This window comes from Corynebacterium sp. MSK310 (assembly GCF_030227355.1).
Lineage (GTDB): Bacteria > Actinomycetota > Actinomycetes > Mycobacteriales > Mycobacteriaceae > Corynebacterium > Corynebacterium rhinophilum.
Map to the genome: position 1 here is coordinate 1 of NZ_JASPFZ010000007.1, position 57,671 is coordinate 57,671.

The 57,671-nt window shown below is 59.2% G+C and carries 50 protein-coding genes and 1 pseudogene (1 of these 51 running past the window's edge); 32 read left to right on the forward strand and 19 right to left on the reverse strand.

What is annotated here, in order from left to right; genetic code table 11:
- Positions 1 to 80 precede the first annotated feature (80 nt).
- Both trhO and QP891_RS06590 read right to left on the reverse strand, forming a co-directional pair.
- A complete protein-coding gene (gene trhO, locus QP891_RS06585; RefSeq protein WP_284770828.1) occupies positions 81 to 1,007 on the reverse strand; it encodes an oxygen-dependent tRNA uridine(34) hydroxylase TrhO in 927 nt (308 codons plus the stop codon).
- Between the two features lie 42 nt (positions 1,008 to 1,049).
- The gene (locus QP891_RS06590) at positions 1,050 to 2,546 is read right to left on the reverse strand and encodes a DUF1846 domain-containing protein (RefSeq protein ID WP_284817004.1); all 1,497 of its coding nucleotides are present in this window, start codon (positions 2,544 to 2,546) and stop codon (positions 1,050 to 1,052) included.
- A gap of 118 nt (positions 2,547 to 2,664) precedes the next feature.
- On the opposite strand from QP891_RS06590, the gene QP891_RS06595 reads away from it, so the two are divergent.
- Positions 2,665 to 3,480 (forward strand): Fpg/Nei family DNA glycosylase, encoded by an 816-nt coding sequence (locus tag QP891_RS06595; protein ID WP_284770826.1) that lies wholly within the window; start codon positions 2,665 to 2,667, stop codon positions 3,478 to 3,480.
- A 17-nt stretch (positions 3,481 to 3,497) separates the two neighbouring features.
- Positions 3,498 to 5,090, forward strand: coding sequence for a bifunctional ADP-dependent NAD(P)H-hydrate dehydratase/NAD(P)H-hydrate epimerase (locus tag QP891_RS06600; protein WP_284770825.1), 1,593 nt, complete (start codon positions 3,498 to 3,500; stop codon positions 5,088 to 5,090).
- Here QP891_RS06600 and QP891_RS06605 read toward each other — a convergent pair.
- Both QP891_RS06605 and QP891_RS06610 read right to left on the reverse strand, forming a co-directional pair.
- Positions 5,077 to 5,712 carry an ABC transporter ATP-binding protein gene (locus QP891_RS06605; protein WP_284770824.1) on the reverse strand — a complete coding sequence of 212 codons (636 nt, stop codon included), beginning with the start codon at positions 5,710 to 5,712 and terminating at the stop codon, positions 5,077 to 5,079. The genes QP891_RS06600 and QP891_RS06605 overlap by 14 nt on opposite strands.
- A gap of 1 nt (position 5,713) precedes the next feature.
- A complete protein-coding gene (locus QP891_RS06610; protein ID WP_284770823.1) occupies positions 5,714 to 6,697 on the reverse strand; it encodes an ABC transporter permease in 984 nt (327 codons plus the stop codon).
- A 153-nt stretch (positions 6,698 to 6,850) separates the two neighbouring features.
- On the opposite strand from QP891_RS06610, the gene QP891_RS06615 reads away from it, so the two are divergent.
- The 4 genes from QP891_RS06615 to QP891_RS06630 are packed head-to-tail and all read left to right on the forward strand — an operon-like array spanning position 6,851 to position 10,551.
- A complete protein-coding gene (locus tag QP891_RS06615; protein WP_284770831.1) occupies positions 6,851 to 7,948 on the forward strand; it encodes a sensor histidine kinase in 1,098 nt (365 codons plus the stop codon).
- Complete coding sequence (locus QP891_RS06620; protein WP_284770822.1) at positions 7,941 to 8,558, forward strand: response regulator; 618 nt, start codon at positions 7,941 to 7,943, stop codon at positions 8,556 to 8,558. The genes QP891_RS06615 and QP891_RS06620 overlap by 8 nt, the downstream gene beginning before the upstream one ends.
- Positions 8,558 to 9,541, forward strand: coding sequence for an NAD(P)-binding domain-containing protein (locus tag QP891_RS06625; protein ID WP_284805933.1), 984 nt, complete (start codon positions 8,558 to 8,560; stop codon positions 9,539 to 9,541). Before QP891_RS06620 ends, QP891_RS06625 begins: the two co-directional genes overlap by 1 nt.
- A 35-nt stretch (positions 9,542 to 9,576) precedes the next feature.
- A complete protein-coding gene (locus QP891_RS06630) occupies positions 9,577 to 10,551 on the forward strand; it encodes an MDR family oxidoreductase (protein ID WP_284817006.1) in 975 nt (324 codons plus the stop codon).
- Positions 10,552 to 10,634: 83 nt separating this feature from the next.
- On the opposite strand, the gene QP891_RS06635 is transcribed toward QP891_RS06630, so the two are convergent.
- The gene (locus tag QP891_RS06635; protein ID WP_284770820.1) at positions 10,635 to 11,117 is read right to left on the reverse strand and encodes a MarR family winged helix-turn-helix transcriptional regulator; all 483 of its coding nucleotides are present in this window, start codon (positions 11,115 to 11,117) and stop codon (positions 10,635 to 10,637) included.
- Between the two features lie 278 nt (positions 11,118 to 11,395).
- On the opposite strand from QP891_RS06635, the gene QP891_RS06640 reads away from it, so the two are divergent.
- Complete coding sequence (locus QP891_RS06640) at positions 11,396 to 12,034, forward strand: hypothetical protein (protein WP_284770819.1); 639 nt, start codon at positions 11,396 to 11,398, stop codon at positions 12,032 to 12,034.
- 28 nt (positions 12,035 to 12,062) lie between these two features.
- On the opposite strand, the gene QP891_RS06645 is transcribed toward QP891_RS06640, so the two are convergent.
- The 5 genes from QP891_RS06645 to leuS form a co-directional block, all read right to left on the reverse strand.
- Positions 12,063 to 12,629 carry an NADPH-dependent FMN reductase gene (locus tag QP891_RS06645; protein WP_284770818.1) on the reverse strand — a complete coding sequence of 189 codons (567 nt, stop codon included), beginning with the start codon at positions 12,627 to 12,629 and terminating at the stop codon, positions 12,063 to 12,065.
- A gap of 34 nt (positions 12,630 to 12,663) precedes the next feature.
- The gene (gene nrdF, locus QP891_RS06650) at positions 12,664 to 13,677 is read right to left on the reverse strand and encodes a class 1b ribonucleoside-diphosphate reductase subunit beta (protein WP_284770817.1); all 1,014 of its coding nucleotides are present in this window, start codon (positions 13,675 to 13,677) and stop codon (positions 12,664 to 12,666) included.
- A gap of 40 nt (positions 13,678 to 13,717) precedes the next feature.
- On the reverse strand, positions 13,718 to 14,206 hold the full coding sequence (nrdI, locus tag QP891_RS06655) for a class Ib ribonucleoside-diphosphate reductase assembly flavoprotein NrdI (RefSeq protein WP_284770816.1): 489 nt from the start codon (positions 14,204 to 14,206) through the stop codon (positions 13,718 to 13,720).
- Between the two features lie 135 nt (positions 14,207 to 14,341).
- Positions 14,342 to 15,076: a metal-dependent transcriptional regulator gene (locus QP891_RS06660; protein ID WP_284770815.1), complete on the reverse strand. Its 735-nt coding sequence runs from the start codon at positions 15,074 to 15,076 to the stop codon at positions 14,342 to 14,344.
- 3 nt (positions 15,077 to 15,079) lie between these two features.
- Positions 15,080 to 17,926, reverse strand: coding sequence for a leucine--tRNA ligase (gene leuS, locus QP891_RS06665; RefSeq protein ID WP_284770814.1), 2,847 nt, complete (start codon positions 17,924 to 17,926; stop codon positions 15,080 to 15,082).
- Positions 17,927 to 18,247: 321 nt separating this feature from the next.
- On the opposite strand from leuS, the gene QP891_RS06670 reads away from it, so the two are divergent.
- The 3 genes from QP891_RS06670 (at position 18,248) to QP891_RS06680 (ending at position 23,189) form a co-directional block, all read left to right on the forward strand.
- Positions 18,248 to 19,702, forward strand: a complete 1,455-nt coding sequence (locus QP891_RS06670) for an alkaline phosphatase (protein ID WP_284805935.1) — start codon at positions 18,248 to 18,250, stop codon at positions 19,700 to 19,702.
- A gap of 267 nt (positions 19,703 to 19,969) precedes the next feature.
- Positions 19,970 to 22,555 carry a hypothetical protein gene (locus QP891_RS06675; protein ID WP_284770812.1) on the forward strand — a complete coding sequence of 862 codons (2,586 nt, stop codon included), beginning with the start codon at positions 19,970 to 19,972 and terminating at the stop codon, positions 22,553 to 22,555.
- A 1-nt stretch (position 22,556) separates the two neighbouring features.
- Positions 22,557 to 23,189: an MOSC domain-containing protein gene (locus QP891_RS06680; protein ID WP_284770811.1), complete on the forward strand. Its 633-nt coding sequence runs from the start codon at positions 22,557 to 22,559 to the stop codon at positions 23,187 to 23,189.
- A 26-nt stretch (positions 23,190 to 23,215) separates the two neighbouring features.
- Here QP891_RS06680 and QP891_RS06685 read toward each other — a convergent pair whose 3' ends face one another.
- Together QP891_RS06685 and QP891_RS06690 are read right to left on the reverse strand one after the other, a co-directional pair.
- Positions 23,216 to 24,379 (reverse strand): MFS transporter, encoded by a 1,164-nt coding sequence (locus QP891_RS06685; protein WP_284770830.1) that lies wholly within the window; start codon positions 24,377 to 24,379, stop codon positions 23,216 to 23,218.
- A 239-nt stretch (positions 24,380 to 24,618) separates the two neighbouring features.
- The gene (locus QP891_RS06690; protein WP_284770810.1) at positions 24,619 to 26,094 is read right to left on the reverse strand and encodes an NAD-dependent succinate-semialdehyde dehydrogenase; all 1,476 of its coding nucleotides are present in this window, start codon (positions 26,092 to 26,094) and stop codon (positions 24,619 to 24,621) included.
- Positions 26,095 to 26,404: 310 nt separating this feature from the next.
- Between QP891_RS06690 and QP891_RS06695 the strand changes: the two genes are divergently transcribed.
- From QP891_RS06695 to trpA, 6 genes are read left to right on the forward strand one after another with little or no spacing between them, the layout of a single operon-like run.
- On the forward strand, positions 26,405 to 27,931 hold the full coding sequence (locus QP891_RS06695) for an anthranilate synthase component 1 (RefSeq protein WP_284770809.1): 1,527 nt from the start codon (positions 26,405 to 26,407) through the stop codon (positions 27,929 to 27,931).
- The gene (locus QP891_RS06700) at positions 27,928 to 28,575 is read left to right on the forward strand and encodes an anthranilate synthase component II (protein ID WP_284770808.1); all 648 of its coding nucleotides are present in this window, start codon (positions 27,928 to 27,930) and stop codon (positions 28,573 to 28,575) included. Before QP891_RS06695 ends, QP891_RS06700 begins: the two co-directional genes overlap by 4 nt.
- Positions 28,575 to 29,594 carry an anthranilate phosphoribosyltransferase gene (trpD, locus tag QP891_RS06705; protein WP_284770807.1) on the forward strand — a complete coding sequence of 340 codons (1,020 nt, stop codon included), beginning with the start codon at positions 28,575 to 28,577 and terminating at the stop codon, positions 29,592 to 29,594. Before QP891_RS06700 ends, trpD begins: the two co-directional genes overlap by 1 nt.
- A 23-nt stretch (positions 29,595 to 29,617) precedes the next feature.
- Positions 29,618 to 31,045 carry a bifunctional indole-3-glycerol-phosphate synthase TrpC/phosphoribosylanthranilate isomerase TrpF gene (gene trpCF, locus QP891_RS06710; RefSeq protein ID WP_284770806.1) on the forward strand — a complete coding sequence of 476 codons (1,428 nt, stop codon included), beginning with the start codon at positions 29,618 to 29,620 and terminating at the stop codon, positions 31,043 to 31,045.
- A gap of 2 nt (positions 31,046 to 31,047) precedes the next feature.
- A complete protein-coding gene (trpB, locus tag QP891_RS06715; RefSeq protein WP_284770805.1) occupies positions 31,048 to 32,250 on the forward strand; it encodes a tryptophan synthase subunit beta in 1,203 nt (400 codons plus the stop codon).
- 2 nt (positions 32,251 to 32,252) lie between these two features.
- Complete coding sequence (trpA, locus tag QP891_RS06720; RefSeq protein ID WP_284770804.1) at positions 32,253 to 33,095, forward strand: tryptophan synthase subunit alpha; 843 nt, start codon at positions 32,253 to 32,255, stop codon at positions 33,093 to 33,095.
- A 95-nt stretch (positions 33,096 to 33,190) separates the two neighbouring features.
- Here the strand turns inward: trpA and QP891_RS06725 are convergent, their stop codons facing one another.
- A complete protein-coding gene (locus QP891_RS06725) occupies positions 33,191 to 34,402 on the reverse strand; it encodes a dicarboxylate/amino acid:cation symporter (protein ID WP_284770803.1) in 1,212 nt (403 codons plus the stop codon).
- 206 nt (positions 34,403 to 34,608) lie between these two features.
- On the opposite strand from QP891_RS06725, the gene QP891_RS06730 reads away from it, so the two are divergent.
- The 5 genes from QP891_RS06730 (at position 34,609) to QP891_RS06750 (ending at position 37,514) form a co-directional block, all read left to right on the forward strand.
- Positions 34,609 to 35,085, forward strand: a complete 477-nt coding sequence (locus QP891_RS06730; RefSeq protein WP_284770802.1) for an SdpI family protein — start codon at positions 34,609 to 34,611, stop codon at positions 35,083 to 35,085.
- Between the two features lie 306 nt (positions 35,086 to 35,391).
- Positions 35,392 to 35,607 carry a catechol 1,2-dioxygenase gene (locus QP891_RS06735; protein WP_284770801.1) on the forward strand — a complete coding sequence of 72 codons (216 nt, stop codon included), beginning with the start codon at positions 35,392 to 35,394 and terminating at the stop codon, positions 35,605 to 35,607.
- A 120-nt stretch (positions 35,608 to 35,727) separates the two neighbouring features.
- Positions 35,728 to 36,093 (forward strand): Rieske (2Fe-2S) protein, encoded by a 366-nt coding sequence (locus tag QP891_RS06740; protein ID WP_284770800.1) that lies wholly within the window; start codon positions 35,728 to 35,730, stop codon positions 36,091 to 36,093.
- 131 nt (positions 36,094 to 36,224) lie between these two features.
- Positions 36,225 to 37,199 (forward strand): bile acid:sodium symporter family protein, encoded by a 975-nt coding sequence (locus QP891_RS06745; RefSeq protein ID WP_284770799.1) that lies wholly within the window; start codon positions 36,225 to 36,227, stop codon positions 37,197 to 37,199.
- Between the two features lie 6 nt (positions 37,200 to 37,205).
- A complete protein-coding gene (locus QP891_RS06750) occupies positions 37,206 to 37,514 on the forward strand; it encodes a hypothetical protein (RefSeq protein WP_284770798.1) in 309 nt (102 codons plus the stop codon).
- An 11-nt stretch (positions 37,515 to 37,525) separates the two neighbouring features.
- Here the strand turns inward: QP891_RS06750 and QP891_RS06755 are convergent, their stop codons facing one another.
- The 4 genes from QP891_RS06755 to QP891_RS06770 are packed head-to-tail and all read right to left on the reverse strand — an operon-like array spanning position 37,526 to position 40,662.
- A complete protein-coding gene (locus tag QP891_RS06755) occupies positions 37,526 to 37,858 on the reverse strand; it encodes a branched-chain amino acid transporter permease (protein ID WP_284770797.1) in 333 nt (110 codons plus the stop codon).
- The gene (locus QP891_RS06760; protein WP_284770796.1) at positions 37,859 to 38,590 is read right to left on the reverse strand and encodes an AzlC family ABC transporter permease; all 732 of its coding nucleotides are present in this window, start codon (positions 38,588 to 38,590) and stop codon (positions 37,859 to 37,861) included.
- 39 nt (positions 38,591 to 38,629) lie between these two features.
- Positions 38,630 to 39,226: a YqgE/AlgH family protein gene (locus QP891_RS06765; protein ID WP_284770829.1), complete on the reverse strand. Its 597-nt coding sequence runs from the start codon at positions 39,224 to 39,226 to the stop codon at positions 38,630 to 38,632.
- The gene (locus tag QP891_RS06770; RefSeq protein ID WP_284805938.1) at positions 39,226 to 40,662 is read right to left on the reverse strand and encodes a CCA tRNA nucleotidyltransferase; all 1,437 of its coding nucleotides are present in this window, start codon (positions 40,660 to 40,662) and stop codon (positions 39,226 to 39,228) included. Before QP891_RS06770 ends, QP891_RS06765 begins: the two co-directional genes overlap by 1 nt.
- 31 nt (positions 40,663 to 40,693) lie before the next feature.
- On the opposite strand from QP891_RS06770, the pseudogene QP891_RS06775 reads away from it, so the two are divergent.
- The 11 genes and pseudogenes from QP891_RS06775 to QP891_RS06825 all read left to right on the forward strand — a co-directional run.
- Positions 40,694 to 41,356, forward strand: a pseudogene (locus QP891_RS06775) (NUDIX hydrolase); the annotation flags it as partial.
- Positions 41,356 to 43,587 (forward strand): DUF6049 family protein, encoded by a 2,232-nt coding sequence (locus tag QP891_RS06780; protein ID WP_284770793.1) that lies wholly within the window; start codon positions 41,356 to 41,358, stop codon positions 43,585 to 43,587. The pseudogene QP891_RS06775 and the gene QP891_RS06780, both read left to right, overlap by 1 nt.
- Positions 43,588 to 43,607: 20 nt before the next feature.
- On the forward strand, positions 43,608 to 47,045 hold the full coding sequence (murJ, locus tag QP891_RS06785; RefSeq protein WP_284770792.1) for a murein biosynthesis integral membrane protein MurJ: 3,438 nt from the start codon (positions 43,608 to 43,610) through the stop codon (positions 47,043 to 47,045).
- 111 nt (positions 47,046 to 47,156) lie between these two features.
- The gene (locus QP891_RS06790) at positions 47,157 to 47,690 is read left to right on the forward strand and encodes a YceI family protein (protein ID WP_023024584.1); all 534 of its coding nucleotides are present in this window, start codon (positions 47,157 to 47,159) and stop codon (positions 47,688 to 47,690) included.
- A 301-nt stretch (positions 47,691 to 47,991) separates the two neighbouring features.
- Positions 47,992 to 48,363: a hypothetical protein gene (locus QP891_RS06795; protein WP_284770791.1), complete on the forward strand. Its 372-nt coding sequence runs from the start codon at positions 47,992 to 47,994 to the stop codon at positions 48,361 to 48,363.
- A 91-nt stretch (positions 48,364 to 48,454) separates the two neighbouring features.
- On the forward strand, positions 48,455 to 50,974 hold the full coding sequence (pepN, locus tag QP891_RS06800) for an aminopeptidase N (protein ID WP_284770790.1): 2,520 nt from the start codon (positions 48,455 to 48,457) through the stop codon (positions 50,972 to 50,974).
- Positions 50,975 to 51,067: 93 nt separating this feature from the next.
- Positions 51,068 to 51,616 (forward strand): RNA polymerase sigma factor, encoded by a 549-nt coding sequence (locus tag QP891_RS06805; RefSeq protein ID WP_005275963.1) that lies wholly within the window; start codon positions 51,068 to 51,070, stop codon positions 51,614 to 51,616.
- A gap of 167 nt (positions 51,617 to 51,783) precedes the next feature.
- Positions 51,784 to 52,710 carry a thioredoxin-disulfide reductase gene (trxB, locus tag QP891_RS06810; protein ID WP_284770789.1) on the forward strand — a complete coding sequence of 309 codons (927 nt, stop codon included), beginning with the start codon at positions 51,784 to 51,786 and terminating at the stop codon, positions 52,708 to 52,710.
- Positions 52,711 to 52,717: 7 nt separating this feature from the next.
- Positions 52,718 to 53,041, forward strand: coding sequence for a thioredoxin (gene trxA, locus QP891_RS06815; protein WP_005280453.1), 324 nt, complete (start codon positions 52,718 to 52,720; stop codon positions 53,039 to 53,041).
- A gap of 82 nt (positions 53,042 to 53,123) precedes the next feature.
- Positions 53,124 to 54,305 (forward strand): N-acetylmuramoyl-L-alanine amidase, encoded by a 1,182-nt coding sequence (locus tag QP891_RS06820; protein ID WP_034659476.1) that lies wholly within the window; start codon positions 53,124 to 53,126, stop codon positions 54,303 to 54,305.
- Between the two features lie 141 nt (positions 54,306 to 54,446).
- On the forward strand, positions 54,447 to 55,808 hold the full coding sequence (locus QP891_RS06825; protein WP_284817007.1) for an MFS transporter: 1,362 nt from the start codon (positions 54,447 to 54,449) through the stop codon (positions 55,806 to 55,808).
- Positions 55,809 to 55,883: 75 nt separating this feature from the next.
- Here QP891_RS06825 and QP891_RS06830 read toward each other — a convergent pair whose 3' ends face one another.
- Entirely contained in the window at positions 55,884 to 56,924 is a 1,041-nt protein-coding gene (locus tag QP891_RS06830; RefSeq protein ID WP_284770786.1) for a ParB/RepB/Spo0J family partition protein, read from the reverse strand.
- A 6-nt stretch (positions 56,925 to 56,930) separates the two neighbouring features.
- Positions 56,931 to 57,671 carry the 3' portion of a ParA family protein gene (locus tag QP891_RS06835; RefSeq protein WP_023024597.1) on the reverse strand. The gene runs 108 nt beyond the window's last position, so 741 of the gene's 849 nt are visible here — the last part of the coding sequence; its start codon lies beyond the right edge, outside the window; it ends in the stop codon at positions 56,931 to 56,933.

The window sequence follows — 57,671 nt, forward strand, 5'->3', positions numbered from 1 at the left end:
CCGCGTCAAAAAACTAACTGGACTCCGAGTCCAAAAAGTCAATGGACTCCGAGTCCAAAAAGTCACTAGACATCACAAGGCTAGCTGGCAAGGCGAAGGGCCACTTCCTCACAATCCGGTCTCCCGCAATGCTGGGTTTCCACATTTTGGATGCAGTCATCACAGATGAGCACCTGCTGGCGGCACGTGTTCTCATTAATGCAGTTGTGGAAGGTATTAGTTCCCTTGCCGCAGTGCACGCAGTGACCCAATTGGATAAAGCCCGGGTCTTCTAGTCCTTGGCCGAACTCCTGGTGCATGCGCTTGTCAAAGACGTACATGGAGCCTTCCCACAGCCCATCATTGCCGTACTTTTCGCCGTAGCGCACGATGCCGCCATCGATTTGGTAGATCTCGTTGAAGCCGCGGTTCTTCATCAGGGAGGATAGGACCTCGCACCGGATGCCGCCGGTGCAATAGGAGACGACAGGCTTGTCCTTCATCCAGTCATATTTGCCGGATTCCAGTTCCTCGATGAAGTCATGGGTGGTGCGCACATCCGGCACGACGGCATTTTTGAACTTGCCAATCTCTGCTTCCATGGCATTGCGGCCATCGAAGAAGACGACCTCATCGCCGCGCTCTTCTACCAGCTTGTTAACCTCTTCCGGCTTCAGGTGCGTGCCGCCGCCGACGACGCCATTTTCATCCACCTTCAGCTCGCCCGGCGCGCCAAAGGCCACGATTTCATCGCGCACCTTGACCGATAGCCGCGGGAAGTCCTCGGCGCCGCCATCGGACCACTTGAACTGCATGCGCTTAAAGCCCGGGTACTCACGGGTTTGGCGCACGTAGCGCTTGCAGGCATCCATGTCGCCGCCAACGGTGCCATTGATGCCGTGTTCCGAAATGAGGATGCGACCCTTCAAGCCCAAGGACTCGCACAGGGTGCGCTGCCACAGCATGACGGCGGTCGGATCCTCGATGGGGGTAAAGCAGTAATACAGGAGAACTTTGCCGATAGTCACGCCCATAATCTTAGGCCCGCTACCGGAAAGATCCCCAATTCCTTAGCGTTTCTGGTAGAGCGCTTTCTTGCGGGCGAAGGCCGGATCCGAGGTCACGAGCACGCCAAGGTTGCGGAAGATTCCCTCATCCACCGAGCCCAGGATGGTGGTGGTGTGGACGTCGCAGCCGGCGAGCTCCTTGATCTGCTCCAGCGCCTTGCGCGCATCCTCGTCCTTCGCGGCGGATACGGATAGCGCGATGAGCACCTCATCGGTGTGCAAGCGTGGGTTGGAAGATCCCAGGTGCTTCGTCTTCAGCGTTTGGATTGGCTCTATCGACTCCGGCGAGAGCAGGTGCGTTTCGTCATCGATGCCGGCTAAATACTTGAGGGCATTGAGTAGCATCGCCGCGGAGCACCCCAGCAGCGGGGAGGTGCGGCCGGTGATGATGGTGCCATCGTGCAGCTGCATTGCGGAGGCGGGTCCATCGGTTTCCTCCGCGCGCTTGCGGGCCGGGCCAACCACAGGGCGGTCATCGGCCTTAATGCCGGCCTTTGCCATGACGACGGCGGCGCGCTCGGACTGCTCATCGCCCAGCCCGGCGCGGGCTTCTTCTACTTTGGCCTTGAAATAGCGGCGGATGATTTCCTGCTGTGCGGCGGCGCGGCAGACCGCATCATCGGTAATGCAGTAGCCGGCCATATTCACGCCCATGTCCGTGGGCGATTCGTATGGCGTGGTGCCGGTGAGCTTTTCCAGCAGGGTCCGCAGCAGCGGGAACGCCTCGACGTCGCGGTTGTAGTTCACCGTGGATTCGCCGTGGGCGCTCAAGTGGAAGTGGTCAATAATATTGGAATCATTAAGATCCACCGTGGCAGCCTCATAGGCGAGGTTGACTGGGTGCTCGAGGGGAAGATTCCAGATGGGGAAGGTTTCAAACTTGGCATAACCAGCGTTATTGCCGCGCTGGTGCTCGTGGTAGACCTGCGATAGTGCGGTGGCGAGCTTGCCGGAACCAGGACCTGGGGCGGTCACAACGACCAAATCCCGGGAGGTTTCGGCAAATTCGTTCTTACCAAAACCATCCTCAGAGACAATGAGGTCAGTATTCGTGGGATAACCAGGGATAACGCGGTGGCGGGCAACCTTGAGGCCGAGGCGCTCAAGCTTTTCGATGAACGCCTCTGCCTGCGTATTTCCGTCTTCCACCTGGGTCATGACGATGTTTTCGACCAAGAAGCCGCGGCTGCGGAATACGTCCACTAGGCGCAGGAGGTCGTCTTCATACAGGATGTCTAAATCGGCGCGTACCTTGTGGCGGGCAATGTCTTTGGCATTGATGCACGGGAGGATTTCAATGTCCTCTTTAATGCGCTCCAGCATGGCGATCTTGTTATCCGGGATAAAGCCCGGCAGCACGCGGGAGGCATGCATATCATCGAAAAGCTTGCCGCCCATTTCCAGATAGAGCTTTCCACCGATTTCTTCGCGGCGGGCCTGGATGTGCTTTGACTGCAGCTCTATGTATTTTTCACGGTCAAAACCGATTTCATGCGTCATGATTTATCGACCCTTCAATAGAAATAAAATCAATCCGCGCTTTGAGTTTACTCTTTTTCATTCCCCGGCGCCACGCGCCCTAGTTGGGGGCGACCAACTATTTCACTACACTGAAGTTATGCCTGAAGGTCACGTGATCCACCGCCTAGCCCACACTCTCAACGCGGACTATCGCGGGATGCCGCTCAACCTGACCAGCCCGCAAGGCCGCTTCGCCGCTGAGGCGGCCATTCTGGACGGTACAGAAATCGACCACGCAGAGGCCTTTGGCAAGCACCTCTTCGTGCACTTCACCGCCGCGGACCCGGAGCATATCCTCTATATTCACCTGGGGCTCATCGGCAAGCTCAGCTTCGAACCGCGCGAGGAAACCCGCGGTCAGATCCGCATACGCATAGACAATGGGACGCAGGCCGCACAGCTGCGCGGGCCCCAATTTTGTCTGCTGCTTACGGAGGAGGACTACCAGGCCCGGCTGACCAAGGTAGGACAGGATCCGCTCCGCGCCGATGCCGACCCCGAAGCCCTGTGGGCCAAGGTACACAAATCCCGCCGCAGCATAGGCTCCCTCATGATGGACCAGCACCTGTATGCCGGTGTGGGCAATATCTACCGCGCGGAGGCCCTCTTTCGCGCCGGCCTCTCCCCTTTCACTCCTGGCAAGGATGTTTCCCGTGAAACATTCTTCGCCATCTGGAAAGACCTGGTAGAGCTCATGAACTACGGCGTGGAGCACGGCCGCATCGATACCGTGCGGGCCGAGCACTCCCCCGAGGCCATGGGCCGCGACCCGCGCAAGGATGATCACGGCGGCGAAGTCTACGTCTACCGGCGCGCGGGCCTATCCTGCTATGTCTGCGGCACGCCGATTGCAGAGCAGGTAATGGAGGGCAGAAACCTCTTCTGGTGCCCCACCTGCCAATCCGCTGCTTAAGGCCTATAGTGGCGGGCATGCGACCTGCCTATAGTGTATCCGCCGTTCGTTCCGCCGAGTCCGCGCTCCTCGCGCAGCAGAGCCACGATGATGAGCTCATGCGCCTGGCCGCGCAGGGCATTGCCGCCACGGCGAAATCCATGCTGACAGGCCCAGCGCCTCGCCGCATCTCCATCCTGGCCGGGCCTGGCGGCAATGGCGGCGATGGCCTTTATGCAGGCGCTTTCCTCGCCGAGGAGGGCTATGGCGTCGAAGCAATCCTCGTCGCCGGTTCCGCGCACGACCCAGCGTTGCAGGCCTTTAAGGCCGCCGGAGGAACCATTACTGAGCAACCGCGCGCGGAGGCCACAGGCCTGCTTATTGATGCCGTCGCTGGCCTTAACTCCACCCGCGGCCTCAGCGGAGCGGGTCTTGCCGCGTACCGCGCGGCCAAGCAGCACGATATCCCGGTGCTTTCGGTGGATATCCCCTCTGGCATCAACGCCGATACGGGCGTGGCCGCAGAGAACGCGGTCGAGGCAACGATTACCGTGAGCTTCGGTTGGGCGCGCGCCGGTCACGTCTTCGCCCCGGAATGCGGCACGGTGGTCCTGTGCGATCTGCAGCTGCCCAACGCGCCGCGGTCCTTCGCGGAGGAACTAACGGCCTCGGCGGAGCCAGCGGGCTATATCGCCAACGAGCCCACCATCGATCTCCCCTACCAGTGGCCTGCGGAGCCCGTGCTTGCCGATGTCCACTTGGGCCACGTCACCGCCCCCAAGCCCGTGGGCTGCACAGGGCCCATCGTGGACCCCACTCCCCACGCTTCAAGCACGAAATACACCGGCGGGGTCACCGCTATCTGTGCTGGCAGCAGCGCGTATCCCGGCGCGGGCATCCTGGCGGCTACCGGCGCGGTGCGCGCCACGCCGTCCATGGTGCGGGTGATAGATAACGATGCCGTGGTCCCCCACTTGCCCGAGGTGGTTCCTCACCCGAGCGCCGAGGACAAGGTACATGCCCAGGCGTGGGTAGTAGGCCCTGGCCGCGGCACCGATGAAGCAGCGGCGCGCGAGCTCCGCACCGTCTTAGATCGCGAGCTGCCCACCATCCTGGATGCCGATGCCCTGACGCTGCTCGCCCAGAGCGCTGAGCTGCGCGATCGTGTCCGCACCCACCCGCGGGTCATCCTTACCCCGCACGCCGGCGAGTTCCGCCGCCTGTACGAGGCCGCCCTCGGCCGCGAGCTCGATCTCAGCGAGGGCGTGGGCCCGCGCCAGCGCGAGCTGGCCGAGGACTTGGACTGTTTTATCCTGCACAAGGGCCGGATCACCACGGTGACCGCGCCCGACCAGGCCATCTATGGGATGAATGCCGGTCACTCTTATGCGGCCACCGCAGGCTCCGGAGACGTATTATCCGGCATCCTCGGCGCCACCATTGCGCAGGTAAACCACGCGAAGGCCGATGCCGAGTACATCATCATGGAGATCCTCCACGCCGCCGCCCTACACCAGCACGCCGCAGCCATTGCGGCACATACCCCCGATGGTTTTGGCATTTGTTCCGCTTCCCAGATTGCCGCGGCGATGCCCCAGTCCATCGCCCGCCTGCTAGTTATGCACCGTTAACGTCCTGCTTGCTCACGCGGCCGTCTTTGACCTCGACCACGTGGTCGGCGAAGGTGAGCAAGGAACGATCGTGGGTGACCAGCACGGTGGCGGTGTGCAGCTCCTGGGTAATATCGCGCAGCAGGCGGATGATTTCCTGCGAAAGGTGGGAGTCGAGGGCGGAGGTGGGTTCATCGGCAAGCAGCAGGTTCGGCTCATCCATTAAGGCGCGCGCGATATTGACACGCTGGCCCTGGCCGCCGGAAAGCTGGCCGATGCGGCGATTGCCCATGCCCTTAAGGGCAACGAATTCTAGCAGCTCATCGGCGCGATCCTTGCGCAGCTTGCGCCCGGCCATGTGGTCCATGATGAGCAGCTGATCGCGCACCTTGAGCGAGGACAGCAGGTTGGACTGCTGGAAGATGATGGAGTTCGTGCCGTCGACCTCGACGGTGCCGGAGTCCGGCGTGATGAGCCCGGCGCCGACGGAGAGCAGCGTGGACTTACCGGAACCGGACTCGCCCACGATGGCGGTGAGGGTATCGGAGTCGGCGCTAAAGGTGGCATTATCAAGCGCCGTGGTCGTCGTCGTACCGTCCTGGAAGGTGACGGTGGCGTTGCGAATATCAAGAATGGTGGACATTTTAGGCATTTCCTCCCAATGCATCGAGGGGGTTGGCTTTGGCTACGCGGCGGGTGGAGACTAGGGCACCGGCCATGCCCAGGATCCAGATGCCGACCGCGGGAACGATGATGGTGCGCACGGTTACGTCGAAGGGGACGGTGCCAGAGGCCAACAGGCCCAGTAGCCAGCCGACGAATGCGCCGAGGATGGTGCCGGCCGCCAAAATCAGCGCGGCTTGGGCCAGGGCATCGCGCAGCAGGTAGCGCACCGAGGCGCCTAAGGCGCGAAGGATGGAGAGATCGCGGGTGCGCTGCAGGGTCCACACCGTCAGGAAGGCGACGGTGACCAGGGCGGAGATGCCGTAGAGGAAGCCCTGCATGGTCAGCAGCGAACCGCGCTCGGACTGGTAAGCGGGCAGGCCGGAGAAGGAATCAGACATCTCGACCGAACCGGGTACCTCTTCGGAGTGCAGGGCAACCGTGCCGACTACCCCCTCTGGGGCATGGCTTACCTTTTGCCAGGTCTGGGTAGATACCCACACCACAGGCGAGTGGGAGAACTGCGTTTCGGCAACGGTGCCCTCTACGGAAAGGTCTACTCCGCCGATATTCACGGTGCCGGAGGCATCAATCGTGTCAGACAGGACGGCGCCATCTTCCGGAATGGTGGCGTTAGTATTGGGGATGGTCGTACCGGCCGGAAGGCCCATCACGCCTACCGCGCCCTCGCCCTCCAGCTTGGTTTGCGCGGTGCCCAAGGCAATCGCATCCCCGGAAAGATCCTTTTCATGGATCTCGGACTCGTTATAGGCGGGCTCTTCGGTAGAAAAGCTGACGTAGGGGTGATCTTGCGCCACGGCCTCAAGCGCCGAGGTATTTTGCTTGGACAGGCCCTCCGTCAGGCCGGAGAGCATAACCAAAAGCAGGGTAATAAGCGCTACGGTGCCGCCGATGAGCCCGAAGCGGCCGCGCGCAGCGGTGATTTCACGAATAGCTAAGAACATACTTCTATAGTCCCTTTGTGCAGGTCAGAAGTAATCGACGGCCTAGTTGAACCTCCAGTCAACCAACTGGTTGATCCCTCATCCACCCTCCGGCAGATACTGTAGGAAATTGTGTTTTCTGGACAGAAATTATGGCTCTGGGGCCTACACGCCATGTTCGCGTTTCTGCTGCTTTTCGGCGTGGCCCGCGCCTATATCGATGACCGCTTGGACGCCCGCGCCATCCTTTTGGCCATCGGCCTAGCCGCGGTGTACGCGGCCGAGCGCTGGCTTCCCACCTGGCTCTGGCTCACTGGGCTGTGCCTGCTCTGGTTGGGGCTGATGGTCCACGCGCAGGATTTCATGTGGCTCGAGTTCCCGCTCATCTTCGTCTTCCTGCGCGCCTTGCCCAAGTGGCCAGGCCTTATCTCCATCACGGTGCTGTGGGCGGCGGCCGCCTTCATCCCCGCGTGGCTGCATCCGGATGGCTGGTCCATCGCCGCGGCCATGGGCCCGCTTATCGGCACGACCTTTGCAGCGGGCGTGTTTTATATCCAGCGCCGCTTGCAGGCGGAGGCGGCGCATCACAGGGACATCGCCAAGCAGCTGCAGGAAACCCAGGCGGAGCTTGCAGCCAGCGAGCACCAGGCCGGGCGCCTAGAAGAGCGCGAGCGCCTCTCCCGGGATATCCATGACACCGTGGCCCAAGGGTTGAGCTCCATCCTGTTGCTATCCCGCGCCGCCCGCACGACCGATGATCTAGAGACCAAGGACGAGCAGCTCGCCGTCATCGAGGACACCGCTGGTGAGAACTTGGCCGAGGCCCGTCGCTTCGTCCGCGAGCTCGCCGGTCCCGATGAGCGCCTAGAAACCCAGCTGGATTCCATCCTGTCGCAGATGCGCCGACGCGCGGAGGCTTTGGGCGAGGACACCACCTTCGACCTCGTCGTTTCCGGTAGCGGCAGCGTTCCCAGCGATATCAAGCAAGTGGTCGTGCGCGCCGCGCAGGAGGGCCTTAATAACGTGATCAAGCACGCGCACGCCTCCCGCGCGGTGGTCACCCTGGGCCTTTTTGAGGATGCAGTCACCCTGGACGTCGTGGATAATGGGCACGGTGTAGTTGAGCCCCCGCGCCACGGCGGCGATAGCGGCTTTGGCTTGCAAGGATTGTCCCAGCGCGTGGAGAGCGTCGGTGGCTCCCTGAGCCTCGAATCCGGCGATGGCACCGCCCTTGCCATTAGAATCCCCCTCAAGGAGCAGCCCCATGGTTAATGTCATGCTTATCGATGACCACCCCGTCGTCCGCGCCGGGCTGCGCGCGATACTCAATACGTTTGCCGATGTCCGGGTGGTCATGGAAGGCGATAATGGCGCGGACGTGGACAAGCTCTGTGCCGATGACGCCCCCGAGGTCGACGTCGTGGTCTGCGATATCCAGATGCCGGGCGTCGATGGCATCACCGCCACCAAAAAGCTGACCGAGGCCGGCGGCCCACCCGTGCTCATCCTCACCACCTATGACACCCAGGCCGATATCCTGGCCGCAGTTGAGGCCGGCGCGATGGGATACCTGCTCAAGGATTCACCCGAGGAAGAGCTGCACGAAGCGGTGCTCAATACCGCCGCGCGCCGGCGCACCCTCGCCCCAGAGGTGGTCAACCTCCTGGCGCAGCGCGTGGGCCAGCCCGAGCAGTCCCTGTCCACGCGCGAGCTGGAGATCCTCCGCGCCCTCGCGACCGGCTCTTCCAATAAGGAACTAGCCAACCAACTCTTTATTTCTGAGGCCACCGTGAAGACGCACCTCATTCACATCTATCAGAAGCTGGGCGTGGACACCCGCACGGCCGCGGTGACCGTAGCCCGCGAAAGAAAGCTCATTTAATGCTCGATTGCATCGTTATCGGCGGCGGGCAAGCCGGCCTGGCCACCAGCTATTACCTGCGCAAGAAGGGGCTCGACTTCCAGATCCTCGATGCCGAGCCCTCCCCCGGCGCGGCCTGGCGCCACGCGTGGCCGTCGCTCACGCTATTTAGCAATAGCGCCTCCTCCAACCTGCCCGGCTGGCCGATGCCCCACCACGAGGGTTTCCCGCCCGCCAGCCACGTCATCGATTACTTCGCCCGCTACGAGCAGCGCTATGACCTTCCCGTACGCCGGCCGGTGTGGGTCCAGGAAGTCACCCACGATGGCGAGAACTTTCATGTCACCACCGATGACGAACACCTCACCGCGCGCACGGTGGTGGCAGCCACGGGCACGTGGTCCTCGCCGTTTATCCCCTACTACCCCGGTTCCTACGCCGGGCGGCAATGGCACTCGGCGGTCTACCCCGGCCCCGATCCCTTCCGCGGTGAGTCCGTCGCCGTTGTTGGGGCGGGCAATTCCGGGGCGCAGATTGCCGCAGAGCTCGTGCTCTCCGGCGTAGAGGCCACTTGGTTTACGGCAAATCCGCCGCGGTGGATGCCCGATGACGTTGACGGCCGCGTGCTTTTCCAGCGCAACCGCGCCCGCCTCAACGCCATGATGCGGGGCGAGCCCGATCCCGGCGCGGATACCAACTTGGGCGATATTGTCGTCGTTCCTCCCGTCAAACGCGCCCGCGACGAGGGCTTGCTCGAGGCCTCCCCCATGTTCTCTAACCTCGATGAGGTGAAGGCAGATCACCTCATCTGGTGCACCGGGTTCCGCCCGGCGCTGGGGCCTTTCCGCGCGCTTCTCGATGGCCGCACCCCCACCGTCGAAGGCCTGTTCCTCGTCGGCTACGGAACCTGGACCGGCCCCGGTTCCGCAACCATTACCGGGGTGAGCCCCTTTGCCAAGCAGACCGCGGGGGACATCGCCAAGCTCTGCTCCCCCGACCTTTAGCCGCCCAAAAATGGTTGCATCACAATTCACGTATCATGGTGAGCATGAGCACGCTACTTGTTACCCGTAACGAAGACAAATCCGTCACCACCTCTTTTGAGGAAGGGGAATTCCTCGGCGAGGGTGACCTGACCGTTGACGTCTCTTATTCCTCGCTGAACTACAAGGACGCGATGGCGATTACCGGCGATCCCGGCGTCGTCCGCACCAACCCGCTGGTGCCCGGTATCGACGTGGTCGGCACTGTATCCGAGTCCAACGTGCAGCGCCTGCCGGTGGGCACCCTCGTTGCCTCCTTCGGCGATGGCCTTGGCGAATTCCGCCACGGCGGCTACACCCCAAAGCAGCGCGTCAATTCTCGCGCCACCGTTGCCCTGCCAGCAGATTTCACCGCGGAAGAGGCCGCTGCCGTCGGTACCGCCGGTTACACCGCGGCGCTGTGCGTTAACTCGCTGCGCGGGCTTCCCGAGGGCCCCGTCCTCGTCACCGGCGCCACCGGCGGCGTCGGCTCCATCGCCGTCAACCTTCTGCGCAATGCCGGCTACGAGGTCCACGCCATGACCGGCCGCCCCGACGATTACGCCAACTACCTCCACGAGCTCGGCGCGCACGAGATCATCGATCGCGCCGAATTCACCGAACCGGGCAAGCCCCTGCAAAAGGCCATCTACGCCGGCGCCGTGGATACCTCCGGCTCCCAGGAGCTGGCAAACGTCTTGGCCCGTACCAAGTGGGGCGGCACCGTTGCCGCTACCGGTATGGCAAGCGGCCCTGACCTGCCCGCCACCGTGATGCCCTTCATCCTGCGCAACGTGCACCTGGCTGGCGTGAACTCCGTCGATGCCCCACTGCACTATCGCCAGAATGCTTGGCAGCTCCTCGCCCGCACCTTGGACCTGTCCATCCTGGAGTCCCTGACCAATACCCTCCCGCTGGAAGATGCGGTGGAGGAAGCACAATCGCTCATCAACGGCAGCCACCATGGCCGCACGGTGTTGAAGATTTCCTAACGTCCGAGTCTTTAGGCCTCAAAACTAGGAAGGCACCCCGTCAGTGACGGGGTGCCTGCCTTGTGCGATTGGCTCCCCGCATTCTAGGTATCGCCCGTTAAGCCGCGCACGATTTTTCTTGAGATGGAACCCAACTGCCGCAATTCCTCTCCCGTCAAGACGGAGACCACCTGATCATCCACCTTCGCGGTATGGCTCTCCAGTGCTGTAGCGAATGCTTCCTCGCCGAATTTCGTCACTGTGACTTCAATAGCTCGGGGTCCTAACTCCTCCGCGTGCCGCCTCTTGACCAACTTGCGCCCCTCCATCCGGACCAGTTGTCGGTGCAGCCGCGACTTTTCCCACCCCAGTTCCGCAGCCAACTCATGCGGCCGGGTGCTCTGCCCACGGCGGCGCTGCAGGACGGCCAACACCGCATAGTCCGCCTCGCTCACATTCGCTGTTACCTGCAGCGCGTTGGACAACTCCTTATGCAGCGCACGCTGCATCGCTACATAATCCGCCCACGCCGCACTTTCCTCTGCGCGCACGGCACCTCTCCCTTTAGCCTTTGACTTAAATGGCATTATACCCTGCGCAGTTGATTACTCAACTGTGTATCGATTTCCGCAGTTGATCCATCAACCCCCAACATTATTAAACGGCTTGGATTAAGCGTATCAATAATTCGCCCGCGCCATACTTTTGCCGGTTTAACAGCATGTACTTTGCTTTTTATAACCTATTTATTTGTGTTAATATTCGGTTGATTGTCACCACATTTAGTTTTTATTAAATAAAAACTGGCCTATTTTCAGACCGCCCGCGACTCCTGTAGAGCAGACGCCTGTCTATGATGGCGGGCATGGATAAACTTTTTAGCGCCTGCGGATTCGACTTCGTGGACACGGAGGAACTCATCGCGGAGCTTCCCACGGAGCGGACCCTGTGGGACGCACCGGCTTTTGATCAAGTGCTCTACTATGCGGACCCCTCCGGGATCGCCGTCACGGCGATGGAGTACGAGGGGGAGTGGACCGTCTTGCCGTCATTCCGAGGCGGGGAAGACGTGGAGGCAACGCTATATCGCGCCATGCCATTTATTGGCATCCTGGAAATGGAGGATCTCCGGTGGGCGGTGCTTAGCGATGCCCCCTTCACGCTTCCCACCGGCAACCCCGTGGGCGGTGAAAAACTGCGCGGCCGGGTGCGACCCGCAGTCGTTGCGTTGGACTATGAATTAACGGAACCGGCGGAGTTCTCGCTGCAATCCCCAGCGACGGAACGGTTCTATCAAAACTACAAGCCCAGCCTGCTCAACCCGCAGGTCGAGCTAGCTGGCACCGTGAATAATGTCGAGAAAAAGACCAATGAATTTGGGGGAGGGGAGTTCTGGGTAAGCGAAATCGACGGACTCCCGCTCATTGTTGATGCCCCAGTTGAAGCGGGACAGGGAATCCGGGCGCACGGCATCGCGCTATGCGCCACGGAGTACTGGGATTAACCGCCTCGCTGATTGGAGAAGGTAGCTCCTACTGTTGCGGAGCCGCAGGTACCAAGGCTACAAGGCGCTCGAGGTAGTCCTTTACAAACTCGATGGTGCTGGACGGCTCGATCTTTCCGTCTTCACCAATGAGCTGGGGTGAATTGCCCAAGAATACCTCGGGCTGACCGGGCATCGGCATGTCGAAGTAGGACAGTGCTAGGCGCACGTTCTTGTGGGAGGAATACCCACCCATGCGGCCCACGGAGTGGCTAATGATGCCAGCTGGCTTATTCTTCCAGGACACATCGGAATTGGGTTTGGATCCGATATCGATGGCATTTTTTAAGCACGCCGGGATGGTCCGGTTGTTTTCGCTGGTGACGAACAAAATCGCGTCCGCATCCTTAATTGCATTGCGGAAATCGGTGTACGCTTCCGGCGTGGGTTTATCCGCCACGCCAGGATCGTCGTAGTCGAAATCATAGAGCGGGAGGTCACGCAGGTCGTAGCGCTGGCACTCAACGTGCTCGGGGACCAGTTCCATGGCATGGTTGGCGATCTTTTTCGCAATGCTTTCCCGCCGCAGGCTGCCGACGAGTACAAGAAGTTTCATGATATGTGTCCTTTCGTGTGGAGACTTAGTGGTTTTAGAAATCCCAGTCGGCATCGGAGGTCTCTACAGCTTTGCCGATGATATAAGAGGACCCCGAACCCGAAAAGAAATCGTGGTTTTCATCCGAACCTGGCGTGAGTGCCGCGAGGATTTTTGGGTTGACCTGACATTCCTCGTACGGGAAGAGGTTGGGATAGCCCAAATTCATCAAGGCTTTATTGGCGTTGTAGCGCACGAACGTCGCGACATCATCCATAAGCCCGTACGGTTCATAGAGCTCGCCGGAATAGCGCATCTCCAGGTCATAGAGCTCGCGCACCAAGTCAAAGGTAAATTCCCGCATGTCCTCGCGGCGAGCTTCCGTGGCGTGATCCAATCCCCGCTGGAACTTATATCCGGAGTAGTAGCCGTGGACCGCCTTATCCCGCAGGATGAGCCTGATCATGTCTGCCGTATTGGTCAGCTTTCCGTGCACGCTAAAGTGCAGCGGAAGATAGAAGCCGGCGTAAAGCAGCAAGGAGGACAAGAGGGTCGAGGCAACCTTGCGCTTTAGTGGGTCATCGCCATAGTAATGCACCATGACACTGGTCGCGCGCTGTTGCAGCACTGGGTTATCCACGGCCCACGCATAGGATTTCTCAATCTCTTCGGTGCTGGCCAGGGTAGAAAAGATTGAGGAATAGCTCCGCGCGTGTACCGCCTGCATGAAGGCGATATTGGTATAAACGGCCTCCTCATGCTCAGTCCGGGCATCTTGAATCTGGCTGATTTCTCCCACGGTGGCCTGCACGGTATCCAGTAGCGTCAGGCCGGTAAAAACGCGAATGGTGAGATCGCGTTCGGCTGGATCCATGCGCGACCAGTCATTGCGGTCATTGGAGAGCGGGACCTTTTCCGGCAACCAGAAATTCGAGGTCAGGCGGTTCCACACCTCCAGGTCCTTGTCATCCCAGATGCGATTCCAATTCACCGGGCGTAACGGGGTGGAAGCATCGTGGCGAAAATGCGGCGGGGTTTGGGATCGCTCAATGAGCTCTTGATATTTCATCGATGTTTTCTCGTTTCTTTTTCTTAGGCGTCCTTAGACATCAGGGAATGGACGCGTGTGCGGTGGACTCGTGTGCGGTGGGGTAGAGGTGGTGCGCAAAGAAGTCCTGCAAACCCTCCCGTACGCGGGCAACATCGCGGTCAGTACCGAGCAGCTCAAAGCGGTAGAGCTCTGGCACCCCGCACTTTCGGGCGATTTGTGGCCCAGCGCAGCAAAAGGCCTCGCCAAAATTGGTATTTCCTGAGGTAATGACGCCGCGCAAGAGTGCACGGTTTTCCGGAACGTTGAGGAATTGGCGCACCTGCACCGGAATTGCCGCCTTGATATTGCCGCCGCCGTAGGTGGGGACGATGAGCACAAAAGGCTCGGTGACATAGAGCATTCCTTCACGCTTCGGACGCAGAGGGATGCGTGCCGCTGGAAACCCCAGCTTGTGGACGAAACGGTGGGTATTTTCACTGACCGAAGAAAAATACACAAGATTAGCGGCGGTATTAATGCCGCAGGGTGGCGTCGAGGCTTTAGTCATCTCGCTCCTTAGTGGCTGCGCCGAAGCGCACTTTCTGCTACAACTACAGATCTAACGTACTTTTAACTACGTCGCAACTAACCACTATTGACATGCGCAAATACCCCTCCCTTCAGAAGGGAAGGGGCAGGAAAGTTATATGCGCACCCACACGGCGCGGGCTGCCTGGGAGCTCAGGGAGAAAGCCGCGGCATCTTCATTCTGGGCATGCTCGTTCTGGTTGCCCTCTACGCGCACGGCCATTCCGCCGGAATACGGCTGGCTGCCTTGCACGCTCACGGCAGCGCCGATGGTCAGGTTATTCTCGCTAAAAAAGCGCAGCAGATCGGCGTCCACATCACTAATGCGATCGACTATGCCCGCCTCACCGGGCTCCAGATCGCTGAGTTTGCGCAGATCCCCTGGCTCGGATGCCGGGGTCGCGGCATAGTCCGCGGGGTAGTCGCCCGCGGCGCTGGGGATGGGGTCTCCATGCGGATCGCGGCGCGGAAATCCCAGCTCAGCGTCTATGCGCTCTAGGAAGAAATCGGAGACGCAGTGCTCCAATTGCTCGGCTTCCGCGTGGACCTGGTCCCAGCGGTAGTGCAGGGATTCCACCAGGAAGGTTTCGATGAGGCGGTGCCGCCGCACCATGGCGAGGGCAAAGGCACGCCCCTCGGTACTCAGCCCGATGGCGCCATACGGCATATGGGTGACGAGGCCCTTTTTCTCGAGCCTCCGCACCGCATCAGACGCGCTGGAGAGCCGTACGCCTATGTGCTGGGCGAGCATCTTTACCGTCACGGGGTCGTCGTGCCATTCGCCCAGCTTAAACAGGGCCTTGAGGTAGTCCTGATTGGATGGCGAAAGGCCCGAGACGTCCACGCTCATTGGTTACTTAACCACCAGGTTCACCATCCGGCCGGGAACGTAGATCTTCTTCACCACGTTCTTGCCGGAGGTAAGGTCAGCCACCTTGGCATCGGCAAAAGCAGCCTCGAATACGGTGTCTTGGTCAGCATCGACCGCGACGTTGATGCGGGACTTAACCTTGCCGTTGATCTGGACTGGCACCTGAATCTCATCATCTACCAGGTATTTCTCCTCAAAAGAGGGGAGTGGCTCGTAGGTGATGGTCTCATCGTGGCCAAAGCGCTGCCACAGTTCCTCCGCAATGTGCGGGGCGATGGGGGAGACCAGCTGCGCGATGGGCTCCACCGCCGCGCGCGGAGCCTCGGTGCGGTAGGTCTTGGTCAGATAGTTGACGTACTCGATGAGCTTGGCCACGACCGTGTTCAGGCGCAGGTTCTCATAATCATCGCGCACGCCCGCGATGGTGCGGTGCAACTGCTTCAGGTCATCCTGGGTGAGCTCGGCATCGGTAGTAGCCACTTCACCGGTGTCCTCATTAATGGCCAGGCGCCACAGGCGCTGCAGGAAGCGCTGCGAACCGACAACATCCTTGGTCGCCCACGGGCGGGAGGTATCCAACGGACCCATGGACATTTCGTACACGCGCAGGGTATCGGCACCGAAGTCGCGGCAGATATCATCCGGGGCCACGGCGTTTTTCAGGGACTTGCCCATCTTGCCGTACTCCTGGTTGACCTCCTCGCCGTTGTAGTAGAACTTGCCGTCCTTTTCCTCTATCTCTGCGGCAGGGACATACACGCCGCGGGAATCGGTGTAGGCGTAGGCCTGAATATAGCCCTGGTTGTACAGGCGGCGATACGGCTCCTGCGAGCTGACAAAGCCCAGGTCAAAAAGCACCTTGTGCCAGAAGCGGGCGTAGAGCAGGTGTAACACGGCGTGCTCGACGCCGCCGACATACAGATCTACACCGCCCGGATCGTTTTCGCCGTGCTCATCTGGGCGCGGGCCGGTCCAGTAACGCTCGTTTTCGATATCGCAGAAGGCCTCGCTATTGCGGGGATCGATATAGCGCAGCTGGTACCAGGAAGAACCCGCCCACTGGGGCATAACGTTGGTATCGCGGTAGTAGGTCTGCGGGCCATCGCCCAAGTCCAGCTCTACCTCTACCCAGTCGCGGACCTTCGCCAACGGCGGCTGTGGCTCCGAGTCCTTATCTTCTGGATCGAAGGAGGCCGGCTTATAGTCTTCCACCTCGGGCAGCTCAACCGGCAGCATCGACTCTGGCAGCGGGTGGGCCATGCCGTCCTTGTCATAGACGATGGGGAAGGGCTCGCCCCAGTAGCGCTGGCGAGCGAAGAGCCAGTCGCGCAGCTTGTACTGAATCTTGCCGCGTCCGGAGCCGTCCTTTTCCAGCCATTCGATGGCCTGGGCGATGGCCTCCGCCTTATTCAGGCCATTAAGATCCAGGCCCTTATCGTTGGCGGAGTTTACCAAGGCACCGTCTTCGGTCCAGGCTTCTTCCTCGATATTGCCGCCGGAGACAACCTCCGTAATCGGCAGCCCAAAGGCCTGGGCAAACTCATAGTCACGCGTATCGTGCGCGGGCACCGCCATAATGGCGCCGGTACCGTAGCCGGTCAACACGTAGTCCGCGATGAAAATCGGGATCTGCTTGCCATTGACCGGATTGGTGGCATAGGTACCCAGGAATACACCGGTCTTTTCCTTATTTTCCTGGCGCTCCAGATCCGACTTCGCAGCAATATCCGCGCGGTAGGACTCGACGGCTTCCTTCGGGTCATCGTTGCCGTAGGTCCAGCGCTCGTCCACGTCATCGTCGTAAGGAATGGGGGACAAGAGGGCATCGACAAGCTCATGCTCCGGCGCCAAGACCACGTACTCCGCGCCAAAGAGCGTATCTGGGCGCGTGGTAAACACGTCGATGCCGTAGCCTTCCGCGGGGAAAGTTACCTCCGCGCCGCGGGAACGGCCGATCCAGTTGCGCTGCATGGACTTGACCTTCTCCGGCCAATCCAGCAGCTCCAGATCATCGAGCAAACGATCCGAATACGCGGTAATGCGCATCATCCACTGGGACAGGTTCTTGCGGAAGACCGGGAAGTTGCCGCGCTCAGACTTGCCCTCCGCGGTGACTTCCTCGTTGGCCAAGACGGTACCCAAGCCCGGGCACCAATTCACCGTGGAATTGGACAGGTAGACCAGGCGGAACTCATCGACTGCCTGGGCTTTTTCCTGCGGGGACAAATCCTCGTAGTAGCGCCCGTCCTTGGTGGTGCGCTTATTGGCCTCTAATTCCTTGATGAGCTCAGCAATGGGGCGAGCCTTTTGCTGCTCTTCATCGAACCAGGAGTTATAAATCTGCAGGAAGATCCACTGGGTCCACTTAAAGAACTCAGGATCCGTGGATTCCACCGAGCGGCGCGGATCGTGGCCCAAGCCCAGCATGCCCAGCTGGCGGCGCATGTTGTCGATATTGGCCATCGTGGTGGTCCGCGGGTGCGTACCGGTCTGAATGGCGTACTGCTCGGCCGGCAAGCCGAAGGCATCATAGCCCATGGTGTGCAGCACATTCTTGCCCAGCATGCGGTTATAGCGGGCATAGGTATCGGTGGCGATATAACCAAACGGGTGCCCCACGTGCAGGCCCGCACCGGAAGGGTAGGGGAACATGTCCTGCACGTTGAGCTTTTCCTTGGGCAGCTCGCCCGCACCCGTGGCTAGCGAACCGACCGGGTTCGGCGCGTTAAAGGTCTCGTGGTCCTTCCAATACTGCTGCCAAGTCTTTTCGATCTGGTTCGCCAGCTCAGGGGTGTAGCGGTACGACGTGGAATCGCTCGGTTTAGTCATAAACACACAGTGTAATAGCCCCAACCCGGCGCGGGGTAGGCAGAGGTGGGTTTTGCTTCACTAATTCGGCGCCGTACCGGTAGCCAGGCGAAATTCCTTGACACGACTCCTGCGGTGAGTGCGGGGGAGTGGGGCAAAGAGTAAGGCGCGCTACGGGATGTTCCGGCAGTGTTTAGGAACTATTAACGCGCAGTTCCTTTCGTGGTTGAATCGCGCCTTTATCTTCAACTCAAGGCTTTGCACCCAGCCATGTCTGGGTGATTTCTCTCTTGTTTGCAGGGCCACCATCTCTTCGTCTCTCACCTCCATAAAAAACAATTCATGCGCACTTCTCTCCGCATTGGCGCCGCTGCCGTAGCCACGACCGTAGCTACGACCGTAGCTACGACCGTAGCTACCGCTGGCGCAATTGCTCCAGCCACCGCCGCCGAATCCCAGGGCCCAAAGAACATCATCTACATGATTGGTGATGGCATGGGCTACGGCCACGTGGCCTTCAACAACCTCTACGAAACCGGCCAGTCCAAGTACCTGGTCGATGGCGCATTTAGCGCCGAAGGACCAGAAGAACTCGATGGCGAATCCGTGCAGCGCTTCGAAGACTTCAACCGCCTGTCCATGACCACTTACCCAAATAACTCTTCCTATGACCCACAAAAGGCGTGGGCAACCCACGAGTACGTGGATAAGGGATACACCGATTCCTCTGCCGCCGGCACCGCCATGTTCACCGGCGTGAAGACCGATAACGGCAAGCTGGGCGTGAACGATTACGGCCACGAGCAGGAAAACACCTCCGAGCGCGCCAAGAAGGCCGGAAAGTCCGCCGGCGTGGTCTCCTCCGTGCCGTTTAGCCACGCCACCCCGGCTGCCTGGGCGGCACACAACATTTCCCGCGGTAACTACCTGGAGATTGCGGATGAGATGTTCAACTCTGATCTCGATGTCATCATGGGTGCCGGCCACCCGTTCTACGACGATGACAATAAGAAGAAGGATGAGGCCAAGTACAAGTACCTATCTGAAGAGGTCTACAACAAGCTATCGTCCGGCGAGTCCGACTGGAACTACGCAGAAACCAAGGAGCAATTTGAGGCTTTGGCCCAAGGCGATGTCGCCGCGGGGGAGAAGTACTTCGGCCTGGCCCCTGTGGCCTCTACCTTGCAGCAGGGGCGCACCGGCGAGTCCGCGGAACCTTTTGACATTCCCTTCAACGAAGTCGTGGATCTTCCCACCATGACCACCGGCGCCCTCAACGCACTGGGCCAAAATGACGAGGGCTTCCACGTCATGATCGAAGGCGGTGCCATCGACTGGAGCGGCCACGGCAACGAATCCGCCCGCGATATCGAAGAGGTACAGGACTTCAATAAGTCCGTCGATGCCGCCATCGACTGGGTAGAAGAAAACTCCTCCTGGGACGAGACCCTGCTGGTCGTTACCGCTGACCACGAAACGGGATACCTCTCCGGCGCCAATGAGCGCTCAGACGGCAAGTTCAACTCCATGAATGGTGGCGGTGGCAACACCCTGCCCTCTGGTCACCAGTGGTACTCCACGCAGCACACCAATCAGCTCGTCCCATTCTTCTTCAAGGGTGCTGGCTCTGAGGCCCTTCGCGCGAAGGCCACCCACACCGACCCCGTGCGCGGTGACTACATCGATAACACCACCTTGGCCAAGCTCACCTTGAATGAATGGTGGATAAAGCATGATGACCAGGGCGGAAACGAGCAGACAGACGATTCTGCATCCGATCAGCCCCGGCAACAATGACAACGGCGGTGACGGCTCCTCCAAGAGCGGGCTCCTCGCCGGCATCGCGGGTGCCGGTATCGCCTCTCTAGCCATCGGGGCCATTGCCTTCTTGGCGCAAAGCTGGGCATCATCACCATCAACCCGAATGCTTGGCGGAACTTCTTCCACTAGTCCACGCGATCAATCGCGCGCAAAGGCTTTCATCACCCTCGGTGGTGAAAGCCTTCTTTTTGCCCCCTGCCTGCAGAATCCACATCTTTTCAAAAATGATCTAGGCTGGTGTAAATGAGCCAGGAGAAGTTTCGTAGCCAGCTATCATCTTTTCTAGACGCGGCGGTTTTTCAGGGGGTTCCGCATCTTCGCCTCGCGCCGGATACCGATACTTTAGAGCTTTACCTGCCAGCCGTGAGCGCGGCCTATGAACCGGAAGACCCCCAATGGACCGTGACCACGCAGTTGCTGGATGGCACGGAGGTCAGCCGCAAGTTTTATTACGTCGCCAGTGAGGAACCTGGCCTGTGGGTGTCCATGCCGCAGGCCTTTACCCACCTTGCCGTAACGTTTGCGGAACAAACGCTGGAGTTTGCGGGTATTGCCAATGGCGGCCTGCTGCTCGATTCCGCGCACCGGCCCGTCGATAGCACGCAGCCCATCCCGCAGGGCGCGTATACCTTCATCGCGCCGAACGGCACGCAGCTAACACCTGCCCCGGAGAACCAGCCGCGCCCGCATGGCGCGTGGGAAGGCTGGTCCATCCTTGAGGTAGCGGCAGAAGATTCCTTCTCCATCGCTGTGCCGCGCCAAGACAAGGCCACCATCACCGTTGCGGAGAGCGCGGATTTTTCCTGGGATATGGCGGTCAAGTCCCTGCCCAACGCGCGCGGGCTGGACGGCGAGCTGGTGTACACGAAATCCCCGCGCCTCTTGGTCAATACCCCACTTCACCTGCAGCTGACCTATGTCCCCATCGGTGGGGAAGAAGAAGAAATCTTAGAAGATGAGCTGCCGGAGGGAATCCATGAAGTCCTACCCGGTGACGTCTTCGAAGACCCTTGGGTGGGCCGGTATCGCTTTAGCCTGTACAAGGGCGAGGAGCTTGTCGATGTCCACTATCTCAACTTTGCCGAAACCCTCCACATGCGCTCCAAGAACGAGGGGCCCCGCGGCACCAACTTCCGCTTCATCGACGCCCTGGGTAACCTCTCGCCGTTTAGCTATGCCTTGGCCTCGTCCCCCGATAAGCCCATTCACATGGAGAAGGGCCAACGCGTATTTGGCGAAGACGAATCGGTGCGCGAGGAAACCATCAGCAGCGAGGCCGGCTACGAGCTGACCTTTGAGGTCATTCCGGCGACCATCCGCACGCGCGTGAAGCGCACCGCGGCCGAGCCCGTGGATTATATGGATAAGCAGGTCATCCTGGCGGATCAGCTGGATGCGGATGCGCTGTTTACGGTGCACTCGCCGGAGCCGCTACCCCTGGCGAAATTCGTGGTCATTGATAAGAACCAGAAGATCCGGGATCTTGTGACCGCCAATGGTTCGACGGAGGCGACGACCACGCTCTCCGTGCCGAATCGCGCCCTCAAGGCCGCGCTGACCAAGAAGTCCTCGCTGGAGCTCTACCTCCTGTGGTCCACACTGTCCTATGAGGAGTATTTGGAGGGCCTGCCGGATAAGGAGCGCGCGGCGCACCTCAAGCGCAGCATGGACCGCCGCGTGATGGAATACGAGGCAACCGCGGCAAACGATCTGATCTATGCCGCCATCGCCACGGTGCGCAAGGCGCCGCTGGTCGCCCGCGCCACCATCGAAGATGGCATCTTGATACCCGAGCAAACCCACGAAGAAGAAGTGGAGCTTTTGGCCTGGGCGTGGCCGCTTGGCAACCCCGCCAGCGAGCCGCTGCCCTTGGAGCCGGTGGAGGAGGGCTTCGAGCTACCGGAGGAATTGCACGAGGCTGGCGATCTCATCGTGGACTTCCGCGAGGATGAACCGGCCAGCGATCTCGCCGCCCCGCAGTACCCACCGGCAAGCTCGCTTATCATCTTCCACGACGGCGAGAGCGAGAATACCGCCGGCACGTGGGAGAACTATGCCGCCCTGCGCCGCCTCGCTCCCAAGGCCAAGGAGACCTTCGAGGGCGTTATCAAGAACATCGAGGCCGATCCGCGCGCCAGCCTTGATGCGCTCATGCAGGTGGACTTCGAGCGCGGCCAGCGCATGCGCGCGTTGGTGCGCACGGGCCTGATTACCCGTTCCTTTAGTAGCGATGGGAAAGAGGCCGCGGAACCTTCTTCCGTGCTCGCCGCGCTTGCCGATGCCAACCAGGCCCACGTGGAACACTCCGGCTCCCCCTCGCTGTGGCGGACGGCCACCACGGGAGTAGACGATGTCACCCGCCCTATGCTGCTCATGAGCGCCACCGGCGAGGCCCCAACGCCCGCTTCAGACAGCGCGCAGCTGTGCGATGACGCCCACCGCATCGCCGCGCTACGCGAGTGCTTCGATAACGACTTGGCGCTGACCCGCCTGGGGACCATGTCCAACCTGCGCACTACCGCGCTGCAATTGCGGGTGACGCTGCAGCAATTGGGCGTAGATAAGTCGGTATTGCACACGCTGCTCGCCCTGGACGCCTTTGGGGATGGAAACACTGATCTTGGCGGCTCTGCCTGGATGCCGTTTATTTCTTATGTCTTTGCCATTGCCGCACGTGGGGTGGCCAATGGGAAGCTGACGGATGCGGCCGTGGCCTCCGCGCTAGATAATGCCCTCCCGCAGCTCGCGGAGGCGGTCTCGCTGGCTCCGGAGCTGTTTTACCGGGATATTCTCACTGCGGAGGCCCTTACCCGCGACTACAGTGACTGATATGCAGGTTATTTCCACCAACGTCGCCGTACGCAGGCCGGATCCGAGCGGGAGGCATGAGTTTTCGGGCATCGACAAGCGCCCGCAAGACTTTATCGATGTTTCCGCACCTGGCCCCAATTACGGCGATGGCTCTGGCGTGCGCGGCGATTCTATCGGCGATAGCGAGCACCACGGTGGAAGTGACAAAGCGGTCTATGCCTATGCCCGCGAGGAGCTAGATTATTGGGAGGATTCGCTGGGCCGCACGCTGAATTCAGGGGCCTTTGGGGAAAACCTCACTACGCGCGGCATTGATCTCTCCGCGCTGCTTATCAACCAACGCCTCCACATCGGCACGACTACGCTCGAGGTCTCCGTACCCCGCCAGCCATGCGCAACCTTTTCCGGCTGGGTGCAGGAGAAGGGCTGGCTCAAGCGGTGGACCGCGCGCGGCGATTGCGGCGTGTACTTCCGCGTCATTTCGCCCGGGCGCATTTCTACTGGGGATGCCATCACCTGCGGCCCCGCTCCCGCGCACGATATCACCATGCGCATGGCGTTTGCGGCCAAGATGGGGGACCGGGCGATGGCCCGGCGCGTGGTCGATGCCGAGTGCTTGCCGCCCCAGCACGCAAAAAAGCTCCGGGTATAAACCCGGAGCCAAATACCTGTGCCGCTTTAGGCCGTCTGCGTGCCCTCTGCGGCGCTGATAACGGGCGCCTTCGCCTTGGGGTAGCGGCCGTGCACCATGTAGTAGTACACCGCCGCGACGACGATGAGGCCGGCGAGGATGAGGTACATCGTATCGAAGCCAGTGGCACTCACGATGGGGCCAAGCCCGAAGGGGGCGAGGCCGATGCCGAAGTCCATCAAGAGGAACATCGTGGAGATGCCCGCGCCTATTTGGGCAGCCGATACAGAGCGCACCGAGATGGCCTGGCAGGCGGGGCTTAGCGTGCCGTATCCCATGCCCGTAAATGCACCCGCGACCACGAGCATGACGTCATTGCTGGGAAAGCCCATGATGATAAGGGCGATGGCGAAGGACACCAGGCCCAGGTACATAACCGAATTGTCGCCTTTGTGGTCCTGGATGCGCCCCAAGAAGAAGCGCATGATGAGCATGACTACGGCGTAGCCGATGAAAAAGAGGCCGGCGCCGGTGGCCAGGTCCTCTTCGCGCGCATAGGCGTTGAGATAGGTGACCACGCCGGAGTAGGCGATGCCCACCAGGAGCATGAAAATACCAATGGGCACCACGTTGGGGTGCACGGCATTGCGCAGCTTGAAAGCGGGCTTTTCTTCATCGAGCTCCGCCGGGTAGCGCAATACGAGCGCCAGCACGAGGGAGACGATATTGGATCCCAGGGCGACCCCAAAGAGGGTGTTGTAGCCAATATTATTGGCCAAGAACAAGCCCACTGCCGGGCCAAAGGCGGTGGCAAGTGTAGTGCCGAGGGCGAAGTAGCCGGTGCCCTCCGCGCGGCGCTGTTGGGGGATGACGGACTGCGCAACGGCCATGAGCGCCGTAGAGGTCAACGCATAGCCTGCGCCGTGAAGCAGCCGCACGAGGATGAGGACGGCCACGTTATGGACCACGAAATAGCCCACCGTCACGATACTGACAAAAGCCAGCGAGGTCAGGGCGGCGCGCTTTTGCCCCACGCGGTCCACCAACCAGCCAGAGAAGATGCGCATGAACGTCGCACCCAAAACAAAGGCGCTAGAGGCAAAGCCGCTGACGGTATCGGAGGCCCCGAAGCTTTCGACGGCATACAGGGCCATGGTCGTTACCGTTAAGTAGAAGACAAGAAACTGGCCAAAATTAGCCACCCACGCCAACAGGAACGTGGGTGTAACCAATGGCGGCTGAGCCGCTGAATTCGTTGTTGACAAGACTCACTCCAATTAAAAATAAAAAATCCTCCCAACCGCGCACGGCCCCAAAAGGGCCGCGTGCGGGGAGAAGGAAAGCAATCACAATTATGCGGGGAGTGAGTATACGCCGCTGGCACTTAAATGTTTAATCAAACACGGCTATAAGCGCGCTCTAAACAGTGATTGCGTTGCCGATTGAAGGCCTAAGCGTTGGCATAAGGGTCGCGGATGCCCAGGTACTGCACGGAGGTGTATTCCTCGATACCTTCCGCGCCACCCTCGCGGCCCATTCCGGATTGCTTGACGCCACCGAAGGGGGCAGCGGCGTTAGAGATAACGCCGGCGTTGAAGCCCATCAGGCCGAACTCTAGGCCATCGGCGATGCGCCACAGGCGGTCGGAATTCTCGGTAAAGACGTAAGACGCCAAACCGTACTCGGTATCGTTGGCGATCTCGAGCGCTTCTTCCTCGGTGCTGAAGGTGATAATCGGGGCGACTGGGCCGAAGATCTCTTCCTGGGCGACGCGTGTTTCACGTGAAACATTGGTAATCACTGTTGGCTCGTAGAAGTAGCCGGCGCCATCCCCGCGCTTACCGCCGGTGGCGATGGTAGCGCCCTTTTCTGCAGCATCGTCCACCAGTGCCGCAATGCTCTCCAAAGCCTTGGACTCGACGAGCGGACCGCAGGTAACACCTTCGTCCATGCCATTGCCCAAATTGAGCTTCTCGAATTCCGCAACGAGCTTCTCGGAGAACTCCTCGGCAACAGACTCGTGGACCAAGAAGCGGTTAGCCGCGGTGCAGGCCTCGCCAATATTGCGCATCTTGGCGCCCATCGCACCCTGGACTGCTTGGTCAATATCTGCGTCCTCAAAGACAATGAATGGGGCATTGCCGCCCAGTTCCATGGAGGTACGCAGCACATTATCGGCCGCGCCCTTCAAAAGGGTCCGACCCACTGGGGTAGAACCAGTGAAGGAAAGCTTGCGCAAGCGGTCATCGGCAAGCAATGGCTCCGAAACTGCAGATGCAGACTTACCGGCAACGACGTTAAGCACGCCCTTTGGAAGCCCAGCATCGATCATGGTCTGCGCAAAGTACTGCGCAGTCAGGGGAGTCAGCTTGGCCGGCTTGAGCACCATCGTGCAGCCTGCTGCGACCGCCGGAGCCACCTTGCGGGTAGCCATGGCCAACGGGAAGTTCCACGGGGTAATCAAAAGGCAGGGACCCACCGGCTTGCGGCGGGTGATCATCCGCAGCGTGCCTTCGGGGACGGTTGCGGTGCGGCCGTAATCGCGTACCGTTTCTTCACTGAACCAACGCAGGAACTCGCCGCCATAAGTGACCTCTCCCTTAGCTTCCGCGAAGGGCTTACCCATCTCTAGCGTCATCAGTGCTGCGAATTCATCCGCCCGCTCCTGTACTAGATCGAATGCTCGGCGCAGAATCTCCGCGCGCTCGCGCGGCGTGGTGCGTGCCCATTCATCCTGCACGGCACAGGCAGCGTCGAGGGCAGCAATCGCATCATCCGAGTTTGCGGAAGACAGCGTCGCCAGCTTCTCGCCCGTCGCTGGGTTTTCTACGTCAAAAGTCTCACCGGAGGTGGAATCGCGCCACTCACCACCGATAAGCAATTGGGTGGGAACCTTTGCAATTACCTCTTCGATATTAATACTCACTTATCGTCACCTTTCTTGAAGATATAGACCTGCACCACATTACCCTTAACGGACGCGAAGACCACTTATTAGATACCGATTGAATATTTTTCACTTGTTTCTTCCGCGCTATAGAAATTTAGGCTAGGCTAGTGCCCATGAAGAAAATGACTACTCGTTGGTGGTGGCGCGCGTAACTCGCGGGCCTTTCTTCGCAACCCATTTTTAGGCTCGCATTCTGCGGGCCTTTCGGCGTTTTCAGTGCCTTTGCTCGCGGATACCTCGGGTCCCTCGCACTCTGTTCCTCAGTTACTCCTGAAAGGGCACTGCAATGACATACACCGCCACCCGCGATATTGCCTATTGCCGGGATGCCTCAGCGCTATTTCATAGCTTGGCGCGGTCGAGCGATTCCTTATTATTGGAAAGCGCTGATATTGAAACCAAGAAAAACCTCACGTGCCTGGCCGTGCTTGATGCCGCGGCAAAGGTCACCTGCACCGGCCAGCGGGTTCGCGTCCTCGCGCTCAGCCCAGCGGGGGAGCAGCTCATCACCATGCTGCAATCGCGCTTTACAGACCGGATTGTTTCACGTGAAACCACGGAAATTGTTTTTGAGTTCTCACCCTCCAACGAGTCCGATGAACGGCAACGACTCCTAGATGAATCAACGGCGGATATCCTCCGCACACTGCAGCGCGATGATTCCTATTCCTCGCCCCTATTGCCCTTCGTCGCCGGCGGGTTTGCCTATGACTATTTGGCCACTTTTGAAAACCTGCCTGAGGTAGGCGAGGGGCCCAATAAGTTTCCCGATTATGAATTCCTCGTCGCCCAAACCGTCCTCGCGGTGGACCACCTAACGCAGACGGCGCACGTAGAGGGCTGGGATATCGACCGAGCCCGCTTGGAAGACACGCTCGATGCGCTCGCCGGTACACCCGTAGCCGAGATAGAGGATCTAGAGCCCAGCCAGCCCGCGGGTACCTTGACTGCAACCGCGGATATTGACGATGCCGCGTTTTGCGAACAGGTAACGCGGCTCAAGAGCAATATTGATTCCGGCGATATTTACCAAGTTGTCCCCGCCCGCACATTCACCGTGGACTGCCCCGATGCCTTCGCGGCCTACCGCCAACTCCGTGAGACCAATCCTTCGCCGTATATGTTCTATCTCCGGGGAGAAGATTACGAGCTTTTCGGCGCATCACCGGAGTCCAATTTGAAGTTTGACCCAGAGACGCGGCAGGTTGAGCTCTATCCCATTGCCGGAACCAGACCCCGCGGGCTCAACCCGGACGGCACCATCAATGATGAATTAGATATTCGCAACGAACTCGAAATGCGCACGGACACCAAGGAGCTAGCCGAGCACACCATGCTGGTAGATCTCGCCCGCAATGATCTCGCCCGCGTAGCAGAACCCGGCACGCGGCGGGTAGCAGACTTGCTCCAAGTAGACCGCTACTCGCGGGTCATGCACTTGGTCTCCCGCGTGACCGCCACCTTGCACAAAGACTTCGATGCCCTCGATGCCTACCGCGCCTGCATGAACATGGGAACGTTGACCGGCGCGCCCAAGCTACGCGCCAACGAGCTCATCCGCCAAGCCGAACACAAACGCCGTGGCTCCTACGGCGGCGCAGTGGGGTACCTGCGCGGCGATGGCGCCATGGATACCTGCATTGTCATTCGCTCCGCCTTCGTGCACCGCAGTACGGCTGCTGTTCAAGCCGGTGCCGGGGTAGTGCACGATTCCGTCCCGCAATCCGAAGCCGATGAAACCCTGCACAAGGCCTATGCCGTTCTCCACGCCATTGCCCTCGCGCACAACGCCACCCTGGAGGTACAGCGATGAATTCGCCGCATGTGGTTCTGCTCGATAACCACGATTCCTTTGTCTATAACCTCGTCGACGCCCTCGCCGGCTACCGCACCACCGTCTACCGCAACAGCGTGTCCGTCGCGGAGGTGCTCGCAGCCGAGCCCGATATTATTGTGCTTTCCCCGGGCCCTGGGCATCCGCGCGATGCTGGCTGCATGATGGAGCTTATCGATGCCACCTTGGGCACCATCCCCATCCTCGGCGTCTGCCTAGGTTTCCAGGCGCTACTGGAATACCACGGGGGCGGGGTAGGGCCCTGCGGGCCGGTGCACGGTAAGTCCATGCCCATGACGCTTACCGATGCCGGCACCGCCCACCCAGTCTTCGCCGGCCTAGCCACCGATGCCGACCCCGCCCAGCCCGGCGTCCCCGGTACCCAGGTCCCGGTGGCGCGGTATCACTCCTTGGGGTGCACGCAGGTGCCGGCCGGCATGCGGGTGCTCGCGGAGACGAAGGCGGATATCGGCACCATCGCGATGGCGGCCGAAACGGACGATGGAATGGCGCTGGGGATGCAATTCCACCCAGAGTCGATTCTTTCTCCTCGTGGCCCAGACATGCTGAACCGTTGCATTCACCGACTATCCACTCACCCCACTATGGAGCTAAAAGACTAATGACGAACCAGAGCCCGCTGAAAACACTGCAAGCCTTCCTGGATAATCCCGCGCCCACCGTGGAGGAGGCCACCGAGGTCTTCACCCCAGTTGCCGTGGGCGATTACGACGATATTCAAATCTCCGCGCTGCTTACACATATCCGCACCCGCGGCGAGACCCTCGCGGATATTACGGGCGCCGCCAAGGCGTTCCTGAAAGTTGGCCACCCATTTCCCATTACCGGAAAGGGACTCATGGACTCCGCGGGGACGGGCGGCGATGGCGCGAATACCATCAATATCACGACAGCCGCCTCCTTAGTCGCCGCCGCTGGGGGAGTGAGGATGGTCAAGCACGGCAATCGATCCGTCTCCTCCAAGTCCGGTTCTGCCGACGTGCTTGAGGCACTGAATATTCCGCTGGACCTCGACGTGGATCGCGCCGTCCGGCAGTTCGAAGCCTCCAACTTCACCTTCCTCTTTGCTCCGGCCTACAACCCGGCCGTGGCCCACGTGCAACCGGTGCGCAAGGCGCTCGGGGTCTCCACCATTTTCAATACCTTGGGGCCCTTGCTCTCCCCGGGCCGCCCCGAGCTTCAGATCATGGGCATCGCCAACCCAGCACAAGGCCCCATGATCGCGGAAGTTTTCCGGGAGCTGGGGCGCACACGGGCGCTCGTCGTCCACGGTGCGGGTACCGATGAAATCGCTACCCACGGCACCACACAGGTCTGGGAACTAAAGGACGGCGAAATTTCGCACTATGAGCTAACGCCGGAGGCGCTGGGCATCGCCAAGCATGAGCTCAGTGAGCTCGCCGGCGGCGACGGACAAGATAATGCCGAGCACGTGCGCGCCATCTTTAATGGCTCGGGTAAGCCGGCGCACTATGATGCGGTCGCGGCATCGGCTGGAGCGATGTTTTATCTGGGTGGCACCGCGGCAACGATTGCGGAGGGCGTCGCGCACGCCAAGGGGCTCATCGATAGCGGGGACGTGGACCGCTGGCTGCGCACCCACGAGGAAGCCGAATACTAAAGAAACCACACTAGGGATAAGAAATGACAGAAGAGAAACTGCCGACGGTGCTCGAGGGGATTGTGGCTCAGCGCCGCACAAACCTTGCCGGCATTCGCGAACGCATCGCGCACGTAGACGTAGACAGGCTTGAGCCGTCCCGTTGTTCGCTTTTTGCCGCGCTCAATGGCACTAACCGCTTCATCATGGAGTGCAAGTCTGCGTCGCCATCCCTCGGAATGATTCGCGAGGATTACCGCCCCGGCGATATCGCGCGCATCTATTCCCGCTATGCGGATGCAATTTCCGTACTGTGCGAGCCCGAGCGGTTCGGCGGGGATTACGATCACCTCCAGACCGTGGCCCAGTCCACACACCTGCCGGTATTGTGCAAGGATTTCATCGTCGATCCGATTCAGGTTTATGCCGCGCGCTACTACGGCGCGGATGCAATTTTGCTCATGATGTCCATCGTGGATGATGAGACCTTTGCGCAGCTGAAGGCTTTGGCAGATAAGTTAGGGCTCGACGTTCTCACTGAAGCCATCACCAAGGAAGAGGTGGACCGCGCCCTGTCCTTCGGGGTGGAGATCATCGGTATTAATAACCGCAACCTCCATGACTTGAGCATCGATCTCTCCCGCACCGAGCAACTCGCCGGGTACGTGCCTGACAATAAAGTGGTCGTTTCCGAATCCGGCATTCGCGATAACCACACCGTCCGACGTTTAGGCGCCCACGCCAACGCCTTCCTCGTCGGCTCCCAACTGACCTCCCACAAGGACATCGACCGCGCCGCCCGGGATCTGCTCTTCGGTGCGAATAAGGTCTGCGGACTCACCGCCGCCTCCACCGCCCAAGCCGCCCGCGCCTCCGGTGCCCGCTACGGAGGGCTCATCTTCGCCCCAGATTCCCCGCGAAATGTTTCACGTGAAACCGCCGAGGAAATCATCGCCGCCGAACCCGACTTGGATTTCGTAGCAGTGAGCCGCAGCGACGACCCCGCCGAATTGCGAGAGATAGCGGCAACCCGTGGGCTGTCCGGAATTCAGTTGCACGCCCCATTCCAAGGCAGCGTGGATGGAGAGCTAGCTTTCATCGACCGTACCCGCGCGGCCCTCGCGGACACCGACGCAGAATTAGTCTGGCGGGCCATCGATATGACCAACCCCCAGTGGGTAGAAATGGCGCCGCAGCTTGCCGGACGGGTTGACCGCCTCGTGCTCGACTCGGGTAGGGGAGGGACCGGACGCAGCTTTGATTGGTCAGAAATCCCGGACGACATCAAAGCCCACAGCTTGTTGGCCGGTGGCCTCAACCTCGACAACCTGGATGGCGCGCTCCAAGTGGGAACAGCGGGGCTCGACCTGAACTCGGGATTAGAAACACACCCCGGGGACAAAGACGCCGCCCTGATTTCTCAAGCCTTCCGCACCATCCGATTATTCAATGAACCTGACAAGAAAGATTAACCATGCCCGATTCACGTGAAACACTCCTTCCCGCATACTTCGGGGAATTCGGCGGACAATACGTTCCGGAATCCCTCATCCCCGCATTGGATCAATTGGAGCAGGCTTTTGTCGATGCCCAGAATGATCCCAGCTTCCGCGAAGAACTCGCCGGATTGCTGCGCGATTACCTAGGCCGTCCGACCCCCGTCACCGAGGTTAAGAAGCTCGGCGGCAATGCGCGGATTTTCTTGAAGCGCGAGGACCTCGTCCACGGCGGGGCCCATAAGACGAACCAGGTGCTTGGCCAAGCCCTTTTGGCTAAGCGCATGGGCAAGAAGCGAATCATCGCCGAGACCGGCGCGGGCCAGCACGGCACGGCGACCGCTTTGGCCTGTGCGCTGCTCGATCTCGAGTGTGTGGTCTACATGGGCGCCAAGGATGTCCAGCGCCAGCAACCCAACGTCTTCCGCATGGAACTCATGGGCGCAAAGGTCATCCCCGTCGATACCGGCTCCGGGACGTTGAAGGATGCCGTCAACGAGGCGCTGCGCGATTGGACCGCTACTTTCCATGAATCGCACTACCTACTCGGCACCGCCGCCGGCCCACACCCATTTCCCACGATTGTGCGTGAATTCCACCGCGTCATCTCCACCGAGGCCAAGGCGCAGCTCCTCGAGAAGACGGGCAGCCTGCCCGATCTCGTCGTCGCCTGTGTGGGCGGCGGTTCCAACGCAATCGGCATGTTCGCAGATTTCATCGACGAAGAAGAAGCGGAATTGGTAGGTGCTGAGCCAGGCGGCGCGGGCCTCGATTCCGGGGAACACGGTGCCACCATTAACAACGGCACCGTGGGCATCCTCCACGGCGCGCGCAGTTACCTCATGCGCAATTCTGACGGCCAGGTGGAAGAATCCTATTCCATTTCCGCCGGCTTGGATTACCCCGGCGTGGGCCCACAGCACGCGCACCTGCACGCCACCGGTCGCGCTAAATATGTGGGGATCACAGATGCAGAGGCTCTACAGGCCTTCCAACTGTTGTCCAAAAAGGAGGGCATCATTCCCGCCCTCGAATCCTCCCACGCCCTGGCCTATGCACTGAAGCGCAAGGACGAGGACATCACCATCCTCGTATCACTTTCCGGCCGGGGCGATAAGGACATCGACCATGTCCGCCACACCCTGGATTCCCAGCCCGAACTGCAACTCAAGGAGAACTAATCATGGGCAGCCGTTACGATAAACTTTTTGCCGCGTTGAGTGAGAAGAAGGAAGGCGCGTTTGTACCTTTCATCATGCTGGGCGATCCAACTCCTGAGGCTAGCCTGGATATCATCCGCACCGCAGTCGCCGCCGGGGCGGACGCTCTGGAGCTCGGCGTCCCCTTCTCCGATCCAGTGGCGGATGGCCCCACCATCCAGGCCTCCCATATCCGCGCCCTCGATGGGGGAGCAACCCTTGATAGTGCTTTGGAACAGGTGCGGACGATTCGCACCGAGTTCCCTGATCTGCCCATCGGCATGTTGATCTATGGCAACGTTGCCTTCGCCCGCGGGGTGGAGCAATTCTATGCGGAGTTCGCGGAAGCTGGCGCCGATAGCATTTTGCTTCCCGATGTCCCCGTACGCGAAGGCGCCCCTTTCATCGCCGCGGCAAAGGAAGCCGGAATCGACCCCATCTTCATCGCACCCGCGCGGGCCGCTGAACGCACGCTTGCCGGCGTCGCCAAGCATTCGCAGGGATATATTTACGCGATCTCCCGCGATGGCGTGACGGGAACCGAGAAAGAATCTGAGACCACTGGCCTCGATGAGGTGGTTGCCAGCATTCAGCGCTTCGATGGTCCACCGGTGCTGCTCGGTTTCGGTATTTCTTCGCCACAGCACGTCGCCGATGCCATCGCTGCAAACGCTGCGGGCGCCATTACCGGCTCCGCCATTACCAAGATTATTGACCGCCATGTTTCACGTGAAACCGGTGCCGCCGGGACGATCAATGATGCGAATGCCTTGCATGCGGAGCTGACCGAATTCATCGCCGGGATGAAGGAAGCGACCAAGAAATAGGGCGCGTCCGAACGGTGGCGCCACAAAAAGCCCCCTGGCTTCCTCCCAAATTTGTTGGGTGGGGAAGCCAGGGGGCTCAATTGTTTCACGTGAAACTAGGCCGCAGTCTCTGCCTCTTCTTCATTGAGAGTATCGACCTTATCGCGGGCAAACTTATCAACCACCATCGCGATGGCACCATCGCCAGTAACGTTTGCTGCGGTACCGACGGAGTCGATCGCGATATAAGCGGCGATCATCAACGCCACCATTCCGTCATCAAAGCCCATCATGTCCGCCAATAGACCAACGGCCACCATAACGGCACCACCCGGCACGCCTGGTGCGGCGATCATCATGATTCCCAACAGGAAGATAAAGCCTAGGCCGGTACCAGTGCTGATATCCATATTGGCCATAAAGACGATGGCGAATGCGTAAAGCGTCAGCTTCATCATGGAGCCGGACAGATGGATCGTCGCGCACAGCGGGATCACGAAGCTCGCGACCGGCTTCGAAATGCCGTTGCGCAAGCTGGACTCCAGGGAGACCGGAATGGTTGCCGCAGAAGAAGACGTGCCCAGTGCCGTGAAGTAAGCCGGAAGCATATTCCGCAGCGCCTTAAAAGGGTTCTTCCCTGCGATTGCACCGGCAACCACGTACTGGAGCACGAGGTACACCAGCGTCATAACCACTGCCAGGATCAGTACCTTCGCAAAGGCAGAGAGGACATCTCCAATATTGCCATTCATACCCAGGCCAAGGAACATGCCGAAAATGTAGAACGGCAAAATGGGAATAACGAATCCCCAAATGACCTTAACCACCACATTTTCCAGTTCCTTAGTGACGGTGTAGAGCGTATCGGACTTCACCGTCGTCATAGCGACACCAATGCAGAAGGAGAGCAATAGCGCCGTCATCACCTCAAACGGTGGTGCCATCTCCACCTCGAAATAAGGGGAGAGGGAGCCTTCGTCCACGTCCGACACGTTGGTTACTAGGGTTTGGCCCGCCAACATCGAGGGATAGAGCCACTGTGCCAAGCCATAGGCAATCAACCCCGCAAGAATGGTGGAGCCATAGGCGATGCCCGCCGTAACCCCCAACCATTTTCCAGCGCCCTTGCCTAGACCGGCGATCGCCGGGGCGACAAGGGCAAAAATCAAGACAGGAATGAAGAAATTGAGGAAGTTACCAAATAGCCCGTTAAACGTGGCAAAGGCTCGACCGAACCATTCGGGCGCAAAAAGGCTAACGACGATGCCAAGCACGATGGCGAGAACGATGCGGAAAAGGAGAGAGTCCGCTATTTTCTTGAGATTCATGCAATCACAATCAGGTTAGGTGTTCCCAGTCCGAGAACGCACGTGGGTGCGGTCCAGCGGAAGGAGAAACAACGTGGTGCAGGTGCAAAACCGAGCGAATATCTATCGATCGATCCAAATTGAATATTACCCGAGCCGCCTTATATTTAAGACACAAGCCCCGTAGCTTAATTTCCAATATGGTGTTGCAGGATTAAACTAAGGATATGGTCGCAGTGGGAATCATATTTTTAGTCCTTGCCGTTTTCCTTATCGCGGTGGGCGCACTCGCCGCCACCAAGCGGTTGCCAGGCAATAAATACATCGGCTTGCGTTTACAAGAAATCCGAAAGTCGCGAGAAGCGTGGGATAATGCCCACGCGGTCGCCGGTCCCTTCTGGGCCCTAGGCGGAGTATCGCTGCTTTTCGGTGGCGTCGTAGCTTTCCGCGCGGAGGGTTGGATGTGGCTCATTCCGGTCACCACTTTCGTCATCGCGATCCTCGCGCTTTCCGTCGGTTCGAACCTTGGATCGCGCGCAGCATTTCTTTACGAGCAAGCACATGCCGGCGAAGATGGTTGTGGCGATAGCTGCAACTGTGGCTCCGGCGGCTGCGGTGGGGAAGAGGCCGCCACTGACTCCGCCACCCAACCCGAGGTTGATCTGGGCGCACTCCGCCAGGCCGCCCGACACTCTGATAATTAAATAATAAGCTTTCGCGTTCCTTTTCTCCCTCCCTTTCCTGTCCGGCAATCGCCACACACAGGGACAGGGGAGGGAGATTTTTTATGACACAGTGACGTTATTGTTCTAAACGAGCAATCATGCTCGTTTCGTCACAACTAAATTAAAAACCCAATTCGGTTATAACATCCATATTGGTTTTTAGCTATAGTGGTTCCACTCCACTAAATGCAATTCCTGTGGAAACTCATAGAACTCACATAAAGGTTCCGCACAGTGCCACTCAGCCGCTACACCTAACACAGGCAAGGGTAGACAATGGGTGGCATGAAGAAAACAACAGCTCTCGCCGCAATCGCCGTGTCCACTTTTAGCATCGGTTCTTATGTCGCCGACTCCCAACGCGTCAATCCGGAATCACAAGCCGCAGGAAGGGAGGGCCCGCATCCCATTGTTAATGACCTAGGCCTCGATTCCGGCACCTATGAACTCACACCTACCGAGTCTGGTTCCGTCGCCACCTGGAACGGTAACTTTTCCTAATTGTATGTTTCACGTGAAACCTGCACCTGATACTTCCACATTATGATTTCCGCACAAGTATTACTACCCGCCGACGAAATCATATTCCGACCTTAAACCATTCAGGATAGAGTAGGGGCTATGGCTATTTGTTCGCGTCGCATGTTTTTGCTCGGATCCGCTACGACTTTCGCAGGTGCGTACCTCGCGGCCTGCGGCTCAGAACCGCCCGCGGAGATCGCGGCTACGGACATTCCCGTAGGCTCCGGGATCATCGTCGATGGGGTTATCTTCACACAGCCGCAAGAGGGAGAGTTTAAAGCCTACTCCCAAACCTGCCCGCACCAACAAAACCCCATTACAGAAATCGATGGTATGACTGCCACCTGCACTGCGCATCATACGTCCTATAACCTGCAAGACGGTTCGGTGATCGACGGGCCCGGCCGAGACCCACTCAAAGAGTTTGAGGTAAGCCAAGAGGGCGGAAAGGTCACTACCGCGTAAATACCCGCGGATGTCTCACCTTCTACCCGCATGGTTTCACGTGAAACTATGCGGCTTAAGAGGGGTACACGGGAGAAAATTATCTCCACAACCTTTCGTGGAACCACGCGCGACGGTTTACACTTTTGGTCATGCTGCACAGACTCAAAAAGCCGGATCCGCTCATCGTCCTCATTCTTATTGCCGTGGCAATCGCGATCATTGCACCGGCCCGCGGCACCTTCGCTGACGTCTTTGGCAGTCTGACGAATGTGGCGATCGCACTGTTATTTTTTCTCTATGGCGCGCGGTTATCCACCCAAGAGGCGTTGAATGGGCTCAAGCACTGGCGGCTCCACCTCACCATTCTCGCGTTCACCTTCGTTATTTATCCCCTCGTTGGCTTGGCACTGCAGCCGCTCACTGGGTTCATTACGGACGATATGTACATGGGGATCCTATTCCTCACGCTAGTCCCGTCCACCGTGCAGTCCTCAGTGGCGTTTACCTCCATTGCCAAGGGAAACGTATCTGGGGCCATTGTCTCTGCCTCAACCTCCAACTTGGCCGGCGTCTTTATCACGCCAGTCCTAGTCATGCTTCTCATGGGTACCGGTTCCGGGCTGCATATCGATACCTCCGTCTTTGGGGAAATCTCCCTCCTACTCCTCGCTCCATTCGTGCTGGGCCAATTAACCCGACGTTGGATAGCGGACCTCGCACAAAGCAAGGCTACAAAGGTGGTGGACCGCGGCTCCATTGCCATGGTGGTCTATTCGGCCTTTTCCAAGGGCGTGGTCGATGGAATTTGGTCCTCCATTTCTGTTTGGGAGATTGTCTTCCTCGTCGTATTCGCTGCGGCATTCGTCATTTTCATGTTGTGGCTGACGCGGTTTATCTCTGGAAAACTGGGGTTTTCTCGCGCCGATACCATTGCGATCCAATTCTGTGGCTCTAAGAAGTCCTTGGCCACTGGTCTTCCCATGGCCTCTGTCATCTTTGCCTCCGGATCGACATCGCTCGGGCTCTTGATTCTCCCACTCATGATTTACCACCAGGTGCAGCTGATGATTTGTTCTTTGTTGGCATCCCGGTACGCCCAGCAGGACGAAGAACAACTACACTAGGTGGCCATGGCTAACTACCTTTATGTACGCACCGAACTCTCCGTCCCGGGAGTGGGCTCAGCGGTCCACCTCGCAGAATTAGAAGAACACGATGCCCAGCGCTGCCGCATGCACCGCATGATCGCTCTGGACCCCGCGGACTCCGTCGTCGGGGTAGCGACCCCAAATAGTTCCACGGGAAACGTGGACAAGCCGCAAGAAATGGTTCCGCACCCCGATACCTACGATGAATTTCCAGACATTAGCGCCCGCTACATGGACCAAGAACAGTTTGACGCGCTGTGGACGGAAGCTACCACCAAGTTTGGGCTTTAGCTAAGCGCGGACTAAAGCACCACGTTCACCAGCAGCATGTAGAAAGCAGTACCGCCGAAGATGGACAATCCGGAATCCCGCTTCCACCTGTGCAGCCCGACGGTGACCAACACACCCAGCAACACTGGCCATAAACCGCCCGTGCCGTCCGCCTGTCCGGCAACGGCATAGACCACCAAGATGGTCATAACTCCCACGGGCATCATCATGCCCAGCAGCGAAAAGAACTCGCTATCCTTCATCCACTTCTTTGCGGAGAAGGAAAGCTCGCGCAATAAAACGGTCACGATACCTACAGGGATAAGGACCGCAGCAATCGCCCCTAAACTGACTCCAGCTGGCATTTAGTTCTCCTCCTTCACGGTCGTGGAGGCAAGCGGCTGCAGCCGCCAGGTAAGCGCGTTATCTACGCGAGGAGAAAGATAGCGAATGATGAGCAACAGGAAATAAGCGCTCAAGGAGACCATCAGCAATTGCCCCGGGGTAATGAAGGCTGCGAGAATGCCCAAGACCGCGGCTGATAGCGGGAGGGACAGATCCTGATTATTGCGGAAGGAGTCCATCGCTAGAACGACGAATAGGGCGACGAGGGCGAATTCCATTCCCTCGACGGAGGAGGGGATTACCTGGCCGGCGAGCGCACCAACGAGTCCGCCACCCACCCACAGAATTTGGCAAAAGATTTGAATACTCAAAATGCGGATACCGGTAGGCCGCTCCTCGCGCGGCAGCGCCGAGACGATGGCATACGTTTCATCCGTGAGGGCATAGGTGGAATAGGCCTTGCCCACGGGGGAATTAATCCGCTTGCGGGGAAACGTTAGCCCATAGAAGATATGGCGGAAATTCACCATAAACCCGGTAAGGAGCGAGGAGAGCGCGGAGACTCCGCCGGTAACCATGGAAATGGCGAGAAACTCCATAGAACCGGCGTAGATGACGATGGAAAATATGGGCGTCCACCACCAGCTAAAGCCGGATTGGACCATCAAGAGGCCAAACGCCAAGCCCAATGGAATTAGCCCGAGAGCCGCCGCCCACGTGTCTTTAATGCCCTTGTGGATTTCCTCGCGCATACGGGTTAGTGTAACCGATCACTTTCCGCCGCCTAGGAATTAATTATCATCCACATTCACGGGATAGGTGGAATACAGCGGCAGGGGCATGGGCTGGCGTTTCATGACATCGGCCCATAGATCGGCCGGGCCTGGGGCCACCACGTCCTGCGCTAGGGCGGGTGCCACGAACCATTCACCGGCCTCGATTTCTTCCTCCAGCTGCCCGGGGCCCCACTCGGCATAACCGGCAAACATGCGCATGCCGGTAACCAGCGGCTCGATATCTTCCGGGTTGGAGCGCAGATCCACGTGCGCTAGGCGCGGTGCAAGGCGGCTGAGTTGTTCTTCTTTATCTGGGTCCACGCCTTGCTTAGTCTGCGCGAGGCCCACGACGGATTGTTGGTTGAGCGGGCCACCGATATACAGCGCCTGCGGTTTAGCAACGACGGGCATCCATTCTGGAAGCACGTTAAAAATGGCCACCTCTGAGCGCTTGGTAAGGTCCACGCCGAAGGTCATCATGTCATTGTGCTCAACCAGCAGGATGACGGAGCGGGCAAATTCCGGGGACAGCATCCCCGGTGCGGACACGAGTAGTTGCCCTGGGGCGGGTTCGTTGCGCTCGAGGGCGTTAAATAATCTATCGGCAAACATCACTGTTTAGACTCCCACCACTGGCGCAACTTCGCAATAGCTTCTTCCCGCTCGAGGGGGCCGTACTCCAAGCGCATTTCCTTCAAATAGGACCAGGCCTGACCCACTTCGGGCCCAGGGGAGAGGCCCAAAATCTCCATGATCTCGTTGCCATCTAGATCCGGGCGCACCCGTGCGAGGTCTTCCTTGCGGCCGATCTCCGCAATTCGCTCCTCCAGCTGGTCATAGGTGCGCTGCAAGCGGCGCGCCTTTTTCGCATTGCGGGTAGTGCAATCGGCACGCACCAGCTTGTGCAGGCGGGGGAGAAGATCACCCGCGTCGTTAACATAGCGCCGCACGGCAGAATCGGTCCATTGATTTTCCCCAAAGCCGTGGAAGCGCATGTGCAGGTAGACCAACTGACCAATATCTTCCGTCGTGGCCTTGGGGTATTTCAGCTTCCGCAGCCGCTTCCGCGTGAGCTTGGCGCCCACCACTTCGTGGTGGTGGAAAGAAACCTTGCCGTCGGTGTTATCGAAGGTATCGGGCTTGCCGATGTCGTGCAGCAATGCCGCCCACCGCAATACTAGGTCGGGGCCGTTTTCTTCTTGATCCATCGCCTGGCGCAGTACCTTCAACGAATGCGCATATACGTCCTTGTGCTGTGCGTGCTCGTCCGTGGTCATGCGCAGGGCAGGGATCTCCGGGAAGATGTAATCCGCAATCCCGGTATTGACCAACAGGTCGATGCCATCCCACGGCGCTTTGCCGCATATGAGCTTATCCAGCTCCACTTGAACGCGCTCTACCGTAATGCGCTGGATCTCTGCCGCCATATCGCGCATGGCAGCAACCACGCGGTCTGCCACGTGAAACTCTAATTGGGACGCAAAACGCGCGGCACGCAGCATCCGCAGTGGATCATCGTGGAAGGAGATTTCCGGTTTATCCGGGGTGTCGAGCACCTTATTGGCCACATCGTGAAGGCCGCCGAGAGGATCGTGGAACTCAAAGGTGGCATCGGCAAGCAGCTCAATAGCCATGGCATTGACCTTGAAATCGCGCCGGACCAAATCGCCTTCCAGGCTATCGCCGTAGATGACCTCGGGGTTGCGGGACTGCCCATCATAGGAATCAGAGCGGAAGGTGGTGATTTCTATCTGTTGGCCCTTGTACACGGCGGATACGGTGCCATAGGCAATGCCGGTATCCCATACCGTTTCGGCCCACTCATCCAGGATTTCCTTGACCACCTCTGGGCGCGCTGGGGTGGTGAAGTCCAGATCATTGCCCAAGCGGCCGAGGAGGGCATCGCGCACCGAGCCGCCCACAAGGTAGAGGGCATGTCCACGCGCGCTGAACTTCTCCACCAGCCCGCTCAATAAGCCACTGAGCGAGTTCACGGTAGACTCCGCGCGCGCAAGAACGCCGATTAACTGAGTGTCCTGAAAATTCACGGGTGAGAGTCTACTACGATTGGCAGGGATGACTAACCAAGAACAAGGCTCCGCGCAAGGCCCCTCCAAAGGAGGCGGCCGTAGCCGTAACCGGCGCCGGCGCCGGCGGCGGCCGGATAACCGCACGCGCCGCACTAACCAGCAGCGCAGGCAGCAACGCGGTGGCAATAATCACGGCACCTCCACCGTCATGGAGACCCGCGATGAGACATCTGCGGGCGGGCTCGTAATCTCTGGGCTCGCCGAGTGCGTCGATGGCAACGGTAAAGCGGACCTGTCCCGCGTCTACGTAGCGCTGATTGGGCGCTTAGACCGCCGCGGCCGTTTATTGTGGTCCATGCCCAAGGGACACGTGGAAAATGACGAGGACAAGGAGGTCACCGCAGAGCGCGAGGTATGGGAAGAAACCGGTATTTCCGGCGAGGTTTTCGCTGACCTCGGCGTGATCGATTATTGGTTCGTCTCTGATGGCGTCCGCATTCACAAGACGGTGCACCACCACCTGCTGCGCTTTGTGGACGGCATCATGAATGATGAGGATCCAGAGGTCACCGAGGTGTCCTGGATTCCCGTTTCTGAACTCATCGAGCACTTGGCGTACGCGGACGAACGCAAGCTCGCGCGCATCGCGCACGATCTCCTCCCAGATCTCGCACGAAAGGAAGCCGACGCAGGGAAAGCGACCCCACGCTAATGCACAAGCGCCTCAAATCACTTGCCGCGGCTGGCGGTTGCGCGGTACTTGCCGGTTGGGGATTGTTCTTACCAAGCGCGGCGGCCCAAATGGACTCTGTTCCGGACGAGCAGATGGATATCCAAGCCTGGTTGGGCGCGCGCGGGCCGGAGCGCGCCGATCTGGATCTTATCGATGCCCAGCCCTTTACCGTAGGCACTGACATGCGGCTGCGCTTCCGCGTGCATAACCCCACCGATCAGCCCTTGGAAGATCTGCAGGTAACGAGCCGCCGCGGCGATAGCGTTGCTGATGCAGCAGAAGCGCGTACGGAAATGGCCACCGGTGATTTTCCTTATTATGGCTCTGGCATGACCACCGCACCGCTGCAGCCAGGTGAAACCCGGGAAATAAGCTTTACCGTGCCCAGTGGCTTAGATGCCGAGCGCACCTTGGCAATCAATGAACCGGGCGCCTATCCGCTGCTATTTACCCTGACCGGTACTCTCGAGGGCGATGCGGTGAGCCTAGCGGAAGAGCGGTTTGTGGCCCAATTCTCCGGAGAAGAGCCGACTGGTGTCGCGGCGGCCGCGGCACCGGAAGAAGCGGCACCAGAAGAAGAACACGACGAAGCCGAAGAGCCCCAACCGCACGATCTCACGGTGGTCTATCCCATCAGCGCGAACCTGGACATCCTCCCCGGCGGGCTTGGGGGAGAAGAGCTCATCTTGTCCTCCGATGAGTTAGGGCACGAACTGCACGAAGGCGGCCGCCTCGATACGTTGGTTTCTACCTACGAGGATCATGACCTGCAGGGGGCCGGCTGTGTGGCCATCGACCCCGCGCTGCTCGATACCGTCAACCGCATGTCGCAAGGCTATACGGTCAATTCCACGCGCCCCGCGCAAGGCGATCGCCCCAAGCGCCTGCGCGATTCTTGGTCGCGGAGCAGTGACGATGACAAAGGAGAGCCAGGCGAGGCAAAAAATGACGCCGAGCGGTGGCTAGAGCGCCTGCGCGAGTTGGATTGTTTCATCGCCATGCCCTGGGCCAATGCGAATGCCTCTGCGGTGGCTAGGGCCAATAATCCTGCCCTTCTCTTTGAAGGTTTACAGCGCGGCAACCAGACCATCGAGCGCATCCTGGGCAAGGCGCCAGCCAGCAATATCCTGGCGGTAGGTTCCGGTTATATTGACCAAAAATTGCCGGTGCCATCCCTGGTTGCGGATAATTCGAACTGGTCCGGCGAGGCCGCGACTTTCGATGCCTCCCTTGGCGCCCTGCTATCCCAAACCGGCTCCAAGCCACAGACGGTTGGTTATTCCAACCCGGAGCTGCGCTATGACTACTCCAAAGATTCTGCTTTGTCTCGCGCCATCACGGGCGGGGCGGCCCTCAGCCTTGCGGGCGGGGAAGATACCGTGGCCAAGCTTCCAAACTACCTTGACCCAAGCGCGGCCGAGCATGCACTCGCCGCCGCGGAAGACCTGCTCAAGTCCGGCCACTCCCGCCCCCGCGGGATCAGCGCGGTGGAATTGCAACAAGGCGATCCCAACGCTCCTACCGGTAGTCCCTTTATCGATCCGGCGGTCTTTTCGGAGCCGGAATTGGCCCGCGTTGAGCAACAGGCGCGCTATACCGATGAGCTGATGAATATCGTGGTCGATGACCCTGATATCACCATGACGCGCTCCGAATTCGTGCTGCCGCTGCGCCGCGATCTCCTCAACTCGTTATCGCTTAATAATCGCGATAGCTTGGGCACCCACGCCGCGGCGCGCGAGTCCTTTTCCCGCACCATGGAGATGCACTCCAATACGCTGCGGGATCTGCGCGATTCTGTCTCCCTCATCCCCCCGGGAAATGTTTATACCCGCGTATCTGAGTCATCGCCGCTGCTCATCGTGGCCGAAAATGGCCTGCCGTTGCCGGTGGAGGCAAAGCTGCAATACGATGCCCCCGATGGCGCGCGGCTCAACACGCCCAAAAGCGTCCGTATTCCCGCTAAGGGCTCTATTACTGTATCCATGACCGCTGATATGCCGAAGGACGCGGATCGCACGGACATTGGGCTGTGGCTGGCCACTCCTAAAGATCAGACCATTTCGCAGCCCATCACTATCTCCGTGCAGACACGTGCCGGTATCGTAACCTTATACGCTGCCGGCATAGCCGGCGCTCTCGTGCTGGTTTTGGCTACGCTCTTTCGGCTTGGCCGTCACCGACGCAAAAATCACAAGGCTGAAAAGTAAAAGTTGAAGTTGTATCCTCTATGACCGAAAAAGATGGCCGCCAGGCCCACCACGCGGAGAAGGCACCTGCGGGCGCGGTAGACCCCACGGATACCGCCCCCAATGCGGAAGAGAACCGTGTCCCGGTTACCGTCGGCGCGCGCGGCCGCATCGTGCGCGCCTCTCCACCCGCACCGGTACCAGAAAAGCGGCCCAAGCCCTCAGTGCAGAACACGACTGTTCCCCCTGAGGAAGATAAGTCCGCGCTGACTGGCCGCAATGCGGAGATCGAGGCCTCCAATCAGGACGTGATCCGCGCGACGGGAACGATGGCCATTGCCACGCTGCTCTCGCGCATCACCGGCTTCCTGCGGCAGATGCTTATTGGCGCCACCCTTGGTGCCACGGTGGGAACGGCCTTCAGTAGCGCCAACCAGATCCCCAACCTGGTCACCGAAATCGTGCTGGGCGCGGTGCTGACCTCACTGGTGGTTCCGGTCTTGGTGCGCGCGGAGAAGGAAGACTCGGACCGCGGCGAAACCTTCGTCCGAAGACTTTTTACCCTGGCGTTTTCCATCCTGGGCATCGTTACCATCCTCTCCGTTATCTTCGCACCATTATTAACGAGGATGATGCTGCCTGAAGATTCCAAGGCCAATGCCGTCCAGGCAACATCATTGGCCTTCTTGCTCTTGCCGCAGATCCTTTTCTACGGCCTTTTCGCCCTCTTCCAGGCGGTCTTAAATACCAAGAATATCTTCGGCCCTGGCGCCTGGGCGCCGGTGATCAATAACATCATCTCCATCAGCGTCCTGCTGGCTTATCGCTTTTTGCCGGGCCGCCTCGACCCGCACGAACCTACGCCGGTGGCGGATCCACACATCATGCTGCTGGGTCTGGGCACCACCACTGCAGTGATTGTGCAGTGCTTGATCCTTGTTCCGTACCTGAAAAAGGCCGGCATCAACCTGCGCCCGAAGTGGGGCCTCGATGCCCGCATCAAACAATTCGGCGGCATGGCGCTGGCCATTATTACCTACGTGGCCATCTCCCAGCTGGGTTATGTGGTCACCTCCCGCGTGGCGGCGTATGCCGATGCCGGTGCGCCGCTGGTGTACCAGAACGCGTGGCTGATGCTGCAGGTGCCCTATGGCGTTATCGGCGTGACCTTGTTGACCGCCATCATGCCGCGGCTTTCGCGCAATGCCGCCGATGGCGATGTCGATGCCGTGGTACGCGACCTCACCTTGGGTACCAAGCTGACCTTCATCGCGCTAATCCCCATCGTCATTTTCATGACGGGCTTCGGCGTGCCCATTGCTCGCGCCCTGTTCCAGTACGGTGCCTACGGCGCGGATAGCGCAGAGCAGCTCGGCCTCACCATCAGTTTTTCTGCCTTTACCTTGATACCCTATGCGCTGGTGCTGCTGCACCTGCGCGTTTTCTACGCTAGGGAAGAGGCGTGGACGCCCACCTTCATCATTGCCGGCATCACCCTGACTAAGGTCGTGCTGACCTTGCTGGCGCCGTTGATGACCAGCAACCCGGACCGAGTGGTTATCCTCCTCGGTACCGCCAACGGCTTTGGCTTTGTCTCCGGTGCGGTCATCGGCGGCTTCCTGCTCAAGCGCAAACTGGGCAGCCTGGGAGGCAAGGCCGTAACCCAAACGGTCCTTTGGTCCGCCGGCGCCGGCGCGGTCGGCCTGGTTGTGTCGTGGGCGCTGTACTGGCTCATGCAATTGGTCTTGCCGGAGCAACTGCCTTCGATCGTCTCGCTGGTCAAGGTCGTGGCGCTGGGCATCGTCTTTGTGATTATCACCGGGCTCGTCCTGTCCAAGTCCTCCCTGCCTGAGGTGCAGAACCTGGCCCGCGCCCTCCAGCGCATCCCGGGGATGTCCCGGTTCATCACGGTGGACAGTTCCAAGGCCATCGAGGTCGAGGAACCAGACCTGCAGGAAATCCAGCCGGTCTATACGCAGGATTCCTTCAATGCCACCTTGGTGCCGCCACCGATGTCCGCCGGTATCGTCCGCGGCCCGCGCTTGGTCCCCGGCGCCCCTGTCTCGGACGGCCGCTTCCGCCTCCTGCAGGATCACGGCGCTGTATCCGGCGCCCGGTTCTGGCAGGCCCGCGAACAATCCACCGGCCGCCTCGTGGCGCTGACGTTCGTCGATACCAATACCCAGGCGCCCATCGCACCATCGACGCCCACGGTCTCGGCCCGCCGCTCCGCCGAAATCTCCCGCAATACGCGGCGTTTGGCCGAGCTCAACCTGGAGACCATGGCGGATAATATCGAGATTTTGTCCTACCGCACCGGCTGCCTGGTGGTGGCGGACTGGTTTGAGGGCACCTCCCTCAAGCAGGTGGCAGAGGCAGATAACCTCGACCCCAATTCCGTCGCCCGCGCTACCGCGCCGCTGTTTGCCGATGCCGCCACGGCCCACGACGCCGGCCTCATCCTCGGCGTGGAACACCGCGACCGCTTCCGCGTATCCACCTCCGGCATCGTCAAGGTTGCCTTCCCCGCAGTGCTGGATGGGACGTCTGCAGAAAGCGACCGCGAGGCCCTCAGCTCCGCGCTAAGCATGCTGGTCGAATCCACCGAACCATCGCCGAAGAAGCTGCGCGATATTTCCGATGACGCCAATCTCACCGCCGACGAGGCCGCAGAGCGACTCGAAGCAGCACGGCTGGCCTTCGATGCCGCGGATGCAGAAACCCGCGAAGAAAAGTTGGAAGAGCTGCAGGAGGCGGAGGGGCTGACCTCGGCGGGCATCGCCAAGCGCCTGCGTGAATTCGCCCCAGAAGAACAGGAAGAAAAGACGGAGGCCCTCCCCGTGGTCGTTGAAGATGAACCCTCGCAGGAAGAGGATCCGAAGCAAGAACCAGGCTTTGGTGGCCGCGGTTACTCGGGTTCCGGCGTCGTGGTCATCGGCATTTTCGCCACCATCTTCGTCGTGGGCATGGCAGCGCTGACGACGTGGGTGATGTCCCTGCTCAGCGATGTGGAAAAGACCGGTTCCGTTACCGAAACCGTGCAGGGCTCCACGATGATCCCGAATACCCCGCCGGTGCACCTCAAGGAATCTTCCGCTATTACGGTGCCAGACGGCGAGGATAATGAGCAGCTTATCGATGGCAAGACGATCACCACCTGGTCCACGAAGGAAACCGGTTCAGGCGTGTTACTTACGCTGGATAACCCGGCCCACCTTTCGGTCATGACCGTGACCCACACCAGGTCCAATGGCGCGCACTATGACATCTACGGCGTCAACAAAGACGATTTCGATCCGGAACACCCGCAGCTGAGTTCCCTTCCCAAATTGGCGGAGGGCAAGTTCAAGCACGCAAACGAGGATTTAGAGTTGAAGGAGACGCCCCAGAAATTCGATGCCGCGCTCATAGTCATCACGGATCTGCCTAAGTCAAAAGAGGTTACACTGGGGGAGGTCCAGCTTGTGGGCCATCCTTAATACCGAGGTCAGCGGGTTGGAAAAAGAATTTTTACTTCAAGGCTTGACTAAAGTGCGTAGTCGAGTATCGTAGTTGGTGTTACATCAACAACAACGTTAGGAGAATCAATTATGTCCCTCGCAGCAGGTACCTACACCATCGACAAAGAGCACACCGTTATCGGCTTCGTTACCAAGCACGCCATGGTCACCAAGGTGCGCGGCAACTTCGGTGAATTCGAAGGCACCATCAACGTCGCCGAGAACATCGCGGACTCCACCGCAGAGGCCACCATCAAGGCTGACTCCATCTCCACCGGCAACGAAGACCGTGATGGCCACGTAAAGAACGAAGACTTCTTCAACGTGGAGGAGTACCCAGAGCTTTCCTTCACCACCACCAACGTCAACGTTGATGAGGACGGCAACGGCACCGTCACCGGTGACCTCACCATCAAGGGCACCACCAAGTCTGTCGACCTCAAGGTTGAAGAGGTCGCTACCGCTGAGGACCCATTCGGCAACTTCCGTCTGGGCTTCGAGGCACAGACCAAGATCAACCGCAAGGACTTCGGCATCGACTTCAACGCTCCGCTCAAGACCGGCGGCGTCCTCGTTTCTGAAGACATCAAGATCGAGCTCGAGGTTTCTGCCATCAAGCAGTAATCGCACTTCTTTGAAAACCTTGGGTTCTCACAGCCCCCTGGTTACCAACCACTAAAGCCCGCGCCGCCTCGCCGCCCGGCCGCGGGCTTTAGTCATATTCCCTGCCCAAGGCTTTCAAGCCTGCGCCCGCGCTAGGGTGGCACGGGCCCATACCAGAGCAAACTCACCCTTCCTCTGCTCCTAGCATGCAATAATGATGGTGTACACCTCCCTTAGGTACGCGGATTTGATGTGTGAGTCTGCGCCTACGCGAATGATCGAGCAGATCTTGATTGCCGGGACGAGACGCAAGGAGAACACCATGAAAAAGGCCACTACTTCACGGGGCCTCACCTACGCATCGCTGGGGATATTAGCGTTCTCCTCGTCTCTGTGGGCTATGTACATGCAAGACAATGCATTTGCGATTATTGGCCTGCTTTGTGGAACGGCGGTCACCGCGTGGCAGATTCATCACTATAAGGCGACGATTCCACTTGCCGTTGATTCCATTGCGATAACTTTCGGGATTGTGTCAGCTGTGGGCTTTGCGCTCAGGGAGAGCCTTTCAAGTTCCGCAATGGCATCGTTTAGCTATGCCACGGCTGGCGCATTGATCGTATACCTTATTTTCGCTATTGATCGTATACCTTATTTTCGCTGCTATCGCGATTATCGAATCTCGGGAAAGTGAGAGCTGAGCCCGGCAGCACAACACTCCATTTATCGTTTTCACATCCGATATCTCGTTAAATCTCTCACTGCGGTAACTATAGTTTCTAACTATGACGACACAACGCGATAAAACCCAGCACGAGCTGCTTCAGGAGCGCGCCGCAGCAGTAGACCTGTGGGCATACCACCTGCACCTGGACTTATCTCAGGTGAAGGAAAGCCCCACGTTCGGCGCGACGAGCCGCATAGAGCTCACCACCACCGAGCCCGAGCTTTTCGTGGACTACTTGGGAGAATCGGTAGAGCAGGTAACGGTTAACGGTCAGGCGCAGGACGTCGATTTTGATGGCAGCCTTATCCGCCTCCACGGGCTACCGGTGGGGGAGGAGCTGACGATTGAGGTCACTGGCGCCTCGCGCTACTCGCGCACGGGCCAGGGTTTGCACCGCATGCACGACCAGGCCGATGACGCGACCTATCTGTACTCGCACCTCGAGCCTTCCGATGCCCGCCGCATCTTCCCCTGCTTTGAGCAGCCGGACCTCAAGGCGCCGTTCCACGTCACCATGACCGCGCCGAAGGACTGGCAGATCCTCTCCAACCAGCCGGAGGCTGAGCGCGAGGAGCACGGGGACAATGCTACGGTCCGTTTTGCGCCCACCCCGCCGCTTTCTACATACCTCACCTCTTTTGCGGCTGGGCCATATAAGTATCAGGAGCGCACCTGGATCTCGCCGGATGGAGGTCACTCCGCGCAGCTGCGCGCCTTTGCCCGCGCCTCCATGTTTGAGTATTTAGACGAGGAAATCCTGGAGCTTACCGCGCAGGGCATGGACTATTTCCACGAGAACTTCGGCTTTGCCTACCCTTGGGGCAAGTACGATTCCATCTTCGTTCCGGAATATAACCTCGGCGCGATGGAGAACCCGGGCCTGGTGACCTTCACGGAAAGCTATATCTTCCGCTCTAAGGCCACGCGCAGCCAGAAGGCCGCTCGCGCAAATACCATTTTGCACGAGATGTCCCACATGTGGTTCGGCGATCTTGTCACCCCGCAGTGGTGGGACGACCTCTGGCTCAAGGAGTCCTTTGCCGAGTTCATGGGCGCCGATGCCTCCGTGCACGCCACCGCCTACGAAGAGGCCTGGGTCAACTTCGCCGGCCAGCGCAAAAACTGGGCTTACCTGCAGGATCAGCTTCCCACCACACACCCCATCAAGGCCGAGATCCCAGACGTGGATGCCGCGCGCCAGAATTTCGATGGCATTACCTATGCCAAGGGCGCGGCGGTGCTCAAGCAGCTCGTGCACTACGTGGGACGCGATCACTTTTACGCGGGTGCGCGGGATTACTTCCAGGAGCATGCGTTTGCCGCGGCCACCTTCGATGACCTGCTCACGGCCCTGAAAAAGCACACTGACCGTGACCTCGATTCCTGGTCAAAGGCGTGGCTGCGCACCTGGGGTCCGGACACCCTCACCCCGGAGCTGCACACGGAGGGAGAGAAGATTACCGAGCTCGCGGTGAACGCCGAGGCCGAGGATACGACCCGCCCGCACCGCCTGAGCGTGGCGCTTTTTGATGCCCGCCTGAACAAGTACCGCGAGTTCGACATCGACCTTCCCACCGGTGGTCACCGCACCATCGTGGATGAGGCAGCGGGGGAGAAGGCCCCGGCATTGCTGCTGCTTAACGATGCCGACCACACCTACACCAAGGTCCGTTTCGACGATGCTTCGCTTGCCACCATCAAAGATCACCTCTCCGAGGTCCAGGATGGGCTCAGCCGCGCGGTCATCTGGACCTCGCTGTGGAACCTCACCAGGGACGGGGAGTGGACTGCGGAGGAGTACGTGGGGGTCGTCGCCAAGCACGCGCCCGCAGAGACCAATGCCACGCTGCTGACCACCGCCTACGGCAATGCGCACTTTGCCATCCAGCACTATGTGGCCGAAGACCGCCGCGAACAGGTGCGCGCCGAATTCGCCGATGCGCTGTGGGAACAGCTCGGCACTGCGGATCCAGGCTCCGATGCGCAGCTCATTCTGGCCCGCACCGCCATTGCCGCGCTGGCCGCAACGCCTAAGGCCTCCGGAACCGAGCGCCTGCGTGACCTGCTCGCTGGCACGGTGGAGGGCCTGCGCCTCGATCCGCAAATCCGCTGGTCCATCCTGCGCGCCCTGGCCGCCCGCGACGCCGTCGAACTGGCTGAGCTGAAAGCAGAAAAGCAGCGCGATAATACGCTGACCGGCGCCGCCGAATTCTTGGGCGCTAGCCACGCCTTCCCCACGCCGGAGACCAAGCGGGCCGCCTTCGATAGCGCGCTGACGCCAGAGGAATATTCCAATGCGGAGGTCGATGCCCTGCTGGCAGGCTTCAATGCCCCACGCTCGGCAAAGCTGCAAGAAGATTTCGCCGAAGAGTTCTTCCGCCGCGTCGAAGACATCTGGGATAACCACCCGATAGAGATAGCCAACCGGCTGATCCGCGGCCTCTACCCGGAATCTTCCATGGCGGAGTCCGCTACCACGGATCTCCTGCACAAGGATCTGCCGGGTGCGCTGCGTCGCGTGCTTCTGGAGTGCCGCGACCACCTGCGCCGCACCCTGCGTGTGCGCGCCCAACAATAGAAGGTCAATAAACTGTACCGCCGCCGGTTAGCGCCGGCGTTCTCCTCGGGTCACAATTGCTTTAACACTTGTTGATCCGGGGGGAATCTACAGATGCCATTAAGTCCTGACCACAGCGACGAAGAATTAGTTGATGCTTTTATCGAGGGGGATAATAAAGCCTTTTCCGCCATCGTGGAACGCCACCGCAAGCGGCTGACCACCGTGGCGCGGCGGTATACAAGGAATGAATACGATGCGCAGGATGTCGTGCAAGAAGCCTTCCTGCGCGCTAGCTGCAATCTGCATAACTACCGGCGGGAATCGGCCTTAAGCACGTGGCTACACCGCCTGGTGAAAAACACCGGCTACGACTATTTAAATCACCGGGCTAATAGGGAAAACGCCTCGCTCGATAGCGATGATTTTGCCGATGATCGCAATCCGCTGCTGGCACACAACCCATCCGAAAATCTGGCGGAACAACTCGTCGTCCGCGAGGCCATGGAACTTTTAAGGCAAGATCAGCGCGAAGCACTCATGCTTACCGATGTCGCCGGATTTCGCGTCAACGAGGTCGCCACCGCCCAGGGCGTAAAGCCTGGGACCGTTAAATCTCGCCGGGCACGCGCCCGGGAGGTACTGCGCGAAGCCATCGGCTAGTTGCGCGGCCCAGGTCAGAAAACTTAGGTGCTGCGCTACATCTCGATATCGCATCATTCTTGCATCAATTTCGCAGCCGCTAGCCTTTGCAATATGAACGATTCGCAATCTGGCGGGTAGACTCTTGACGTTACGCAAAATGACACTGTGATTTTAGGGAGTTAGCAATGACCGTCCACGATGTTGCCATCGTAGGTTCCGGACCTGCCGGTTATACCGCCGCGCTTTATGCCGCTCGTGCTGAACTCAGCCCCATTGTATTCGAGGGATTTGAATACGGTGGCGAATTAATGAACACCACCGAGGTGGAGAACTACCCAGGCTTCCAAAAGGGCATCATGGGCCCAGAGCTCATGGAAGAAATGCGCGCACAATCAATCCGCTTTGGTGCGGATCTGCGCATGGAAGTCGTCGACTCCGTCGAGTTGGAGGGCGATATTAAAAAGCTCCACGTAGGTGACGAGGTTTTTGAAGCCCGCACGGTAATCCTCGCCACCGGCGCCGCACCGCGCCACCTTGGTATTCCCGGCGAAGAAGAGCTCTCCGGCCGCGGTGTTTCTACCTGCGCTACGTGCGATGGCTTCTTCTTCAAGGGCCACAATATCGCCGTCATTGGCGGCGGCGATTCCGCTATGGAGGAAGCTACCTTCCTGACCAAGTTCGCGGAGTCTGTCACCATTGTCAACCGCTCCGAAAACTTCCGCGCCTCCAAGATCATGTTGGACCGTGCCCAGGACAACGAGCAGATTAAGTGGGAAACCAATAAGGTTGTCGAGCGCGTGCTTGAAGATGACGGCAAGGTCGGTGGCCTAGAGCTCAAGGACGTTGAGACTGGGGAAACCTCCACCTTGGACGTGACTGCCATGTTCGTTGCCATTGGCCACGATCCGCGTTCGTCCTTCCTCAACGGCCAGGTCAAGCTCAATGACAATGGTTACGTTGAGGTTGATCAGCCCTCTACTAAGACCTCTCTGCCTGGCGTTTTCGCTTGCGGTGACTTGGTAGATGACCATTATCAGCAGGCCATCACCGCTGCAGGTTCCGGCTGCCGCGCTGCCATGGATGCGGAACAATTCTTGGCTGCAAACCGTTAGATTCAGTATGAGTAACGTCAAAAAGGTAACCACTGAAACATTCCGTTCTGATGTCATCGAGGCGGATAAACCCGTCGTCGTGGACTTCTGGGCGGAATGGTGCGGGCCATGCAAGAAGCTGTCTCCGATCTTGGAAGAGGTAGCAGATGAGCTCGACGGTGAAGTCACCATCGCCCAGGTCAACGTCGATGAAGAACGAAACCTCGGCGCCATGTTCCAAATCATGTCCATTCCAAATGTATTGATTTTCAACAATGGCGAAAAGGTCGACGAGTTTGTGGGCCTGCGTTCTAAAGATGACATCGTGGCGCAAGTGAAAAAGCAGCTATAGCTGTTACTCTTGTTACTAAAGTTACCGAGTAGGAAATCTGCCATGCGGCCTAAAGTCCTAGGCCGTGGAAGGGGTGAAAGGCGTGAATCGCGTTCTTCGGGTTGGTGATTCAAGTGTGCGCGTAGCTGAAGCTCGCGCCACCTTGGCTCGCCTTGGCCTCTTATCAGATTTCACGGGCGAACTATCTGCCTGGAAAAAGCAGAAGTACTCCGAGACTGATAAGACCTTTGATGCCGATCTCGCTGAAGTGCTCAAGGCATTCCAGCAATCGCGCGGCATCCTCCCAACGGGAGAGATCGACGATCTGACCCTGCGCGAATTGCGCCAAGCCTCTTATACCCTGGGCAGCCGCGTATTGAGCTATGAACCCACCAATCCATTGGTGGGCGATGACATTTCGCAATTGCAGCAACAACTGCAAGAGCTCGGTTTCTATCAGGATCGCGTCGATGGTCATTTTGGCCGCAATACCCACGCTGCCTTAACCGAATACCAGCACAATTGCGGGCTGCAGGAAGATGGCGTGTGTGGACCGGCTACCATTCGCGCACTCAGCTTGCTTGGCCGCCGCATCACCGGCGGTTCGGCGCACAATATTTTGGAGCGCGAGCGTGTGCGCAATGCCGGGCCAAAGCTAGCGGGCAAGCGCGTGGTCATTGACCCTGCACTAAGTGGCCGGGACTCCGGCTTCACGGTCAAGGGCCGTTTTGGTGATATTTCTGAGCAAGAAATCCTCTGGGATCTCACCCAACGCATCGAAGGCCGAATGATCGCCGCCGGCATGGAAACCATTATTTCGCGCCCCCGCACCGATGATGCGGACGTGCAATCCCGTGCCGAGCTAGCCAATGCCTTTGATGCCGATATGGTCATCTCTTTGGCGTGCGATTCTTATCCCAACGAGAAGGCCCACGGCGTAGCCACGTTCTACTTTGGTTCCGAATCCGGAAACTCCTCACTCATTGGTGAAACCCTTTCCGGCTTCATCCAGCGTGAAATCGTGGCGCGCACCGATCTGCAGGACTGTTCTAACCACGGCCGCACCTGGGATCTTTTGCGCCTGACGCAGATGCCGGTTGTTCAGATCTTTTTGGGTTACCTCACCAATCCTGAGGACGTCAAAATTCTTACCAACCCGAAGCGCCGTGACGATATTGCAGAAGCAATCGTTATCGCCGTCAAGCGCATGTACCTCATGGAGCAGGACACCGCCATTACCGGTACCTACAAATTCTCCGAGCTTCTTCAAGCGGAGCAGGCTTAGCCTGCACAAGCTGGAGCGCACAGAGCGGACTTAATCACTGGCCGCTGCGCAAGATTAACTGCGTTATCTTGCACCAATAGAATTCATTCGATTAGTATCAGTCCAAGCTATTGATATCTACTAATTGAATGGATTCCTATAATGGGCAGCTCAACCTCCGCCCCAATTTCCAGAAAAGAAACGCGCCGCGTAGTAGCTGCCACCACAATCGGAACCGCGATTGAATGGTACGACTACTTTCTCTATGCCGCCGTCGCCGGCCTAGTTTTTAACCAGGTAATGTTCGGCCCCTTAGAAGGTGGGGTAGCCAGCATCGTCTCCTTCGCCTCCGTGGGCCTATCCTTCCTTTTTCGCCCACTTGGCGCCTTCCTAGCGGGCCATTTTGGTGACCGTCTTGGCCGCCGCCTCGTCCTCATGGTCACCCTTTTTGCCATGGGTGGGGCCACCACTTTAATTGGCCTCCTGCCTACCTACGATACGGCGGGAGTATGGGCTCCCATCCTGTTGATTTTCCTCCGCATCATTCAAGGCATCTCTGCCGGGGGAGAATGGGGTTCCGCGGTACTGCTTGCAGTTGAACACGCTCCCAACGATAAGCGCGGCCTCTTTGGCGCTGGGCCACAGATCGGAGTCCCCATCGGCCTGCTGATGTCCTCTGGCGTGCTTTCCATCATGAATATCATCGCCCCAGGGCATGCCTTCCTTGAATGGGGTTGGCGCGTGCCGTTCTTGCTTTCCTTCGTCCTAGTCATCATTGGCTATGCCATCCGCATCGGCGTGGATGAGTCACCGGTCTTTCAAGAGATCTCAGATAATAAGAAACGCGAGGCGGCAAACCCCATTGGTATCTTGTTCAAGCGCTATTTTCCGCTTGTCCTCGTCGCGGCCCTAGTTTTTGCAGGTAACGGCACCGTGGGCTATATGACCACCGGTGGCTATATCCAAAATTACGCCACCAACCCCGAGGGTCCGGTCTCGCTCGCGCGTGGCGATGTCCTCAATGCCGTCACGCTATCGGCCTTCACGTGGCTCATCTTTACGCTTTTCGCTGGCTGGTTATCGGATTATATCGGGCGCCGCACGACGTATCTCGTCGGATTTGTCATTCAAGCGATCGGCGCTGCGGCCCTTTTCCCGCTGGTTAATACGGCGTCCCTGGGATTGCTTTATTCCGCCCTCATCTTCCTGACGGTTGGGCTCGGCTTAACCTATGGTGCGCAATCTGCCATGTATACAGAGCTTTTCCCAGCATCCATTCGCGCTTCGGGCGTATCGATTACCTATGCCATCGGCTCCGTTCTCGGCGGTGCCTTCGCCCCGATGATCGCGGCCTCGTTGGTAGAAGCAACGGGCACGACCTTTGCGGTATCCGTATATCTTGTCTCCGCAAGCATCGTCGGATTTATTGCAGCCCTACTCCTGCGCGAGCGCAAGGGCATTCCGCTGGGCGCCGAACATGAGGAAGAACAAGCCAAGGGCCACTTCATCTTTTCTAAAAAATAGTGCCCTCGCTCTAAAGAGGAGGGCACTAACTTTGCGAATGTGGCAGGCAGCTGGGGAACCTGCCACAGGAGCAGGTTATTTATCCCGCTCCATCAGCGCCATGATGCGCTCGAAATCTTCTTGGTCGCCGAACTCTACGACCATTTTGCCCTTGCGCTTGCCCATGGTCACGGTGACCTTAGTATCGAAGCGATCCGAGAGGCGCTCGGCCGAGTCGGTGAAAAATTGCGGCTGTGGTACTTGGGACTTCTTCTTATTCTCTGCGGGTTTCCCGTCGCGCTTATATAGCGTCACGGCTTCCTCGGTGGCACGCACGGACAAGCCCTCCGAAATTACCCGGTCCGCGATGTAGTCCATCGCTTCCTTATCGTCGAGGCCCAAGATAGCGCGCGCGTGACCGGCCGAGAGGGTGCCTGCGGCAACTCGCTTCTGCACATCCACCGGCAACCGTAGCAGGCGGAGCATATTGGTCACCTGCGGGCGCGAACGGCCAATGCGGTCCGCTAATTCGTTCTGGGTTACTTCAAACTCTTCTAGAAGCTGCTGATAAGCGTGTGCCTCTTCCAAAGGGTTGAGCTGAACGCGGTGGATGTTTTCCAGCAGGGCATCGCGCAGCAGATTGTCGTCTTTGGTGTCGCGCACGATGGCCGGGATAGTGGCCAAGCCAGCCTTGGAGGAGGCGCGCCAACGACGCTCACCCATGATGAGCTCGAATCCGCCTTCCTCGGAGGGGCGGACCACGACCGGCTGTAGGAGGCCGAACTCGCGGATGGAGTGAACCAGCTCGCTGAGCTCATCCTCATCAAAAACGGTGCGCGGCTGTTTGGGGTTGGGGACGATGTCCCCCACGGAAATCTCGCGGTAAGTCGCACCGATTGCTGCAGGCGTAGCTTGCCGCTTCTTGGAGGACTTGGACCCAGAGCCCTGTTGGATGGTGGGAGCGCCCTTTACGCGCTTCTCGCCGCGCGCCTTGCGCTCATTACTTCCCGTGGAATTTCCCAGGATAATATCTGCGGCGGAATCACCCAGCCGTGGTTTGCGGGTGGGTGCGTCGGGGCCGGACGGGATGAGAGCGGCTAGGCCTTTGCCTAGGCCACCTTGCTTTTGTTCTGCCATGAAATCCTATCCTTCCAATTCCGCATAAATTTCGGGGCTCACGCCAATCGCTCCCGTGGTGGGATGCGGGCGATAATCACCGCGCCTGTTGAGCTCGCGAGCCGCAGCGAGGTACGCCCGTGCGCCGGTGGACGAAGGGGCGTAATCAATGACCGTAGTCCCGTAACCAGGCGCCTCTGAGACGCGCACTGAACGCGGGATGACGTTGCCCATGACAACGGCGCCAAATTGCTCGCGGACGTTATCGGCCACATCCTCGGCCAAACGTGTACGTGCATCATACATGGTAAGGAGCACCGCAGAGATATGCAGATCTTCATTGAGGTGTTCGCGAATCATCGTGATATTGCCCAGTAACTGGCCCACGCCCTCCAGTGCGTAGTACTCACACTGGATAGGGATGATGACTTCTTCTGCACATGTCATGGCATTGATTGTCAGCAAACCCAAAGATGGCGGGCAATCAATAAAGACGTATTCAAAGCCGTGTTCTTCTAGGAACCCGTTATGGAGGGCATCGTAAAGCCGAAATTCGCGGCGGACGAGGGACACCATCTCAATTTCCGCGCCGGCAAGATCGATGGTCGCGGGGATGCAATAAAGGTTGGAATTATGCGGGGAAGCCTGCATAGCCTTTTCCGCAGTGCAATCGCCCAAGAGCAATTCATAGCTGGAATCGGTTCCTGAGCTATGTTCCGCGCCCATGGCGGTCGATGCGTTTCCCTGGGGGTCAAGGTCAATGACCAA

Bases quoted from the DNA above. Each gene is read 5' to 3' on its own strand.
- pepN (WP_284770790.1), top strand. From the start codon at position 48,455: ATGACGACACAACGCGATAAAACCCAGCACGAGCTGCTTCAGGAGCGC.
- QP891_RS06620 (WP_284770822.1), top strand. From the start codon at position 7,941: ATGGTTAATGTCATGCTTATCGATGACCACCCCGTCGTCCGCGCCGGG.
- QP891_RS06590 (WP_284817004.1), bottom strand. From the start codon at position 2,546: ATGACGCATGAAATCGGTTTTGACCGTGAAAAATACATAGAGCTGCAG.
- QP891_RS06725 (WP_284770803.1), bottom strand. From the start codon at position 34,402: ATGAATCTCAAGAAAATAGCGGACTCTCTCCTTTTCCGCATCGTTCTC.
- nrdF (WP_284770817.1), bottom strand. From the start codon at position 13,677: ATGAAATATCAAGAGCTCATTGAGCGATCCCAAACCCCGCCGCATTTT.
- QP891_RS06750 (WP_284770798.1), top strand. From the start codon at position 37,206: ATGGCTAACTACCTTTATGTACGCACCGAACTCTCCGTCCCGGGAGTG.
- QP891_RS06660 (WP_284770815.1), bottom strand. From the start codon at position 15,076: ATGAGCGTGGACGTCTCGGGCCTTTCGCCATCCAATCAGGACTACCTC.
- QP891_RS06825 (WP_284817007.1), top strand. From the start codon at position 54,447: ATGGGCAGCTCAACCTCCGCCCCAATTTCCAGAAAAGAAACGCGCCGC.
- QP891_RS06615 (WP_284770831.1), top strand. From the start codon at position 6,851: ATGTTCGCGTTTCTGCTGCTTTTCGGCGTGGCCCGCGCCTATATCGAT.
- QP891_RS06645 (WP_284770818.1), bottom strand. From the start codon at position 12,629: ATGAAACTTCTTGTACTCGTCGGCAGCCTGCGGCGGGAAAGCATTGCG.
- QP891_RS06780 (WP_284770793.1), top strand. From the start codon at position 41,356: ATGCACAAGCGCCTCAAATCACTTGCCGCGGCTGGCGGTTGCGCGGTA.
- QP891_RS06605 (WP_284770824.1), bottom strand. From the start codon at position 5,712: ATGTCCACCATTCTTGATATTCGCAACGCCACCGTCACCTTCCAGGAC.
- QP891_RS06635 (WP_284770820.1), bottom strand. From the start codon at position 11,117: ATGCCATTTAAGTCAAAGGCTAAAGGGAGAGGTGCCGTGCGCGCAGAG.
- QP891_RS06630 (WP_284817006.1), top strand. From the start codon at position 9,577: ATGGTGAGCATGAGCACGCTACTTGTTACCCGTAACGAAGACAAATCC.
- trpB (WP_284770805.1), top strand. From the start codon at position 31,048: ATGCCCGATTCACGTGAAACACTCCTTCCCGCATACTTCGGGGAATTC.
- trpA (WP_284770804.1), top strand. From the start codon at position 32,253: ATGGGCAGCCGTTACGATAAACTTTTTGCCGCGTTGAGTGAGAAGAAG.
- nrdI (WP_284770816.1), bottom strand. From the start codon at position 14,206: ATGACTAAAGCCTCGACGCCACCCTGCGGCATTAATACCGCCGCTAAT.
- QP891_RS06795 (WP_284770791.1), top strand. From the start codon at position 47,992: ATGAAAAAGGCCACTACTTCACGGGGCCTCACCTACGCATCGCTGGGG.
- QP891_RS06670 (WP_284805935.1), top strand. From the start codon at position 18,248: ATGCGCACTTCTCTCCGCATTGGCGCCGCTGCCGTAGCCACGACCGTA.
- QP891_RS06640 (WP_284770819.1), top strand. From the start codon at position 11,396: ATGGATAAACTTTTTAGCGCCTGCGGATTCGACTTCGTGGACACGGAG.
- trxA (WP_005280453.1), top strand. From the start codon at position 52,718: ATGAGTAACGTCAAAAAGGTAACCACTGAAACATTCCGTTCTGATGTC.
- leuS (WP_284770814.1), bottom strand. From the start codon at position 17,926: ATGACTAAACCGAGCGATTCCACGTCGTACCGCTACACCCCTGAGCTG.
- QP891_RS06700 (WP_284770808.1), top strand. From the start codon at position 27,928: ATGAATTCGCCGCATGTGGTTCTGCTCGATAACCACGATTCCTTTGTC.
- QP891_RS06610 (WP_284770823.1), bottom strand. From the start codon at position 6,697: ATGTTCTTAGCTATTCGTGAAATCACCGCTGCGCGCGGCCGCTTCGGG.
- QP891_RS06755 (WP_284770797.1), bottom strand. From the start codon at position 37,858: ATGCCAGCTGGAGTCAGTTTAGGGGCGATTGCTGCGGTCCTTATCCCT.
- QP891_RS06680 (WP_284770811.1), top strand. From the start codon at position 22,557: ATGCAGGTTATTTCCACCAACGTCGCCGTACGCAGGCCGGATCCGAGC.
- QP891_RS06790 (WP_023024584.1), top strand. From the start codon at position 47,157: ATGTCCCTCGCAGCAGGTACCTACACCATCGACAAAGAGCACACCGTT.
- QP891_RS06745 (WP_284770799.1), top strand. From the start codon at position 36,225: ATGCTGCACAGACTCAAAAAGCCGGATCCGCTCATCGTCCTCATTCTT.
- trpCF (WP_284770806.1), top strand. From the start codon at position 29,618: ATGACAGAAGAGAAACTGCCGACGGTGCTCGAGGGGATTGTGGCTCAG.
- QP891_RS06695 (WP_284770809.1), top strand. From the start codon at position 26,405: ATGACATACACCGCCACCCGCGATATTGCCTATTGCCGGGATGCCTCA.
- murJ (WP_284770792.1), top strand. From the start codon at position 43,608: ATGACCGAAAAAGATGGCCGCCAGGCCCACCACGCGGAGAAGGCACCT.
- QP891_RS06625 (WP_284805933.1), top strand. From the start codon at position 8,558: ATGCTCGATTGCATCGTTATCGGCGGCGGGCAAGCCGGCCTGGCCACC.
- QP891_RS06805 (WP_005275963.1), top strand. From the start codon at position 51,068: ATGCCATTAAGTCCTGACCACAGCGACGAAGAATTAGTTGATGCTTTT.
- QP891_RS06735 (WP_284770801.1), top strand. From the start codon at position 35,392: ATGAAGAAAACAACAGCTCTCGCCGCAATCGCCGTGTCCACTTTTAGC.
- QP891_RS06760 (WP_284770796.1), bottom strand. From the start codon at position 38,590: ATGCGCGAGGAAATCCACAAGGGCATTAAAGACACGTGGGCGGCGGCT.
- QP891_RS06675 (WP_284770812.1), top strand. From the start codon at position 19,970: ATGAGCCAGGAGAAGTTTCGTAGCCAGCTATCATCTTTTCTAGACGCG.
- QP891_RS06595 (WP_284770826.1), top strand. From the start codon at position 2,665: ATGCCTGAAGGTCACGTGATCCACCGCCTAGCCCACACTCTCAACGCG.
- trxB (WP_284770789.1), top strand. From the start codon at position 51,784: ATGACCGTCCACGATGTTGCCATCGTAGGTTCCGGACCTGCCGGTTAT.
- QP891_RS06740 (WP_284770800.1), top strand. From the start codon at position 35,728: ATGGCTATTTGTTCGCGTCGCATGTTTTTGCTCGGATCCGCTACGACT.
- trpD (WP_284770807.1), top strand. From the start codon at position 28,575: ATGACGAACCAGAGCCCGCTGAAAACACTGCAAGCCTTCCTGGATAAT.
- QP891_RS06830 (WP_284770786.1), bottom strand. From the start codon at position 56,924: ATGGCAGAACAAAAGCAAGGTGGCCTAGGCAAAGGCCTAGCCGCTCTC.
- QP891_RS06600 (WP_284770825.1), top strand. From the start codon at position 3,498: ATGCGACCTGCCTATAGTGTATCCGCCGTTCGTTCCGCCGAGTCCGCG.
- QP891_RS06730 (WP_284770802.1), top strand. From the start codon at position 34,609: ATGGTCGCAGTGGGAATCATATTTTTAGTCCTTGCCGTTTTCCTTATC.
- QP891_RS06765 (WP_284770829.1), bottom strand. From the start codon at position 39,226: ATGTTTGCCGATAGATTATTTAACGCCCTCGAGCGCAACGAACCCGCC.